The organism is Crossiella cryophila (assembly GCF_014204915.1).
GTDB classification, from domain to species: domain Bacteria; phylum Actinomycetota; class Actinomycetes; order Mycobacteriales; family Pseudonocardiaceae; genus Crossiella; species Crossiella cryophila.
The window spans coordinates 6,100,077-6,154,962 of record NZ_JACHMH010000001.1 but is presented as its reverse complement, the minus strand read 5'-3'; the positions used below and the strand labels follow the sequence as shown (position 1 = coordinate 6,154,962).

The window sequence follows — 54,886 nt, the reverse complement described above, 5'->3', positions numbered from 1 at the left end:
GTCGGCGAGAATGCCCGTGACCCAGGGCGACGCCGAATGTCTCCCCATCGCAGATGGTTCCCTGGCTGCCGTGGTGACGGTGCTGACCCACACCGACATGCCCGGCTATCCGGCGGTACTCCGCGAGGTATCCCGAGTCCTGCGCCCAGGCGGCGTGTTCGTCCACCTCGGGGTGCACCCGTGTTTCTGCGGCGGTTTCGCCGACCGGTCCGATCCGGCGGCCATAGTGATCAACCCCGGCTACCGGGACACCCAGTGGACGACCGCGTCCTGGACCGCCAACGGTCTGCGCGACAAGGTCGGTGCCACCCATCTCCCGCTGCCCGACCTGCTGAACGAGTTCCTGGCCGCCGGTCTGGTCCTCGAACGCTTCGGGGAGGGCGGCTCCCCGACACCGGTGCTGCTGGGGATGCGCACCCGAAAGGAGTGAACTACGGAACAGCCCCCCTCTGGCCGCCTCCGCTTGACCTTCACATTGGTGTGACGGTCCAAGACTCGCGGGGCGGCTGGGACTCAGCCGCTGTGCAGCCGCGCTGAGGAGGACCCGTCATGGTCTCGATCGATGTCCCTGCCTTCTACCGGGAGTGGGCGGCCCGCAGCGGTGGTGTCTTCGACGCGGCCGCCGGGGTGGGACCTGACACCCTGGCGGACATCCGGCTCGCCTACCGGGAGTTCTTCCGGGACAGCTTTCCGGCGCCGGACGGGGTGAGCTTCGAGGCGGTGGACGCCGACGGGGTTGCCGCCGAGTGGGCGACCCCTGCGGCGGCCGTCACCGGCAGGTACCTGGTCTACCTGCACGGCGGCGCCTACCTGGTGGGAGACCCGCTGGGCTACCGCGGCCTGGTCGGCACTCTCGCCCAGCGCCTGCGCGCCGGTGTGCTGGTGCCGGACTACCGGCTCGCGCCCGAGGCGGTGTTCCCCGCCGCTGTCGAGGACGCGGTCGCGGCCTACCGCTGGCTGCTGGCACACGGCGCCCGGCCGGAGAACGTGGTGGTCGCCGGCGACTCCGCCGGTGGCGCGATGGCGATCAGCGCCCTGGTCGCGGCCCGTGACCAGGGGCTGCCGCTGCCGGCCGCCTCGATCGCCATCTCCCCCTGGGCGAACCTCGAACACACCGGGGCCACGATGCGCACGCTCGACGGCATCGACCCGTCGGTCAACCGTGCGGGGCTGAGCCGCGCGGCGGACCTGGTCCTGGGCAGCACCCCGCGGCACAGCCCGCTGGCCTCGCCGGTCTTCGCCGACACCCGCGGACTGCCGCCGGTCCTGATCCAGATCGGCGGTCACGAGGTCATGCTCAGCGACGCCATCCGGCTGGCCACCAAGCTGGCCGAGGACGCCGTGCCCGTACGCCTGGACGTCGCGCCTGAGATGGGCCACGTGTGGCATCTGCTCGCCGGCCACCTCCCGGCCGCGGCGAAGGCGGTCGCCGACGCGGCCGCCTTCGCCGAGGAACACCTGCCCGCCGCCTGACCGGCGCGGCGGGCAGGCCGTGGCGCGTCAGCTCCTCGGCTCCGGCACCGGGACACGCAACGGGGTCGGGTGGCCGGTGGTCATGCCCCCGTCCACGGTGAAGGTGCTGCCGGTGACGTAGGAAGCCGCGTCCGAACACAGCCAGGCCGCCGGTTCGGCGATCTCCCTGGGCTCGGCCAGGCGACGCATCGGGATCATGGCCAGGGCCAGCTCATCGGTCCCCGCGCCCTGCTGCTGGACGTGTTCGGCGAGTGGGGTCCGGACTCCGCCGGGGCAGATCGCGTTGACCCGGATCCCCCGGGTGGCGTACTCGAGGGCGGCGGTGTGGGTCAGGCCCACCACGGCGTGCTTGGAGGCCACATAGGGCGCGATGCCGGCGTCCACCGCCATCAGGGCCACGACCGAGGCGGTGTTCACGATGGCGCCACCGCCGCCTTGGGCGAGCATCTGCCGCACCTCGTGCTTCATGCACAGGGCCACGCCCTTGAGGTTGACCCCGAGCACCAGGTCCCAGTTCTCCTCGGTGTGTTCCTCCAGCCCGGCAACGGGTCCGTCGATGCCGGCGTTGTTGAACGCGCAGTCCACCCGCCCGAACCGTGCCACGGCCGCCCGCACCAGGGCTGCCACCTCGGCTTCCCTGGTCACGTCGGTGGCTACGAACAACGCCTGTCCGCCACCGTCCTGAACCAGTTGGGCGACTTCGGCCCCGGCGTCGGCGTTGACATCGGCCAGGACCACGTTCGCCCCGTGCCCGGCGAACACCACGGCCGCGGCCGCGCCGATCCCGGAACTCGCGCCGGTGATGATCGCTGTCTTGCCCGCGAGTAACGCCATGAGTGCTTCCTCCCGCTAGTGATCAACCTCGATCGGGTGTGAACAGGTGGTCCAGGTGGTCGCGCAGGACGGCTTCGGCGGCTTCGGCGTCGCGCTGGCCGGCGATCACGCTGGAGACCAGGCCGCCAGTGAGGGCCATCAGGGCGGTGGCGAGCAGGGCCGGGTCCCGGTCGGGGGCGATCTCGCCTGCCTGCTGGGCCTGGCTGATCTGGTCGGCCAGGTAGCGCTCCATCTTGTCCGGGGTGGTGCCGAAGTTGCGGTTGGCGAAGGCCGGGTCGGTGATCATCAGCGTCTGGAAGGCGACGAAGGTGAGCTGGACGCGGTGGCTGTCCTCGTCGGTGGGCAGCAGACCGGTCAGTGCCGCGTACAGGATGCCGCGCGGAGTCGGAGGCAGGCCCGCGGCGCGGATGCGTTCGAGCATGCGGTCGTTGAGCTTGTCGACCAGCCGGGCCATGCCGTCGAGCAGCAGTTCTTCCTTGGTGTGGAAGTAGTACTGCACCAGGCGCAGGGACACCCCAGCCTCGGCGGCGACCTCGCGCATGCTCGCGGCGTGCAGGCCGCGGGTGCCCGCGATGCGCAGCAGGGCCTCCGCGATCTCGGTGCGGCGCTGCTCATGATCAACCCGTTTTGGCACGGCGCACACCCTACGACAACCTCGACTTCTGATACGCTCGTATCATAACCGAGAGTGATGGGGGCGACATGGGCAAGGAGCGGGTAGGACGGTTCAAGAGTGAGCGGGCCCGGCAGGAGTTCATCCGGGTCCACGACGAGCTGATGGACGAGTACTGGCCATCGGCCCGGGACTTCGTGCAGGTCGAGACCTCCTTCGGCCGCACGCGGGTGCAGCACAACGGGTCCGGCGACGGGGTGCCGCTGGTGTTGCTGACCGGGGCCGGCGGGACCCCGCTGGGGTTCCGGCCGGTCATCCGGCAGCTCAGTGCCGTGCATCCGGTGCTGTCGCTGGAGACCATCGGCGAGCCTGGACATGATCTGCAGGACAAGCCGGTGCTCAGCGGCGCGGACCTCGCGACCTGGCTGGTGGAGGTGCTCGACGCGCTGGGGGTCGAACGCGCGCACCTGGTCGGCTGCTCCTACGGCGCGTTGATCTCGGTGCACACCGCACTGCACGCGCCGGAGCGGGTGGCCTCGGCGACGCTGATCGATCCGCCCGCGCTGGAACGGCTGGGCTGGCGGGCCATCCGCTGGCTGCTGCTGGGCGCGGTGTTCACCCCGATGCCCCGGCCGATCCGGGCCTGGGCGGCACGTTGGCTGCCCAACGGGACGCTGCTGGAGGACTGGGTGCCGCGGCTGTTCCCGAAGATGGTCCGGTACCGGCGGGTGCTGCCGGACGCGGTGGTCCTCACCGACGAACAACTGGCCGCGCTGGCGGTGCCGACGTTGTTCCTCTTCGGTGAGCGCAGCGTTCTGCACGATGCGGCAGCCGCACGGGCGCGAGTGGCCGCCTTCCCGAACATCACCGGCGCCGTGGTCGTGCCAGGGGCCGGTCACGTGGTGCACATTGATGATCCAGAACGGACGGTCGGGCTGGTGCTGGACTTCGTCGGATCGCGCGTCGGCCGGCCCGGCGACTCAACGGTGGGGACTCATGACGACTGACTACGTGGGCCGGTTTCCGAGCGAGGACGCGCGGCAGGAGTACATCCGGATCTACGACCGGCTGCTGGCCGAGCACTGGCCGCCGCTGACGGTGACCACCGACGTGCCGACCTCCTTCGGCACCACCCGGGTGCACCGCAGTGGCCAGGAGTGCGGCGTGCCGCTGGTGCTGCTGCCGGGTTCGAGTGGGGCGCCGTTGATGTTCCGCGGTCTGGTGCACCAGCTCAGCGCGGCGCATCCGGTGTTCGCGGTGGAGGCCATCGGCGAGCCGGGGCATCACCACCACGACAAGCCGGTGCGCGATGGCCGGGACCTGGCGGCCTGGCTGGTCGAGGTGCTCGACGGGCTGGGCGTGGCGCGCGCCAGCCTGGTCGGGTCCTCCTACGGGGCCTGGACGGCGATCCACACCGCGGTGCACGCCCCGGCGCGGGTGGCCTCGATCTCGCTGCTGGACCCGCCGGGGTTCGAGCAGGTCGGGGTGCGGTTCATCTCCTGGGCGATGGCCTGCTCGGCGTTCTTCGGCGCGCCGAGGGAGATGCGGGAGTGGGCGGCGCGGTCACTGACCAACGCGGCGCTGACCGAGGACTGGCTGATGCCGCTGGCCCCGGCCATGTTCGCCTTCCGCCGGGTACTGCCGAACCCGCCGGTGTTCAGCGACGAGGAACTGCTGGCGCTGAGCGTGCCCAGCCTGTTCCTGCTCGGGGAACGCAGCCAGATGCACGACTCCGCGCTGGCCAGGCAACGCCTCGAACGGATGTCGAGCGTGACCAGGGTCGAGGTGCTGCCGGGCACCGGGCACTCGATGTCGCTGGATGATCCGGAAGCGGTGCTGGCACGGGTGCTGGAGTTCGTGGGCAGCCTGGTCCGCGCCTGAGCAGTCCGGACTCGGTTCGGCGCCATGCGCGGCGTCGAACCGAGTCCAGCCAGGGGTCAGGCCCGGATGCGGGTGCCCTTGGGGTCGAGCAGCGGATCGCGTTCGACCACGCCGGGCACCCAGCGGCCGAAGACCTCCACCTCGACCTCGGTGCCGATCTTGACCCGGTCCACCGGCAGGTAGCAGAAGGCGATGGAACGGCCCACGGTGTAGCCGTACCCGCCGGTGGTCACCCGGCCCAGCACCTCGCCGTTGACCCGGACCGCCTCACTGCCCAGCGGGTGGGCCAGCGGATCGTCCAGGGTCAGGCAGCGCAGGCGGTGGGTGAACCCGGCTTCCTTGCGCCGCAACAGGGCTTCCCGGCCGTGGAAGCCGCCGGGCTTGTCCGGCTTCACGCAGAAGCCCAGGCCCGCCTCATACGGCGTGCGCTCCGGGGTCAGGTCTGAGCCCCAGAGCCGGTAGCCCTTCTCCAGCCGCAGGCTGTCGATGGCCCGGTAGCCACCGGCGATGACGCCGTGTTCCTGCCCGGCCGCCCAGAGGGTGCGCCACAGCGCGGCGCCGTACTCGCTGGAGCAGTACAGCTCCCAGCCCAGCTCACCGGCGAAGGTCACCCGCAGCGCGCGGACCGGGACGTCGCCGACGGTGGTCTCCTGGGCGGTGAGGTAGGGGAACGCCTCGTTGTCCAGGGCGGCGGGGGTGAGTCCGGCCAGGATCTCCCGCGAGCGCGGGCCCCACAGGGCGAAACAGGACCAGGCGCCGGTGACATCGGCGATGCGGACCGAACCGTCGGCCGGGGCGTGCCGGCGCAGCCAGGCCGCGTCGTGCGAGCCGAAGGCGGTGCCGGTGACCACCTGGAACTCGTGCTCGCCCCAGCGGGTGACGGTGAAATCGCATTCGATGCCGCCACGGGCGTTGAGCGCCTGGGTGTAGGTGATCGCGCCGACCGGACCGGCGACCTCGTTGGCGCACACCCAGTCCAGCAACCTCGCCGCACCGGGGCCGGTGACCTCGATCTTGGCGAAGGAGGACTCGTCGAACAGGCCCGCGCGCTCCCTGGTGCCCAGGTGTTCGGCGCCGATGGCCGGGGACCAGTTGCGGCCCGCCCAGCCGTGCGGGCGCCAGGACTCCTGACCGGCGGCGGCGTTGCGCTCGTAGTGGTTGACCCGCTCCCAGCCGGACTTCTCGCCGAAGCTGGCCTCGTGCTCGCGGTGCCAGGAGTAGGCCGAGGACACCCGCAGCGGTCGCCCGGCGCCGCGTTCCCGGTGCGGGAACGGGATGTCGTAGTAGGTCTCGTAGTTCTCCACCGTGCGCTTGCGGGTGTAGCCAGGGGAGCGGTACTGGCGGCCGAAGCGGCGGATGTCCATGTGCGAGAGGTCGAACTCCGGTTCCCCGGCCACGATCCACTCGGCCATCACCTTGCCGATGCCGCCCGCCCCGGCGATGCCGTGCGCGCAGAACCCTGCGGCCACGAAGAACCCGCCGACCTCGGTCTCCCCGAGGCAGAACTCGTTGTCCGGGGTGAATGCCTCCGGGCCGTTGATCATCTTGCGGATGCCGGCGGTGGCCATGGTCGGCACCCGCAGCTGGGCGGCCTCGGCGATCTCGGCGAAGCGGTCCCAGTCCTCGGGCAGCAGCTTGCCGTTGAAGTCCGGCGGCACCGCGTCGAAGTTCGCCCCGGTCTGCGCCCAGGGCGCGGAGTCGCGTTCGTAGCCGCCCATGAGCAGGCCGTCGACCTCCTCGCGGAAGTAGACCAGGTTGTCCGGATCGCGCAGGGTCGGCAGGTGGCTGCCGTCGCGCGGGCGGACCGGCTCGGTGATCAGGTACTGGTGCGACATGGGCACGATCGGCACCCGCACCCCGGCCAGCCTGCCGATCTCGGCGGCGAACATGCCGCCGCAGTTGACCACGATCTCGGCCTCGATCTCGCCGCGGTCGGTGCGCACGCCACGGACCCGGCCCTCGCGCACGTCGATGCCCAGCACCCTGGTGTGCGGGAAGATCCGCACCCCGCCGGCGCGGGCGCCCGCGGCCAGGGAGTAGGTGAGCTGGGCCGGGTCGACGTAGCCGTCGGTGGCCAGGTAGGTGCCGCCGAGCACGCCGGAGGTGTCCAGCAGTGGGAACAGCTCCTTGGCCTCGGCCGGGCTGATTTCCTGCAGCGGCAGGTCAACGGTGCGGGACCAGCCTATCTGCCGCCGCGCCTCCTCCATCCGCTCCGGGGTGCAGGCCAGCCGGATGCCGCCGCAGGGCACGAAGCCGACCGGGTTCTCCCCGGCCTCCAGCTCGGCGTAGAGCTGGGCGGAGTAGATGTTCATCCTGGTCAGGGTCACATCGGCGCGCAGCTGACCGACGAGTCCCGCCGAGTGGAAGGTCGAGCCGCTGGTCAGCTCGTCCCGGTCGAGCAGCACGACGTCTCGTTCGCCGAGTTTGGCGAGGTGGTAGGCGATGCTGGTACCGCCGACGCCGCCGCCGATCACGACGATGCGGGCGCGGGCTGGGAGCGTTCGGTCCACGGACACGAGTCCTTGGTAGCGCAGGTGGGCCGGTCGGGGGAACCGTGCGGCCGCGTGTCTTGACGGACAAGTGTGTGCGCCAACACACTCGGCGACTATGTCGGCGACCGTGCAGGACGCGATCAGTCAGGTCCCGGCGTGGACGGGGCGGCGGGTGGAACTGCTGCCGATGACCGGCGGTCTGAGCCACCTGGTCGCGCACCTGCGGGTGGACGGGGTGGACCAGGTGCTGCGGGTGCTGGACCCCGCGGTGGCCGAGGCCGGGCTGGGCGTGCCCCTGGCCGAGGAGATCGCCAACACCGTGGTGGCGGCCGAATCCGGTGCGGGGCCACGGGTTCTACACATCATCGAGGCGCTGCCCGCGCTGGTGCTGGAGTACCTGCCGGGTCGCACGCTCGGCTTCGCCGACACCCGCGAACCCGGCCGGATCCCGCAGCTGGCCGCGGCCTGCCGCCGGTTGCACGCCGCGCCGCGGCCCTTCGTCAACGACTTCGACATCTTCGCCAAACAGCGTCGGCTGCTGGAGATCTGCCACCGGCACGGGCTGACCGTCTTCCCCGACTACCTCGACCACCTGCCGATCGCGCAGGAGCTGGAACAGGTCCTGACCGCGGATCCGCCGCCCGCGCGGCCGTGTCACAACGACCTGCTGGCGGAGAACTTCCTGGAGGAGCCCGGCGGCATCCGGATCGTGGACTACCAGCTCAGCGGCATGGGCGATCCCGGGTTCGAGCTGGGCAACATCGCCGCGGAGGGCCAGTTCGACCCCGATCGCCTCGCCCTGCTCGCCAACGCCTACTCCGGCGGCGCCGACCCGCGGCTGACCGCCAGGACGCGGTTGTTCCAGGCGATGTCGGACTTCACCTGGACGCTGTGGTTCTGCATCCACCACGGCCTGCTCAGCAAGCCCGGCAGCACCTTCGACTACTGGGGTGAGGCCGCGGGCAAATGGGGACGGGCCAAGGCCGCCCTGACCGATCCAGGGCTGGGCCGGCTGCTGCAACTGGCCCACTGAGGGCTTGACAGGCTTTGTAGCCTCGCTCACACATATAGGCAATGGTCTGACCGTTGACCAATCAGCCGCTGACCGGACCCCAGGTGGAGGCGCGCGTGAGCACAGAACAGCCCAAGGGCGGGGGAGTGGACTACACCCACGTCGAGGCGGCCTACCTGGAGCAACGCCAGCTCAAGAAAGGCGCGGCCGGCTGGGTCCTGCTCGCCGGGCTCGGCGTCTCCTACGTCATCTCCGGGGACTTCTCCGGCTGGAACTCCGGCCTGGCCCAGGGCGGGTTCGGCGGTCTGCTGATCGCCACCATCCTGGTTGCGGTGATGTACACCTGCATGGTCTTCGGCCTGGCCGAGATGGCCTCGGCGATGCCGGTGGCCGGGGCGGGCTACGGCTTCGCCCGGCGCGCGCTGGGACCACTGGGCGGATTCGCCACCGGCACCGCGATCCTGATCGAGTACACCATCGCGCCCGCGGCCATCTCGGTGTTCATCGGCGGCTACGTCCAGGCGCTCGGCTTGTTCGGGCTGACCAACGGCTGGCCGGTCTACCTGGTCTGTTACGCCATCTTCGTCGGCGTGCACCTCTACGGCGTCGGTGAGGCGCTGCGGCTGATGTTCGTCATCACCGCCATCGCCGTGGTCGGCCTGGTGATCTTCGTGGTGGCCATGATCCCGATGATCGACCTGTCCCGGCTCACCGACATCCCACCCACCGACGCGGTCGGGGCCAGCCCGTTCCTGCCCTTCGGCTACGCCGGGATCCTGGCCGCCTTCGTCTACGGCATCTGGTTCTTCCTGGCCATCGAGGGCGTGCCGCTGGCCGCGGAGGAGGCGCGCGACCCGCGCAAGGACATGCCCAAGGGCATCGTGGCCGCGATGCTGGTGCTGCTGGTCTTCGCCGCGCTGATCCTGATCGCCGCCCCGGGCGGGGCCGGCAGCAACGCGCTGAAGTCCTCGGACAACCCGCTGCCCGCGGCGTTGCGCGCGGTCTACGGCAGCAACGCGGTGATCGCCGACATCGTCAACTACATCGGCCTGGCCGGACTGGTGGCCAGCTTCTTCTCCATCATCTACGGCTACTCCCGGCAGCTGTTCGCGCTGTCGCGGGCCGGGTACCTGCCGCGGAAGCTGTCGGTGACCGGCAAGCGCAAGACGCCGATCCTGGCGCTGCTGGTGCCCGGCGCGATCGGGTTCATCCTGGCCGCGATCACCCAGAACGGCGCCAAGCTGATCAACATCGCGGTCTTCGGCGCTGCCGTGTCCTATGTGCTGATGATGGTCTCGCACATCGTGCTGCGGATCCGCGAGCCGAACCTGCCGCGTCCCTACCGCACCCCGGGCGGGGTGGTCACCACGAGCATCGCGCTGGTGCTGGCCGCCGCGGCGGTGGTGGCCACCTTCCTGGTGGACATCCTGGCCGCCGGGGTCATGGCCGGGATCTTCCTGCTCGCGCTGGCCTACTTCTGGTTCTACAGCCGCCACCACCTGGTGGCGCAGGCCCCGGAAGAGGAGTTCGAGGCGGTGCGTCGCGCCACGGCCGAACTGGAGGACCCGTGAGATCGTGGCGGTCATGAGTTCCGAACCGGAGCCACCCGCCACCCTGGCCGACCAGGCCGTCTTCCGCCCGGTCCGCAGCGGCAACGCCTTCGAGGAGGCGGTGGAGCGGATCCTGCAGGCGATCAAGCTCGGCGTGGTCGGCCCTGGCGAGCGGCTGCCCGCCGAGCGGGATCTGGCGGTGCGGCTGGGCGTGAGCCGGATGACGCTGCGGGAGGCGATCCGGGCGTTGCAGCAGTCCGGGTACGTGGAGTCCCGGCGCGGGCGCTTCGGCGGCACCTTCGTGGTCAACCGGGCCGAGGACGCCCCGCGCGGCAAGGCCCGGCTGCGCAAGCTGGTGGTCGGCATGGGCTCGGTCGGCCTGGAGGACACGCTGACCTTCCGGGAGGTGCTGGAGACCGGCGCGGCGGGTGCGGCGGCGACCCGGCCGTTGCCGGAGCCGGAGCGGGCGCTGCTGCGCGCGGTGCACGAGCAGGTCCGCACCGCCACCCCGGAGACCTACCGGCACCTGGACTCCCGGTTCCACCTGGCCATCGCGCAGATCACCGGGTCGCCCTCGCTGGCCTCGGCGGTGGCCGACAACCGGATGCGGATCAACGAGCTGCTGGACGCGATCCCGTTGCTGGGGCACAACATCGAGCACTCGCACGAACAGCACGAGCGGATCGTGGCGGCGGTGCTGGCCGGGGACGGCCCGGCGGCGCGGGCGGCGATGGCCGAGCACCTGGCGGGCACCGCGGCGCTGCTGCGGGCCTTCCTGAGCTGAGCCTGTCCACACTGGCTGACCTGCGCGCTTGACAGTGGCGCTGGTCACCCACCATCCTGCAAAGGTCCAATCGCAGACCATTACGGAGGCGGTCGTGTCGCAGTCGGGAACCACAGCCCCGCTCTCGCTGGCGCGGCTGCACGAGCTGGTCGACATCGGCCAGATCGACACCGTGCTGCTGGCCATGACCGACATGCAGGGCCGGTTGCAGGGCAAGCGGATCGCCGCCCGGCACTTCCTCGAGGACGTCGTGCCGCACTCCGCCGAGGCCTGCAACTACCTGCTCGCGGTGGATGTGGACATGAACACCGTCGGCGGCTACCAGATGTCCTCCTGGGAAACCGGCTACGGCGACTTCACCCTGCGCCCGGACCTGGACACGCTGCGCCTGGCCACCTGGCACCCGGCCACCGCGCTGGTGCTGGCCGACGTGGTCTGGGCCGACGGCACCCCGGTACCCGCCTCACCGCGGCAGATCCTGCGCCGCCAGCTCGACCGGCTGGCCGAACGCGGCCTGGTCGCCCAGGTCGGCACCGAGCTGGAGTTCATCGTCTTCGACGACAGCTTCGAGCAGGCCTGGAACGCCGGCTACCGGAACATGACCCCGAGCAACCAGTACAACGTGGACTACTCGCTGCTGGGCACCTCCCGGATCGAGCCGCTGCTGCGCCGCATCCGCAACGAGATGACCACCGCCGGGCTGCGGGTGGAATCGGCCAAGGGCGAGTGCAACCCCGGTCAGCACGAGATCGCCTTCCGCTACGCCGAGGCGCTGGCCACCTGCGACAACCACAGCATCTACAAGACCGCCGCGAAGGAGATCGCCGCCCAGGAGGGCAAGAGCCTGACCTTCATGGCCAAGTACAACCAGCGCGAGGGCAACTCCTGCCACATCCACATCAGCCTGCGCGGCGCCGACGGCGACCTGGTCTTCGCAGGCGATCGCCGCCACGGCATGTCCGCGCTGGCCGAGCACTTCCTGGCCGGGCAGCTGGCCCACCTGCGCGGGCTGACCCTGCTGCTGGCACCGAACATCAACTCCTACAAGCGGTTCGTGCCCGGCAGCTTCGCCCCCACCGCGGTGGCCTGGGGCCCGGACAACCGCACCTGCGCACTGCGCCTGGTCGGGCACGGCGGGGCCAGCCTGCGGGTGGAGAACCGGGTGCCCGGCGGCGACGTCAACCCGTACCTGGCCACCGCGGCGCTGATCGCGGCCGGGCTGGACGGCATCGACAACGAACTCCCGCTGGGCGAGGCGCTCACCGGCAACGCCTACGACAGCGACGCCGAGCACGTGCCCTCGACCCTGCCCGAGGCGGTGGAAGCCTTCGAGGCCAGCGAGCTGGCCCGCACCGCCTTCGGCGAGGACGTGGTGGGGCACTACCTCAACGCCGCGCGCATCGAGATCGCCGCGTACCAGGCCGCTGTCACCGACTGGGAGCTGTTCCGTGGCTTCGAACGCCTCTGACGCCCCCGTCATCGGGATCAGCTGCTACCTGGAGACCACCGCCTGGGGCGTGTGGCAACGCCCGGCCGCCCTGCTGCCCGCCAGCTACCTCGACGCGGTCGCCACCGCGGGCGGCATCCCGGTGCTGCTGCCACCGGGCGGCAACGCCGCCAGGGTGCTGCCCCGGCTGGACGGATTGATCCTGGCCGGCGGCGCCGATATCGACCCCCGGCGCTACCAGGCCGAACCCACCGAACACAGCACCGGTATCCGCCCGGACCGGGACAGCTCCGAACTCGCACTGCTCTACCACGCACTGGACCGGCGCACCCCGCTGCTGGCGATCTGCCGGGGCGCGCAACTGCTCAACGTCGGCCTCGGCGGCACCCTGCACCAGCACCTGCCCGAGGTGCTCGGCCACCGCGACCACCAGCCCGCGCCCGGCCGCTTCGGCCGCACCACCGTGCACCTGGAACCGGGCTGCCCGCCGGCCACCCTGCTCGGGGAGAAGATCGAGGTCTCCTGCTATCACCACCAGGCCATCGACCGGCTCGCCCCTGGCCTGGAAGCGGTCGGGCACGCCGCGGACGGCACCATCGAGGCCGTCCGGCAACCCAGCCACCCGTTCGCGCTCGGGGTGCAGTGGCATCCCGAGGAGGACACCACCGACCCAGCACACCCCAGCGCGCCGCTGTTCGCCGCGCTGGTGAGCGCAGCCCGAGGAGCGACCGCGTGAGCGCCACCCACGACCTGATCAACCCGGCCACCGGCGCGGTCTTCGACACCATCGCGCTGGCCGACGCGGCCGCCACCGACGCCGCGATCGAACGCGCGGCCAAGGCGTTCCCGGCCTGGCGGGCGGTCAGCCCCGGCGACCGGGCCCGGCTGTTGCACCGCTTCGCCGAGGCCGTGGACGCCGATCTGGAGAACCTGGCCGCGCTGGAGGTCCGCAACGCCGGGCACACCATCGGCAACGCCCGCTGGGAGGCGGGCAACGCCAGGGACGTGATCCGTTACTACGCGGGCGCCCCCGAACGGCACTTCGGCCGCCAGATCCCGGTGGCGGGCGGCCTCAACGTCACCTTCCACGAACCCCTCGGCGTGATCGGGGTGATCGTGCCGTGGAACTTCCCGATGCCGATCGCCGCCTGGGGCTTCGCCCCCGCCCTCGCGGCCGGGAACACCGTGGTGCTCAAACCGGCCGAGCTGACCCCGCTCACTGCGGTGCGGCTGGCCGAACTGGCCCACCAGGCCGGGATCCCCGAGGACGTCTTCCAGGTGCTGCCCGGCGCGGGCCGGGTGGTCGGCCAGCGCTTCGTCACCCACCCCAGCGTGCGCAAGGTGGTCTTCACCGGGTCCACCGCGGTCGGCAAACAGATCATGGCCGGCTGCGCCGACCAGGTGAAACGCCTGACCCTGGAACTGGGCGGGAAGAGCGCCAACATCGTCTTCGCCGACGCCGACCTGGACAAGGCCGCGGCCAGCGCCCCGTACGGGGTCTTCGACAACGCGGGCCAGGACTGCTGCGCCCGCTCCCGGATCCTCGTCCAGCGCGAGGTCTACGAGCGGTTCCTGGAGCTGCTCGAACCCGCGGTCAAGGGCGTGGTGGTCGGCGATCCGGCCGCCGAGTCCACCGAGATGGGCCCGCTGATCACCGCCGCGCACCGGGACCGGGTCGCCTCCTACGTGGATGAGACCACCGTCGCCTACCGCGGCCAAGCCCCCGCAGGCGACGGGTTCTGGTACCCGGCCACCGTGCTGCTGCCCAAGGACGAGCAGGACCGGGCCTGGCGCGAGGAGATCTTCGGACCGGTGGTCTCGGTGCTGCCCTTCACCGACGAGGCCGACGCGCTGCGGCTGGCCAACGACACCGAGTACGGGCTCTCCGGCTCGATCTGGACCCGCGATGCCGGCCGCGCGCTGCGGGTGGCCCGCGGGGTGGAGGCCGGGAACCTCTCGGTCAACTCGCACTCCTCGGTGCGCTACTGGACGCCGTTTGGCGGGTTCAAGCAGTCCGGGCTCGGCCGTGAGCTGGGACCGGACGCCCTGGACGGGTTCACCGAGGTCAAGAACGTGTTCGTCAGCACTGAGGAGAACTGATGGGACGGCTCACCGACCGCGTCGCGGTCATCACCGGCGCGGCCAGCGGCATCGGTCTGGCCACCACCCGCCGCTTCGCGGAGGAGGGCGCCACGGTGGTGGTCGTCGACATCGACGAGGCCACCGGCAAGCAGGTCGCCGATGAGGTCAACGGCCTGTTCGTGCGCGCCGATGTCACCAGTCCCACCGACGTCGAGGCCCTGTATGCCACGGTGTTCGAGAAGTACGGGCGCATCGACATCGCCTTCAACAACGCCGGCATCTCCCCGCCGGAGGACGACTCGATCCTGACCACGGGCCTGGAGGCATGGCGCAAGGTGCAGGAGGTCAACCTGACCTCGGTGTACCTGTGCTGCAAGTACGTGCTGCCCTACATGCAGCGCGCGGGCAAGGGCTCGATCATCAACACCGCCTCCTTCGTGGCGGTGATGGGCGCGGCCACCAGCCAGATCTCCTACACCGCCTCCAAGGGCGGCGTGCTGGCGATGTCCCGGGAGCTGGGTGTGCAGTTCGCCCGCGAGGGCATCCGGGTCAACGCCCTGTGCCCCGGCCCGGTGAACACCCCACTGCTGCAGGAACTCTTCGCCAAGGACCCCGAGCGCGCCGCCCGCCGCCTGGTGCACATCCCGATGGGCCGCTTCGCCGAGCCCGCCGAGATCGCCGCCGCGGTGACCTTCCTGGCCAGCGATGACTCCAGCTTCATCACCGCCTCCCAGTTCCTCGTCGACGGCGGCCTCACCGGCGCCTACGTCACCCCGCTGTAAGCACTGACGCGTGCCTCCCGCCCCGGTCCCGATGGTGTGGGAGGCACGCGCTCCAGCGCCCCGCCCGATCAGGGCAGGTGCGGCAACCCGTCCGGAGAGTCGGCCCCGCACCGGGTGCACGCGCTGGCCCTGGGCTACGGACCGGGTGAGTTCGGCATCCGCTGGAGCTGGCCGGACTGACCTCAGCGCCGCCGCCGGGCCCCCGCCACCCGGCCAGACCGGGCCGGAGACGCGCTGATCCAGTGGCCGGGCCGGTCCAGCCCGGCTGGCAGCCGGGTCGCGGTGTCGCCCTGGGCGGCGTTGACCTGGAACTGGGTCAGGAACAACGCCGCGGACAGATCCGCGCCCCGCAGGTCGGCGCCGCGCAGGTCAGCCCCGATCAGGTCGGCCAGGGCCAGGTCGACCTCGCGCAGGTTGGCCCCGATCAGGTAGGCGCCCCGCAGGTTCGCCCCGCGCAGTCGTTTTCGGCGCAGGTCGGCGCCGATGAGATCGGCCCCGCGCCGTTCCGGCCCTGGCGCCTCGGCCCGGACCAGCTCACTGACCCGGGTCAGCAGCGGATCCGCCCGCTGCCACCGGGAGGCCACATCCAGCGCGAGCAGTTCGGCCGGGGGCAGCCCGGCCAGCCGCTCCAGTTCGGCCCGCAACTCGTCGAGTTCGGTGCGCAGGGACGCCGCGGCGGGGTGGCGCCGGGCCTCGGTGAGATGCCAGAGCAGTTCGTGCAGTTCCCGCACTACGGGGAAGACCGCGAACATCTCCTTGGCGCGGGCGGGGGAGGAGCGCCAGTCCTGGCCGCCGTAGGTGTGCTGGGCGACCTGCTGACCGGCGCCGAAGCAGTCATAGACGGTGCAGCCGGGGAAACCGCGGTCGCGCAGCTTGGTGTGGATGCCGCAGCGGAAGTCGGCGAGCAGGTTCGGGCACGGCGTGCCCGCGGGTTTGGTGATGGCGAAGTCGGCCGAGGCTGCATAGGCGGGCACAACACAGCACAGTCCGAAACAGTTGGCGCAGTCGGCTCGCAACATCACCCCGCGACTCTAGGCCGCCGGTTGCTTCGGCCGCCGCCGAAGGGTCCCGGTCCTAGCGTCCCCGCCATGCGCACCATCCACCCGAAAATCCTCTACTTCGGCACCCCGGTCGTCCTGCTGAGCACGGAGAACCCCGACGGCAGCACCAACCTGGCCCCGATGTCCTCGGCCTGGGCCCTGGGCCACACCATCGTGCTCGGCCTGGGCGAACAAGGTCAGACCGCCCGCAACCTGCGTGAGCGCCCCGAGCTGGTGATCAACCTGCCCGGCCCCGGCCTGTGGGAAGCGGTGGAACGACTCGCGCCGCTCACCGGCCGTGACCCGGTTCCGGCCGGCAAACCCAGCCATCGCTTCGAGCCCGCGAAGTTCGCCGCCGCCGGACTGACCGAACTGCCCGCGCTCAAGGTCCGGCCGCCCCGGGTGGCCGAATGCCCGCTGCAGCTCGAAGCCGTCGCCACCGAGTCGCGGCCCGGTGGCGACGGGGACTTCGTCATCGTGGAAGCCCAGGTGCTCGCCGTGCACGCCGATCCAGGGCTGGTCGTGCCCGGTACCGAGCACGTCGACCCGGCCCGGTGGCAGCCGCTGATCTACAACTTCCGCCACTACTTCGGCCTCGGCGAGCACCTGGGCCACTCCTACCGCTCCGAGACCGCCACCCGGTGAGCCGCCAGCCCCACCAGCAACGCCGCCCCGGCCAGCCCGGCGCTGACCCACAGCGGCGCCCGGTACCCGTACCCGGCCGCGATGGCCAGCCCACCGGCCCACGGACCCAGCGCCGCGCCGACGTTGAACGCCGCCGTCGCCCCCGCCCCACCCAGCCGCGGCGCACCGACGGCCGCGTACAGCGCCTGGGAGATCAACGTGGCGCCCACCGCGAAGGACAACATCCCCTGCACCAGCACCAGGACCAGCGCGACCACCGGCGCACCCGCGGTCAGCGCGAACAGCGTCCACCCGCACACCAGTGCCACCCCGCCCCCGGCCAGCACCAGCCGCGGCCGGGAATCCGCGATCCGCCCACCCAGGCTCACCCCCAGGAAGGAGCCGATCCCGAACAGCGCCAGCACCGCGGGCACCCAGTCCGCCCCGATCCCGGCCACCTCGGTGACCATCGGCGCCAGATAGGTGAACGTGCAGAACGTCGCGCCGTTGACCAGCGCACCCAGCAGCAACACCAGTGCCAGCCGCGGCCGCCGCAACGCCCGCAGCTCACCACGCACCCCCGGCGCGTCCTCGGCCCGGCCCGCCGGAACCCAGCGCAGGATCGCCACCAGCGCGGGCGCGGAGACCAGGGCCACCGCCCAGAACGCCGACCGCCACCCCCACGCCTGACCCAGCAACGCCCCCGCCGGCACCCCCGCCACACAGGCCAGGGTCACCCCGCCCAGCAGCACCGCGGTCGCCCGGCCCTTGGCGTCGGCCGCCACCAGAGCGGCCGCGGTGGCAAGGGCCACCGCCAGGAACCCGGCGTTGGCCAGCGCCGCCACCACCCTGGTGGCCAGCAGCACCGGATAACTCGTGGTCAGCGCACCCAGCACGTGCACCACCAGGAACACCGACAGGAAGGCCAGCAGCGCGTGCCGGGGCGGCCAGCGCAGGCTCAGGATCGCCATCAGCGGCGCGCCCACGATCATCCCGGCGGCGAAGGCCGAGGTCAGCGCACCCGCGGCCGGGATACTGACGTGCAGATCAGCGGCCAGGTCCGGCAGCAGGCCGGACAACATGAACTCCGAAGTGCCCTGCGCGAACACGGCGAGGGCGAGCAAATACAACACAACAGGCACAGCAGGACTCCGCAACCACAGTGGATCGACAAGGGTGATCGACCGCGGTCCGGCCGGTGGCCGTGAAGAGGCACGCCACCGGGGGACCGGTGGCTACCGTCTGGAAGCCTCGGGGCTGCGCACGAGCGGCAGGCTACAACCCTGAGCGAAACCCGGTCGACGGAGTTTCCGCCCCGGCTAGGGTTTGATCATGTTGACCGGAGCGATCACCCTGCCCGACGGAGCGGTCGTGCGCGGCCGGGGCCTGCGCCACCCCATCCCCGAGGGCCCACAACCCGATTTCGGCCTCTACCTGGGCAGCCCCCGCCTGCGCGCCCGCCACGACGACTCCCTGACCTGGACCCGGCACTGGCTGGAGTGGCCCGACTTCCGGCTGCCCCGCGACCACGCCGAGGCCATCCGCCGGATCACCGCCCTGCACGCCGCAGCCCGCTCCGGACAGCGGGTGGAGGTCGCCTGCAACGGCGGCGTCGGCCGCACCGGCACCGTCATCGCCTGCCTGGCCATCCTGGCCGGCGTGCCACCCACCGAGGCGGTGGCCTGGGCACGGGCCCACCACAACAAGCACGCGGTGGAAACCCCCTGGCAGAAGCGCTGGGTCAGTCGCTTCCCCGGGTAGCCCCCGGCCGCAGCACCAGCTCGGTCGCACAGGCCTCCCGCGGTGCGGCCAGCACCGCGCGCACGGTCTCGGCCACGGTGGCGGGGGAGAGGTAACGCTCCGGCTGATACCGCAACCCCTCCACCGCGCACACGTCCCGCTGCATGTCGGTGGCCACCCGCCCCAGGAACACCGTGGTCACCCGCAACCGCGGCTCCTCCGCACGCAGCGAGTCGGCGAAGGCCCGCAACGCGTACTTGCTCGCCGAGTACGCCCCGCGGGCCGCGTTGGCCTGCAACCCCGCGGTGGAGTTGATCAGCACCACATGCCCGCCCGCCTTGCGCAAGGCCGGGAGCAGCAGCCGGGTCAGCTCGACCACGGCGAACACGTTGACCTCGAAGGTCCGCCGCCACAGCCCGCCGTCGCACTCATCGATCCGCCCGGTGGCCAGCACCCCGGCGTTGTGGATCAGCGCGTCCAGCCGTTCGATCCCTGGCGGCACGTGCAGCGCGCGTGGATCGGCCAGGTTCACCGGCCACGCCTGCGCGTCCGGCAACTCCCGCGCCAGCCGGGTCAGCGCGGGCGATCCCCGGCCACCCAGCACCAGCCGGTGACTGTCCCCCAGAGCGGCGGCGATCCGCGCGCCGATGCCCCGGGAAGCGCCCGTGACCACCGCCGTCGGCTGGTCCTGAGCGCGGGTCGGCGGCACCGGCGCCCCTTCTCCCTCGATGAGCACGGGCAAGTCTGAGTTCGTGCCCCTGCCAGGCGGAAGACTCCCGATGGGTGGTGCGGCCAACCACCCGTTCGACGCTTGTCCGTTACGTCCCCGGCGCGCCATTCTTATCCTCGCACCGGACTGACAACGTTGTCAGAACCGTCGAGGAGGACGCGTGAGATCTCGCAACCGTCGCGCTGTCATCGGCGCACTCGCCGCCATCACCCTGCTGGGCACCGCCATCCCCGGCGCCGCGACCACCGACGACACCCTCATCGCCGACCCCACCCAGTACGTCGACCCCATGATCGGCACCGGCAAGGGCGGCCCGGTCGTCGGCGAGATCAACACCTTCCCCGGCCCCACCGCCCCCTTCGGGATGATCCAGTGGAGCCCGGACAACGGCAACTACGCCGGCTACAACTACCACCTCGGCCCGATCCGCGGCTTCAGCCTCACCCACGCCTCCGTCGGCTGCAGCGCCTTCGGCGACATCCCGATCCTCCCGGTCACCGGCGAGATCGGCCCGGCCCCGTGGAACCGCACCGAGAAGTTCTCCCACCGCACCGAACGCGCCGAGGTCGCCCACTACGGCGTCACCCTCGAGGACTCCAAGATCCGCGCCGAACTCACCGCCAGCACCCGCGCCGGACTGGGCACCTTCACCTACCCCGAGGGCGCCACCGCCCAGGTCCTGATCAAAACCGGCGCCAGCCTGGCAGGCAACAGCGCAGCCACCGTGCGGATCAGCGCCCCCGACGAGATCACCGGCTCCGCCACCACCGGCCGCTTCTGCGGCGAGAGCGGCAACAAGTACACCGTGCACTTCGCCCTGAAGTTCGACCGCCCCTTCACCGCCCACGGCACCTGGGACGGCAGCACCGTCACCCCCGGCGGCACCAGCGCGGACCACCCGAAATCCGGCGCCTACCTCACCTTCGACACCAGCCAGAACCGCCAGCTACGCGCCAAGGTCGCCCTCTCCTACGTCAGCGCCGACGGCGCCCGCGCCAACCTGGCCGAGATCCCCGGCTGGCACCCCGACCCCGTCCGCGCCGCCACCCGCGCCCAGTGGCGCGAACACCTCGGCCGCATCCGCATCGGCGGCGGCACCCCAGCCCACCGCACCACCTTCTACACCGCCCTCTACCACTCCCTGATCCACCCCAACACCTTCAACGACCTCGACGGCCGCTACCCCGGCTTCGACAGCCAGATCCACCAGGTCGAACCCGGCCGCACCCACTACGCCAACTTCTCCGACTGGGACACCTACCGCAGCCTGGCCCCACTGCACGGCTGGCTCTACCCCGACCGCGCCAGTGACATGGCCCAAAGCCTCGTGCTCGCCGCCGTCCAGGGCGGCTGGCTGCCCCGCTGGCCCATGGCCAACGGCTACACCAGCGTGATGAACGGCGACAACAGCGTCCCGCTCCTGGTCAACCTGCACGCCTACGGCGCGACCGGCTTCGACACCCGCACCGCCCTGAAATACATGCTCAAAGGCGCCACCAAGGCCGAACCCGTCCAGTGGGGCTACATCGAACGCCAGGGCATCGAGGACTACCAGAAACTCGGCTACGTCCCCAACGACCGCGCCCTGGTCGGCCACGTCCGCAAAGGCGCCTCCCAGACCCTCGAATACGCCGTCGACGACTTCACCATCTCCCGCTTCGCCCGCACCCTCGGCGACCCCGCCACCGCCGCCACCTACGCCAAACGCGGCGAGTACTGGCGCAACCTGTTCGACCCCAACACCGGCTACCTGCGCCCCAAGGACAGCAAGGGCCAGTTCCCGCCCGGACCCGGCTTCGTGCCACCCCCACCCGGCCAGTTCGGCCAGGACGGCTTCGAGGAGGGCAACGCCGCCCAGTACCGCTGGTTCGTCCCGCACAACATCGCCGGACTCATCACCGCCCTCGGCGGCAAGGCCAAGGCCCAGCCGCTGATGGACGAGTTCTTCACCAAGGTCAACGTCGGCCCCAACGAGCCCTACCAGTGGTCCGGCAACGAGGTCGACTTCTCCACCCCCTGGCTCTACAACTACGTCGGTCAGCCCTGGAAGAGCCAGGCCGTCATCCGCCGCATCCAGAGCGAACTCTTCGCCCCCACCCCCGACGGCCTGCCCGGCAACGACGACCTCGGCGCCCAGTCCTCCTGGTACGTCTGGTCCGCCCTCGGCCTCTACCCGGTCACCCCCGGCACCGCCGACCTGTCCGTGCACACCCCACTGTTCCCCGCCATCCAGATCCGCCCACCCAACGCGGGCGAACTCCACATCACCGCCCCCGGCGCGGGCGCCGCCCGCCCCTACACCACCCAGCTCCGCCTCAACGGCGAGAACTGGGCCCGCACCTGGCTACCCCAACACCTCGTGCGCACCGGCGGCCACCTCGACTTCCGCCTGCGCGCCACCCCCGACACGAACTGGGCAATCACCCCCGACGCCGCGCCACCGTCCTACCAATGACAGTCCTGACCACGATGATGCTCCGGAGCCGATGAGTTTCCGCTCCCGGAAGGGTCTCTACTGCCATGACGACCACGCACACCCTTGAGTTCGCCGGCGCCCAGCTCGTCTACGACGTGCACGGACCACTGCCGGCCGCCGACGGCCGAGCACCGCTGTTCCTGATCGGCCAGCCCATGAGCGCCGACGGCTTCGCCACCCTGACCACCTACCTGACCGACCGCACCGTGATCACCTACGACCCGCGCGGCCTCGGCCGCAGCACCCGTCAGGACGGCCGGGTCGACCACACGCCCACCGGCCAGGCCGAGGACCTGCACGCCATCATCGAAACCCTCGGTGCCGGCCCGGTGGAGATGTTCGCCAGCAGCGGCGGCGCGATCACCGCCCTCGCCCTGGTCACCGCCCACCCCGGGGACGTGACCACCCTGGTCGCCCACGAACCGCCGCTGACCCGGGTGGTGCCCGACGCCGCGGCCGCCGAACGCGCCGCCAACGGCTGGACACAGGCATACCAGGCCAAGGGCTGGGGCGCGGGCATGGCCGCCTTCATCGCCATGACCTCCTGGCAGGGGGAGTTCACCGAGGAGTACTTCGCCCAGCCCCCGGCCGACCCAGCCCAGTTCGGCATGCCCACCGAGGACGACGGCAAGCGCGACGACCCACTGCTCTCCGACCGCTCGCGCGCCGTCGCCGACTACCAGCCCGACCTCACCGCACTGCTCGCCGCACCCACCAGAGTGGTGATCGCGGTGGGGGAGGAGACCGGCGAGGCATTCACCGGACGCACCGCCGTGGCCACCGCCGCCCTGCTCGGCCAGGAAGCCACCGTCTTCCCCAGCCACCACGGCGGCTTCGCAGGCGGCGAATACGGCTACCCCGGACAGCCCGAGGCCTTCGCCGCCAAACTCCGCGAGGTACTCGGCTGAATCCGTTGCCCCGCAACGATTCCGGAAACAACAACAGCGGAAAAGGTCGCGGCGGCCCCGGGGAATTCCCCGCGGGCTACCGCGCCCGCCGCTGCTCCGGCACCGACCGCGCCGCGCAACGCGCACACGCCACCGGCTCGTCCAACAACCAACCCGCCGCCGACAACCACGACACCACCGGCCCCGGCAAATCCGGCCCCGCCGCACACACCAACGGGCCATCACCACACCCATGGCATTCCACATTCAGCACCGGAGCACGCGGCGCGCAACCCACACAGAAACGCCGCACCCGAACCACACCCGCCGCATCCACCAGCAGCCACACCACGGACAGGTCAGCGCGCAGCTGTTCCCTTTCCATCCGGTGCGAAACAACCCGGCCACATTCCGGACACGACCGAACCGCGGTCGAACCCTGCGTCAAGCCGTGCCCTGGGCTGGTCACGGCGCCACCTCCAGGTGAACGGGGGAGCGTCACAACTGTGGTTACCCAACCACGATAAGTGACGGCGCACCCATTCCCAAGCATCTTTTCCGCAACTCGGTGAACAACGACCGTAATCCGACCCAATTCCGGATGAAACCCACCCAGCATCAGTCACCGACAGCCGGCTCACCACCCACCCCCGCCGCCTCCGCAAGCGCCCGGTAAGTGCGGTTGCCCATCACCGCCGCCCGCTGTTCCCGCCCCGTCGCCTCGATGTAGTTCTGGCTCGTATTCAGGTTCGCATGCCCCAGCAACGCCATAATCTCCGCCGCGTTCGCCCCGTCCTCGGCCAACCGGGTGGCAAAGGTATGCCGCAACGCATGCAGGTTCGCCCCCGTCGGCACCCGATCGTGAATACCCGCCGCCCGATAACAACAGCTCACCAGATACTGCAACGCACCCCGCCCGATCGGCTCACCCCGCAGATCCAGCAACAACGCCGACTCCCGCCCGAACCGCGCCTGCGGAAACCGAGCCCGGCACGAAGCCAGATACCGCCCCAGCACCGCCTCCATCGGCGCACTGATCGGAATCGACCGCTCCCGGCTGCCCTTGCCCCGCACATGCAACCGCTGCTCACCCGGCCGCCCCACCACACTGCTGACCAGCAACGCCCGCATCTCCGCCGACCGCAACCCGGTCACCAGCCCCAACCCCACCACCAGCAGATCCCGCTCCGGCCACGGATCCCGCGACTTCCGCTCACCCGAGGCCACCGCCGAGAGCAACTGCTCCGGCGTGTCCTCACCCCGCAACGGCTTCGGCATCGACGCCGCCGGCCGCGGCCGCGCCACCGCCCCCATCGGATTCCCCGCCACCAGACCATCGGCCACACAGAAGTTCATGAACTGATTCCACGTCGACCAGGCCCGCGACACCGACGTCTTGGCATGGGTCTCCGCGAAAGACCCGAACGCCTCCCGCAACGCCCCCGCACCCACCGCCGCCAACTCCAGCGCCGGGGGAGCGCACCCGGCGGCCCCGGCCAGCAACACCGAGATCCCCGCCAGATCACGCCGATACGCGGCAGTGGTGTGCGGGGAATCCTTGCGGGAGCGACGCGCGAGGAAGAACGACTCCTGGGCCTGCGACAACAACACACCCAGAGGAATACCGCACACCACCGACAAAGATCGACACGGCCGGTGACCAACCCCCTACCCACCCCCGGCCACGCTCACCCAGCGTCAACACCGAGAGCCACTCCGCCACACCCCCGAACCACAGGGCAATCGCCCGCCCCATCGGTTACGTTGACCGCGCAAGCGTCCGACACCCGCACGGCTGGATGGTGGAGATGCAGGGCATCGAGGAGTTCTGGCACTGGTGGCAGCAGGAAGGCGCCACCCTGCTCGCCAACGCCATCCACTCCGGCGACTTCGCCGACCTGCCCGAACAGATGGCCCACCTGGTCAACGCCATCAACAAGGACCTGCAATGGGAACTCGGCCCCGGCCGCGACGCCCAGCACTCACTCTGCGTCACCGCCAACGGCGACCCGGCCCTGCGCCCGCTCACCGAACGCTGGCTGCGCGCCGCCCCCGCCCCTGACGCCACCTGGGAGTACCGCGCCGCCCGCCAGGCCGACCCCAACGTGCTCAACCAGCAACTCGACTTCGCCGACTGGGAACTCGACCTCGAACAAACCCGGCTCTCCCTGACCGTCGACGAACAGTCCCTGCTGGTCGACGTCACCGTGCACCACCCGCAGTTCCCCAACATGCCCGAGGACGCCGCCCTCCAGATCGCCTTCCTCACCCTCACCTGGCTACTCGGCGAAGACGACCTCGAACGCTGGATCGGCGAGGTCAACACCGCCGCCGAACAACCAGCCGACGCCCTACCGGCCGATGCGCTCCCCGAGACCGTGCACGCCATGGCCGCCCGCCACCCCGAACCCAGCTGGGTGGTCATGGAAGGCGAAGGCCAGGACGGCGCCCGCCTCACCGCCATCGCCATGCGCCCCATGCGCTGGATCGACCACCCACTCCTGGACCTGCACGCCGGCATCACCCTGCGCTACCCGACCCAGGACCCCCGCGACCTGCCCACCAGCGCCGGCCTCACCGACCTGCAGGACCTCGAGGACGACCTCATGCGCCACCTCGACGCCGCCGCCCTGCTCGTCGCGCACGAGACCGGCCGCGGCACCCGCACCCTGCACCTCTACTGCGACTCCACCGACACCGCCACCCTGGCCACCATCACCACCTGGGTGCACGGCCAGCCCACCGCCACCCTGGACACCCAGTCCGACCCAGCCTGGGACCAGGTCGGCCACCTCCGCTGATCCAGCGGGGGACTCACAGCTCCGAGGCGCCCCACTCCAGCACCGACAGCTCATCGCCCACCGAGAGCTTCCCGGACCGCAGCACCGCGAACTTCACCCCGAAGGCCACCCCGCCCTGCGCCGCCCGCCGGTACTTCGCCAGCGACCGCAACGGCTCCGGTCCCTGCTTCACCCCGGACTCCTGATCCACCGTGGTCACCGCACACCGGATGGCCAGCTTGGTGTACCCCAGCTCCACATCCCCGATCCGCAACCGCCGCAGCTCGTCCTCCACGTGCGGTCCGTCCCACCCCTCGACCACGATGTTGGCCCGGAACCGCGACATCGGCAGCGCCACCGCCCCCGCGGCCACCATCCGCTCGTTCAACCCGGCCAGCGAATCCACCGACAACAGGTGCACCGCACTGCTGTCGGCGAAACCCGAGGTCCCCGGCGTCAACCCGTCGGTGGCCCGGTCATGCTCCGGCGGCACCCGCACCAACCGGCACGGATCACCCACCACCGCCGACAACCACGCCGCCGCGGCCTCGCCCTGATCGATCGCCCGATACGGATCGCCGAACATCTCCACCGGTCGCCGCGGACCCACCGCGTCGACCTCGACGTCCACCGACTCGAACCCCTCGGCCGACAATCGCAGCACCTCGCCGCCACCCAGCACCTGCGGGCACACCAGCGCCAGCCGCGGATCCCGCCGCTGCGACCGGAACACCCCCTCCGGGCTGACCACCATGAAACTGCGGTCCAACGCCAGCCCAGCCGGGTTCACCAGCGCATCCGGCACCGAGATGCCAGCGCACCCCTTGATCGGGAAGTAGTTCAGCTCCAACACCCTCGCCACCACCCGGACGCTACCGGCCGACCCCGTCACCGCGATCCGAATATCGCCGCATTCACCTCCGGCAGACACCTCCGGCAGAACTAGCCCAGCAACCCTGCCAACGGCCCCGCCCGCCGCACCGAACCGGGGGAGACCCCGGCGATCCGCTTGAACGCCCGGCTGAACGCCGCCTCCGACAGATACCCCAGCTCCCGCGCCACCACGGCCACCGGCACCTCCCCGGACCGCAACCGCCCCACCGCCACGTGCATCCGCCACCGCGTCACGTACTGCATCACCGGCTCACCCACCAGCTCGGTGAACCGCGCCGCGAACGCCGACCGCGACATCGCCACCGCCGCGGCCAGACTCGCCACCGTCCACGCCCGTGCGGGCTCCCGGTGCACCAGCGCCACCGCCCGCCCCACCTGCGGATCCCGCAACGCCCCCAGCCACCCCGCCCGCGCCGCCGGATCCGTGCCCAGCCAGCTCCGGATCGCCTGGATCACCAGCACATCGGCCAGCCGGGTGATCACCGTCTCGCCACCGGGCCGCAGCTCCCGCGCCTCGGCCGCCAGCAGTCGCAGCGTGGCGTCCAGGGCCGGGTCGGCCACCGCCATCAGCCGGGGGAGCCGCGCCATCAGCCCATATCCGGTCGGGTGGTCGAAACGCACCGCCCCGCACACCAGGCTCGTCGACTTGCCACCACCACCGTGCCGCAGGATCGCGTACCGCTCGCTGACGTACTCGTGCGGGATGTCCTGGATCACCGGGGGAGCGGGCAGCCCCGGCTCACTCCACAGCTCATGTCCTTGCCCGTGCGGCACCAGGACCAGCTCGCCGGGGGAGACCTGGCGCGGGGCCTGGCCGGGTACGGAGAGCCAGTAGCGGCCCGCGGTGACGACGTGGAACCACAGGCAGTCACCCATCGGCGGCAGGTCCAGCCGCCACGGCTCGGTCAGCTCGGACCGGAAGTACCAGGCCCCGTCCATCCGCAGGTGGTGCAGGGCCGCGCCCAGCGGATCGGCCGGCGGCGCCGGGGGAGAGGTGAGGTCCACCCGTCCGAGTATCCGCACCCGACTGGCCCGGCGTCCACGTCGGCTGGACGAAGGAACAGGAAAACGCGCGCTTCAGGCATGGATCATCCGCCGAACGGCACTCAGACTGGACGCACTGCACAACACTGGGAGGACACCATGATCGCGCTGACCGTCGTCGCCGAGAGCACCACCGCCATCCTGACCGGCCTGTTCTTCACCTTCTCCGCCGTGGTGATGCCCGCACTGGCCAAACGCCCGGCGCAGGAGGCCGCCGAGGTCATGCGGCAGGTCAACCGCACCATCGTGAACCCGCTGTTCCTGCTGGCCTTCCTGGGCGCGCCGATCAGCAGCGCGGTGCTGGCGGTGCTCGAGGGCTTCCCGCTGCTGCCCACCATCGCCGCCGTGCTGGTGGTAGGGGGGATGCTCGCGGTGACGGCCATCGTGAACGTGCCGATGAACAACGCCCTGGACGCCGCCGACCCGGCCACGCCGGCGGGGCAGGAGCTGTGGCGCGGCTTCCTGCGCCGCTGGACCGGGTGGAACCACCTGCGCACGATCGCCTGCCTCGGCGCCACCGTCCTGTACGCCCTGGCGTGACCAAATCCGCCAGACTGCTGACTCCCCCATGATTCTTCTGGTTTCGTGCATAATAGCGGTTATGCACGAAACGCCCATCTGACCAGCACGGATACCGGCTCCATGCCCCGCGGGGGATGCGTTGTGCCGCTGGTCGCCCGAGTTCGCCAGAACGCTTCCTCCGACGAAACTCCGCCGACGCGCCAGCCCGACCTGCCGCTGGACGGCTCTCAGTGGGCGGCCCGGAGGAGCCCGACGGGGAATGTGTCGCCGCAGAAGCTGGGATCACCTCGAATTCGCCGGGCCCCAGGGTCAACTAGCGTCACAGTGACGTAATGACCCGGTATGCCCGGGTTACCCGGAAACCGAGGATCTGAGGCTTCAGCGGCCGCTCAAGGCACCCATCGGCTCGGCTGGTCGCCGGAACGCTCGCCCATCGCCGCGCCGCCCGGCATTCCGCCGCGTGTCGACGCGACGGACGACGGCCGGGCCGTGGGTCGGCGCGTTAGCGACGCGGCCGTGCGACGGCACGCGAAGGCAACGCGCACGTTGGCGAACAAGTCGAAAACCAGCCTGATCTGCCCCTTTCGGCGCCTGCTGGTTTCTGACCGATAATCTACATTATGTTAAGTAGTGGTTCTGGGGCCCACTCCTTCGAGTGGAGCGGCTGCCCAGGCCGGTGAAGCCCGGCCGACCACGTGCACGGCGGTCCTACCATCGGCCAAGATCCGTTGGGAGGAAACCCGTGGCTGACAAGGTGACCGGCGCGCGGACCGAGGTCGAGCTGACCGTCGAGGTCGCGCCGGAGAAGCTGTGGGAGATCATCACCGACGTCGCCAGGATCGGCGAGTTCAGTCCGGAGTGCACCGGCGGGGCCTGGCTTGACTCCGACTCCCCCGGCCCTCGGGTCGGTGCCCGGTTCGCCGGTCACAACGAGTACGGGGACGGCTTCTCCTCCGACGTGCTGTGCGTGGTGACCGAGTCCGAGCCGGGCCGGGTCTTCGGCTGGGTGGTCCTCGACGACGCGGAGGATCCGGCGCTACCCGGCACGACCTGGCGTTATGAGCTGTCCGGCGCCGCGTTCGGGCGGACGGTGGTGCGGCAGACCTTCCTGCACGGTCCCGGGGACACCGGGTTGCGGGAGATGGTCGCCGGGTTGTCACCGGTGGTGGCCGCGGCCGGGGTGCGGGAGCGGCTGGGGCAGATCCGGGAGCACATGACCGAGACGATCACCGCGATGGCCGAGCGGGGTTGAGTCGGGCGGCAGTCAGACGACAGCGAAGCTTCAGGCCAGCAAGATACCGTTTACTTCATGATCGGAAACGGCCTGGCCAGGTGCGGGGTGCTGCTGCTGACGGCGGCGCTGGCCGGGTGCGCCGGTCCCCCTCGCGGGGCCACTCCCCCGGGCAAGCCCGCGGTGCCGGTGTTCGACCAGGACCGGCTGGAGTTCGGGGTGCGGTCGGTGCTGGTGGACCGGTACGAGGTGACCGGGCTGGACATCGTGCGGTGTCCCAGTGGGCAGCCGATCGAGGACGCGCGGATCTTCTCCTGCCTGGCGGTGCTGTCCGGGGAGTCCAAGCAGGTGCGGGTGACGGTGCGCGGGGCCAACGGGACCTTCGAGGTGGATCGGCCCGGATAAAGCGTTCGTACCGGATGGGTGAGCTTTGTTAGGGTTCCGGCACGCTCTCCGAGCCGAGGAAAGGGAGGTGGTAACCGTGATCGCACGTTCGTTGCCGATCTGGTGCTCCCCCTTCGCTGCGAGGGCGTCGAAGTTCTGACTGGGGAGCGCTGAGCTTTCCGAAGGGACTTCTTCTCATGACCGATCTGGTCATTCGTTCGATCGAGCCCGGCGAGGAGCGGCTGTTCGCCTCGCTCCCGGATCCCGCCCTGGTGGGCAGGGCGCGGTTCGGACAGGACTACCTCACCATGGCCGCTACCGGCGCTTATCGTCCGGAGTGGACCTGGGTGGCGCTGCGCGAGGACGTGGTCGTGGCGCGCGCTGCCTGGTGGGGTGGTCCGAAGGACAGTAAGCCGATCACGCTCGACTGGTTCGACTTCATCGATGGCGCGGCCGCGACGGAGTTGCTGAACACCTCTCCCCTGCGGGCCGAGTACGAGCTGCGGTTGCCGCCGGGCTGGCGGGCCGATCCGGCGGCGCGGGCCGCTGGTGAGAGCCGGATCGCCGCGGCGGAGGCAGCCGGGTACCGGGTGCTGGTGGAACGGTTCCGGTACCTGTGGACGCCGGAGTGCGGGGTGCCCGATCGGCCGGGGCGGTTGGTGTTCCGGCCTGCTCCGGATGAGGAATCGGTGCTGCAGGCGTTCCGGTTGATCCACCAGGGCAGCCTGGACGCGCATGTGCGGTTGCGGGTCGAGGAGGACGGCCTGGAGGCGGCGGCGCAGGAGGAGCTGGACTACCTCAAGTGGCTGCCGAGTCCGCGCAGCGCCTGGTTGCTGGCGTACACGCCTGCGGGTGAGCTGGTGGGGATCACGGTGCCCGGTCATACCCCGTCGGACCCGGTTGTCGGGTATATCGGGGTGGTTCCGGAACAACGCGGGCATGGTTATGCGTTTGACCTGTTGGTCGAGGCGACGCAGGTGCATGCCGAGGCCGGGGTGGACCGCATCGCGGCCGCCACCGATCAGACGAACACGCCGATGGCGGCGACGTTCGCCCGTGCCGGGTATCCGGTGCAGATGGAGCGCGTCGACCTGGTGTGAGTGTGTGGGGTGGTCCTTCGGGGCCGCCCCACACTGCTGTCTGGGGCAGGATGCGCGGTATGCGGTTCGCGATCTATGTGCCCTGTTATGGCCCGTATGGGGATCCGGCGTTGCTGGTGGAGCTGGCGGTGGCCGCCGAGCAGGCCGGGTGGGACGGGTTTTTCATGTGGGATCACCTGGTGGCGGCGCCGCCGGTGGCTGATCCGTGGGTGACGCTGGGTGCGGTGGCGGCGCGGACCAGCCGGATCCGGTTCGGGCCGATGATCGTGCCACTCCCCCGTCGTCGGCCGTGGAAGCTGGCGGCCGAGGCGGGCACGTTGCAGCGGTTGTCGGGTGGGCGGTTGTTGCTGGGGCTGGGTATGGGGGTGCCGCGGGACTACGCGCAGTTCGGGGAGGCTGAGCCTGCCGCGGCGCGGGCCGGGCGGTTCCGCGAGGGTGTGGAGTTGCTGGGGCGGTTCTTCGCCGGTGAGCGGGTGCACCATGAGGGGGCGAATTTCCAGGTCAGTGATGTGGAGTTCGCGCCGGTGCGGGTGCCGTTGTGGACGAGTGGGTTGTGGCCGCGCAAGGCGCCGTTCCTGGCCGCGGCGCGGGTGGACGGGTTGTTCCCGATCGTGCGGGATGAGGATGGGTTCGTGTTGCCGACGCCGGAGCAGGCGGGGCGGATCAAGGCGGATTTCGTCGCTTCGGGTGGTCGGGTGGAGGTGGATCTGGCGTTGTGGGGCAGTGGGGTGCAGCCGTCGGCCGGTCAGGTGTCGGAGTACGCCGATGCCGGGGTGAGCTGGTTGTTGTGGGATGGGTGGCGGCGTTCGGTGGCGGAGTTGCGGGCGGTGGTGGCCGCCGGTCCCCCGCGGTGAGGGTGACCGGCGGCGGGGTCGGTCAGGGGCAGAAGGCGGCGTTGATGGCCTCGCCGACGCCGTTGGACTGGGCGTCGGTGAGGTAGGCCTGGTTGACGATGATGGAGGCTTTGCGGCCGGTGGTGGTGACGGCGCTGTAGGTGAACCAGCCGAAGACGCTGCCCGCGTGTCCCCACCAGCGCACGCCGCAGGGCAGGTCGCGGGCGTTGATGCCCAGGCCGTAGCCCCAGCCGTCGCCGGAGGGCACGGTGCGGGTGAGGTCGGCGTGCTGGGCCGGGGGCAGGAGGTCGCCGTTGACCAGGGTGTCGAAGAAGCGGGTGAGGTCGGCGCTGGTGGAGATCATGGCGCCGGCGGCGTGGAAGGCGGTGGTGTTGAGGCGGGTGAAGTCGGCGCGGCGGCCGTCTTCGAGGATCTGGTAGCCGCGGGCGTGTGGGCCGGGCAGGCCGAGGTCGTCCTCGGTGGGGACGCTGGTGTCGCGCAGGCCGAGGGGTTTGATGATGCGGCGGGTGACTTCCTCGCCCCAGCGGTGGCCGGTGAGTTTCTCGATGAGCAGGCCGGCCACGACGTAGCCGGTGTTGCTGTAGCGCCATTGGGTGCCGGGGGCGAAGTCGGGCTGGTGGTTGAGGGCGATGTCGAGCAGGTCCTGGGCGGTGAAGTGGCCGTAGCGGACCTTCTCGTAGCCGCGGCCTTCGAGTTCGCCGACGTGTTCGGGCAGGCCGCTGGTGTGCTGGAGGAGCTGGCGGACGGTGATGCGGTTGCCGTCGTTGCCGTTGCGGTTGATCAGGCCGGGCAGGTGTTGGCCGACGGTGTCCTCGAGGGTGAGGCGGCCTTCGGCGGCGAGTTGCAGTACGACGGTGGCGACGAAGGTCTTGGTGATGCTGCCGATGCGGGCGGTGCTGTCGCGCGGGATGGGTGCGCCGGTGCCGAGGTCGCCCTTGCCGCTGGTGAAGACGTGGGTGCCGTTGAGCCGGAGCTGGGCGCCGGGGAGGTCGTGTTTCCTGGTCAGGTTGTCCACCGCTTGTTGCACGCGTGGGTGTCGCGGTGGGGTGGCTGCTGCCGGGGTGGTGGCCAGCAGCAGGGCGGTGGTGGTGGCCGCGGCGAGGCGGATGATCATCAGGTGGTCCCCCGGGTCTGCTTGATCGTGTGATCCACTGTTGGGTATTGAGCCCGATTCCGGGGGTCTGGTCCCCCGCAGTTGACGGGAGTCACACGTGCAGTTGCTTCGCCTTGACCGGGGTTCGGCCGGGTTGGCCGTGCTGACCGTGGACGCGCCGCCGTTGAACCTCTACACCGCTCAGTTGCAGGAGGAGCTGGTCGAGGCGATCTCCCGGGTGGAGGCGGATCCGCCGAGGGCGTTGCTGATCCGGGCGGAGGGCAAGGTGGTCAGTGGCGGGGTGGATGTGTCGTTGTTCGCCGCGCAGGCCGATGCGGTGGCGGCGAAGGCGTTGTTCGACGAGATGCTGGCGGTGCCGGAGCGGATCGCGGCGTTGCCGTTCCCGACGGTGTTCGCCGCGCACGCGTTGTGCCTGACCTGGGCGGTGGAGGTGGCGCTGGCCTGTGATCTGTTGCTGGCCAGTGAGAAGGCCGGTTTCGGGCTGGTGGAGAACGTGATCGGGTTGACCCCGACGATGGGTGGCACGCAGCGGTTGGCGGCGCGGGCCGGGGTGGCGCGGGCGAAGGAGTTCGTGTTCACCGGGGATCGGTATCCGGCGGAGACGTTGCGGGAGTGGGGTGTGGTGAACCGGGTGCTGCCGGTTGAGGGGTTCGCCGAGGCGGCGGTGGCGTTGGCGGCGCGGTTGGCGAGTGGTCCGACGCTGGCGCACGCGGCGACCAAGCGGGTGCTGGCGCATTTCGAGCGTGGTGGGGTGGCGGAGGCGAACCGGGAGGTGACCGGGATCGCGGCGGCGTTGTGGGACACCGAGGATCTGCGGGGCGGGGTGCGATCGTTCTTGAGCGAAGGGCCGGGGAAGGCCACGTTCGTGGGTCGGTGATGGTGAGGCTCCCCCGCGCGGGTGATGGGCGAGGGCGGTCCGTGGTGGCCTGGTGCAACCCGTGCTGGTTCCGGCGCGTCCAGTGATCATGGGGCTGGGTGCGGGTTTTGCCAGGTTGTGGGTGGTGGGCACGGTCTCGGCGGTCGGCGATGGGGTGACGATGGTGGCCGGGCCGTTGCTGGCCGCGGCGTTGACCAGGGATCCGGTGCAGGTGGCCGGGTTGGCGGTGGCGCAGCAGTCGGCGGGGCTGGTGTTCGGGTTGCCGGGTGGGGCGCTGGTGGACCGGGTGGGTCGGCGGCGGGTGCTGGTGGTGGCGGCGCTGACGCGGTCGGTGGCCCTGGCGGTGCTGGGGTTGGTGTTGCTGGCCGGGCAGGCGTCGTTGTGGTTGCTGTACCTGGTGTTCTTCGTGGTCGGGTGTGCGGGGGTGGTGTTCGAGAACGCGGCGAGCACGATGGTGCCCGCGTTGGTGGGGCCCGCGGGGTTGGCGCGGGCGCATGGGCGGTTGCTGGGGTCGGCGGTGGTGGGGCGGGATCTGCTGGCCAAGCCGGTGGGTGCGATGTTGTTCGTGGTGGCGGTGTGGGTGCCGTTCCTGGTGGACGCCGGGGCGTTGTTGCTGGTGGCGGCGTTGTGTCTGCGGTTGCCTGCGGGGGTGGCGGAGCGGGGTGGGCCGCGGGGGTCGTTGTGGGCGGAGATGGCCGGTGGGGTGCGGTGGTTGCTGCGGCACCGGGTGTTGCGGGCGTTGACGGCGGTGATCGCGGTGTCGAATGTGGCGCTGGGGGCGATGGCGGCGGTGCTGGTGCTGATCGCGCGGGAGCGGCTGGGGCTCGGGGAGGTCGGGTACGGCCTGTTGCTGGTGGCCGCGGCGGTGGGCGGGGTGCTGGGTGGGTTGCTGGCGGATCGCCTGATCGGGTGGCTTGGGGTGCCGGTGTTCCTGCGGGCGGGGTTCGCGCTGGAGGCGGTGGCGCACCTGGTGCTGGCGGTGAGCCGGGAGGTGGTCGTGGTGGCCGCGGCGCTGATGGTTTTCTGGGGTTATCTGGTGGTGTCCTCGACGGTGGGGGCCTCGTTGCGGCAGTCGTTGGTGCCCGCTGAGCTGCTGGGACGGGTGCACAGCAGTTATCGGTGGCTGTCCGGGGCTGCGATGCTGGCGGGGTCCGCGCTGGGTGGGGTGCTGGCGCGGTATTTTGGGTTGGCCGCGCCGTTCTGGTTGGGTGCGGTGGGGGTCGGGTTGCTGGTGCTGGTGTTCCCGGTGCGGGTGTTCCGTGGGGTCACCCTCGCCACCACCAGGTGAATCCATTTTTGATTATATAAACCCCATGGTATGTTGCTCATGTGCCAGCCCCATTCGAAGTACTCGCCGAACCCACCCGCCGCCGCATCCTGGACCTGCTCCTGGAACGCCCCCGCCTGGTCGGAGAGCTGACCGAGCAGCTCGGCCTCACCCAGCCCGGCACGTCCAAGCACCTGCGCGTGCTGCGCGAGGCCGGCCTGGTCAACGTCCGCCCGGAAGCCCAGCGCCGCTGGTACGAGCTGCGCCCGGAGCCCCTGGCCGAGATCGACGCCTGGATCGCGCCCTACCGCAAGCTCTGGACCGAACGCCTCAACGTCCTGGAACAGCACCTCGACACCATGCCCGAGGGCCACACCCCCAAGCCCCGCAAGGAAACCCCATGACCACCCCATCCCCCGCCGACGACACCACCCGCCTGCCCGACGGCCGCCTCGCCCTGCGCCTGGAACGCCACCTGACCCACTCCCGGGAGAAGGTCTGGCGCGCCCTGACCACCCCGGAACACCTCAGCGTCTGGTACCCCTTCCCCGCGGTCGAGCTGGACCTGCGCCCCGGCGGCGTGATCCGCTTCGACAACGGCGAGGGCGGCACCCTGGACGGCGAGGTGATCGCGGTCGACCCACCCCGCCTGTTCGCCTTCCGCGAGGTCGACGACCACCTGAGCCTGGAGTTGCACGAGGAGCCCACCGGCTGCCGCCTGATCCTGACCCACACCTTCGCCGAGACCGCGGGCTACGAGAACTACACCACCGGCTGGATCAAGTGCCTGGACGCCCTGGACGCCACCCTCACCACCCAACCCACCCCCACCTGACCCAACCAGCCGCCTACCGGCTCCAGCTCCCCCGCCCATTCGCCCACCTGGCCTCGGCGACGCCGGAGCCCAGGTGCGCAGGTGCGCAGGTGCGCAGGTGTAAGCCTCCGGTCCCCTCCCCCAGCCCGTCCGGTCCACGCGACCACGTTCCGGCCCGCAACCTCCGGCAGCCCCAGCCGGAGGCCGGGCACTCCCACCCGTGGTTCGGCTGGCAGAACCACGGGGGCGGCCAACGGCGTTACGTGGGCTCCGGCTTCCCACGGCATCCGCCAGCCCGTGTCCTCAAAGCCAGATGAGTAGCGTGGCCAAGCACCGCCTGTAGATCACCGACTCGAACACCGGTGGCCTGCTGATCGCGGCGTCGCGGGATGGTGACCGCGATCCGCCGCCGCGGCTAGGGCGTGTCTGACAAAGCGTGGATCCATGTGATCGCGGCGTGGATGAGTGCCTGTCCGAGAAGTTCGAGCAGCAGCCGGCGAGGTCGCTCGTCCGGCCGTCGTGCTGGTGAACCCGGCCGCCCTACCGTGGCCTGGTGAGCGGGAGGCAGCCCCGCACCAGCGGCCGGAGACGACGAGCAACCTCGACCGGCACCACCCCGCACCTGATCGCGGAACCCGTCCCCAACCAGCGGTCTTGCCCGACCCGCGGCCAAGTCCTGGTTCCCGGCAAACGCGCCCACGCCGTCAACTGCTCCCCCACTGCCGCTCCCAGCACTGGAGGTGGCGGCGGGGCCTGGCCACCCGGGTACCCGCGGTGCGCAACACCGCGGCAGAGGGCAGCACCGCGTGCCCGGTGTGCGACACCGCCTGGACCCCAGGCCCGGAACGCCGCGCCGACGCCCGTTCCCGCTCCCCGGCGTGCCGAACCCGGGCCTGGCGAAGCCGCTCCAGCACACCGGATCCATTCGGCACGCCGTCACCGTGACTGGCACCCGAACGCTTCCGCCACACCAAGAGAAACATGCCTTGATCTGCGAAAACATGTCATCCGATCGGCGATGACGGACCGAAAGCGTTCGCGCCCACACTGGCTGCCGCGCCCGCCACGCACCGCGGGATCAAGGAGACCGGAGATGTCCCGGACCGGCATGATCCGCAACGTCACCGAGACGCGCTACCCGGAGCTGGAGCCGATGCGCCCGGCAGAAGCACCGGTGGGTGGCCGCGCGGTGGCCGGCCTCCCAGCGCCGCGACGGGGTTTCCTATGCGGTGCACCGGATCCTGGCCACGGTCCAGGTGGACCGAGACCGCTTCGCCATGATCAAGCGCGCCGGTGCACGAACACACCGGCGCGCGCCGCTGGACCACTGACGCGGCCATCCACGACCTACCCACCGACTTCCTGCGCCGCCCGTCGGTGGCCTCGGCCAGCATGGCCTGGCCGAGGCCACCGCCAAACGGGCGATCAACCGGGCCCAGGTGGATCACTCGATGCAGGCGGTGGACATCGTGCGCCAGCGCTCCCCGATCCAGCGCGAACTGGCCCACACCACCGGGTCCGGGCGGCGCTGGAGTGGACGGAGAGCGCGGTCGACACCGGCAACACCAGCCTGGACGAGGGCCTGGCCAAGCTGCTGCGCGGACAGTGACACCGCGATGCGCCGCGCGCTCCCGGAACACGTCTGCGGCGAGCAGGTCCGCGTCGCGCTGCCGGAGGCCTGGCCTGCGGCGCTGACCCGGCGCCAGCTGGTCTCGGCCACGAAGCTCTCGGCGCACCAGGTCCGGCGCGGGCTGGTGCACCTGCGGGTGGTGCTGGCCCGCCACCCCGCTGATCTTCACCCGGGGCGACGGCTACCGGCTGAACCCGGACCTGCCGGAGCTGATCGACTACGAGCGGGCGCAGTTCGCCGCGCAGCTGCCCCGGCTCACCCGGCTGGCCTCGGCCACGATCGAGCCGCACTACCTGCGCGGTCCGCAGGACGACTGGATCCGTCTTGTCCGCGAACAACTCGGCGGGGTCCGCGCGACGCTGGAAGTGCTGACCAAGCTGGGCCTGGACGAGCCCGCCACCGCCGGCTGCGGCCGTACGCCACGCGGCCCGAGGCGCCGGTGAGGCGGCCACAGTGTCCACGAACACCCCGGGCCCTCCGCGCCCTCCGCCGCGGTGTTCGGCACGGCCGCCGGTGCGCGGCTGGGCTCGCCGCTACCCGTCGGACTCGCGGCTGGGCGGGGTGGGCGCGGACGGGATGTCGGTGCTCCCTCCTAGCCTGAGGCGGCCACGCCCACCTTGGTGGAGAACCCAGCACCATCTCGAACACCCCGATCCCCGCGCACGCGGGGCTGTCCAGCACCACCCGGCCCCACTGCCCCACGCGGAGGCCCACCGGACGGTGCTGCCCGCGCGCACCTCGGCGCCACCGGATGTCAGCTCGAGCCGACTGCCCCGGAACTGAGGCGAGGCCCCTCCCGGCCCGCTACTGTGCGTGCATGCGTCGAACCGCTCTGGTGCTATTGGCCTGCCTAGCGCTGACCGGATGTGCCACGCAACAGCAGGCTGCGCCGTCGGGCAGCGACCCCAAGGCGGGGTCGGCCAAACCGAACACGCCCACCGAGGTCCGGCAGATGCACACCAGAAATCTCGACAGGCTGAGGAGGTCCTGCGGCCAGAACATCGCATCGACGCCGACCAATCCGGCGTGCCGCGGGCTCCTGCCCTTGATGGGCGCGGCCGTGTCGCAGGTGCAAGTGGGCCTGGCGAGGTGGTTCCCGGACCGGGAGCCAGGCAAGGTCAAGGAAGCGGGCGAGACGGTGGTGCGGCGGGTAGAGCTGCTGCAGCAGAACTGTGACAGCGTGAACGGCAGCAACAAACTGCCGGGCCAGAGCGTGGCGCAGGCTTGCGGCTCGATGTGGAGCGCGCTAGAGCTGGAGTGGAAGAACTTCGAGTCCGCTGTGGACAAGCTCTAGACGATCGGGATTGTGCGCACCAAGTCAGCGCCGGAGAGTGCGCGGGCACGGCGGCCCACGGACGACACATCGAACACAGTCCCTGGCACCCCACAACACAGCGAGTGCTCGCGGTGGGTGTCGTATCGGGTGACGAGGCCGGGCCATTGCTTCGTTTGGCAGAACCGGCGGCAGCATCGGGGAGTCCCCGGCCTGGCCGGGCATGATCAGCGTGACCAGAGGCAGCCCGCTGCCATCGACGAGGTGACGGATCTTCGTCGGCAACCCACCCCGCGAGCGGCCGATCCCGTGATCAGGCGGCCCGGCCGCTGACTTCGGGTCAGGTCCGTTTGCGGCTCGCGATCTCGTCAGAGAGCTGTCGCACGTGGGCGGGGTCCGCGTCCCGGGCAAGGCAGACGTAGTGGTCCAGGACGGCCGGCCGGTAGCGCACGGGCAACGTCTGTCCTGGGGCGAGCCGGATGAGTTCGGTGATCGTGAGGCCTTCGTCCGCGATACCGCGGAACGAGATGCCGTCGGCGGTCTCCACATCGAACATCAGGACCACGCGTGGATTGCTGTTGACCTCCCGCCAGTCGACGAGAACGCCGAGCGCGAGCGCCCCCGTACGCAGTTCCGCATTGCGTTTCCGGGCAGCACTGCTCATGTGCGGGTTCGGGGCGACGCCAGGGAAGGCGGGCCCGACGCCGAGCGATTCACGGCTCAGGTCGGGCCTGAGCTGCTCCATCAGATCGTCGAGCTTCTTCTTCCAACCGAACATCCTGACCCCTCCCCCGCACGCCGGTGCCGGAATCTCGGCCTGGCGCTTCGCCCTCACCGCGATCGTACGTCGCGGCCATTCCCGACCACCGTCACTTCGCCCCGTCCCGATGGGGTCGCCGTCTGCGGTCGCTGGGGTCAGGCACGGGAAGTTGTGATCGGTTGGCGTGCCGGTCAGCCAGGCTTCCTCCTGGCCGGGATCCGGAGGAGAGCATCGGCCGCGTCGTGAGGGGGGACTCAGCGGTGACGTGGGTGAAGTGGCAGAACTACTGGTGGCGGGCCCTGATGTTGCAGGACAAGGGTTACGAGGGCTGGCAGCCGTTGGGGCCCGATCCGATGTCCCAGGTGCCCAACTCCGCGTTGGCGCGGATGTCGCTGGAGGAGTGTGTGGCCTATCTGCTGGAGGACGTCGCCGACTCCTTCCGGGAGATGGACGCGGAGGTGCGGGTGGAGTGCTTCACCGTGCCCGACCCCGGGCCGGATGACGTTCCGGTGTATTCGGCGCAGATGCGGACCTACGACGCCTGACACGGGGATGGACCGTTCTCTTGGAGGGGGCAGCGGTGCAGAAGTGGACGAAGTGGCGGGACTACTGGTGGCAGCTGCTGATGCTGGAGGACAACGGATACGGGGGCTGGCAGCCGATGCGGGCCGCACGCCCGTTGCTCAAGGTGCCCAACGCCGCCATGGCGGTCATGTCGCTGGAGGAGTGGGCGGCGGCGATGGTCGAGGACGCGGCGGACAGCTTCAGCGAGTTCGACGGGGAGGTGCGGGTGGACTGCTTCACCGTGCCCGACCCGGGACCCGATGACGTCCCGGTGGTCTCGAAGCAGACGCGGATCTACGACGAATGACGGGGACGGCCCGTTCTCTTGGAGGGGGATTGCGGTGGAGGACTGGGAGAAGTGGAAGAAGTGGCAGAACTACTGGTGGCGGATCATGATCTTGGAGGACCGGGGGCACGGGGGCTGGCGGCTGTTTGGTGATGAACCAACGTCCCAGGTGCCCAACTCCTCGCTGGCCATCCAGTCCTTGGAGAAGTGCGTGGCGATCCTGTTGGAGGATGCCGCGGCGGAGTTCGCCGATCTGGACGGCGAGGTGCGGGTGGACTGCTTCACGGTGCCCGACCCGGCGCCGGATGCGGTTCCGGTGTACTCGGCGCAGATGCGGATCTACGACCACTGGTGATCGGGGTATGCGCGGACAACGGTCCGGTGGGTTGGTTGATTTTGTACGGTGGCACCGTGGCCACCCCGAAGAACGTGCACGACTGCGACCTGGTTGAGACCGCCGCTGACTTCGTCGCCTACCTGGCGTTGCTCGCCGAGGACATCGAACCGCAGGAACAGGCCCGGCACGCGGCGATCGCGGCCGGTACCTACGTCGCCTACCTCGACGATGATCCCAACGACGGGTGGAAGAACCCCACCGTCAGCAGCTTCCTGGACGCGTGGGCGAGTTGGCTGGCGACGCGGTCGCAGCTGGATCCGCGCTGGGAGCGCCACGACACGGTGGCGCCGAGCTGGCGGGCGCTGGCCCAGCAGCTGTCCGCGGCCAGGACCTACGAGTGACCCATGGGCCACGAGCGCTTCAGGACCTGCGGGTGATCCCGGCCAGCGGCTGCCCCGGTTACCGATAGCGGGTAACCAGGGCAGCCGCGTGGTGGGCGGTGCGGGGCTCAGCAGGTGCCGGGCTGGGTGGTGATCCTGGGGTTGAGTGGGTCCCGGTAGTCCAGGGTGGTGGTGGCGCGGCATTCCGGGTGGGTGATCTCCAGGAAGCCTTCGTGGCCTCGGCTGCGCAGGATCGGGCCTGCGGCCAGGGGTGCGGTGGTCCAGTGGGGTTGGGGCTGGCCGTCGACGGACTTGATCAGGGGGTCGTAGTTGTCGTTGGTGTTGAGCTTGAACTGGTAGCGGTGGCCGTCTGCGGTGGTCATCAGGCCGGCCTCCTGGGTGCTGATCTCGTTGGTGAGGTTGGGGTTCAGCTCGCGGGTGCGGGTGTGGAAGGCGGTGAAGTCCATGGTGGTGGACTCCACGGCGTGCAGGACGCCGACCACCCCGTGCGAGGCGCTGGCCTTGTCGACTGAGTTGAGTGCGACGTAGACGCCCAGGTTGCCGCAGGCAGGGGTGTTGAGGTTGAGGAACTCCCAGCGGGCCTCGACCACGCGCTGGGCGCACTCGCGCAGGAACTGCGGCACCACCAGGCGCAGGCCGCAGGCGAAGCCGCCGGACACGCAGGTGTTGACCCGGTCGCGGTCGGCGGGGCCGCCGCTGTTGTGGAAGCCGTCGAAGCGGATCAGGTCGTCGGTGCGGGTCTCCCGGCCGGGGGTGTTGCGGGTGGGCATCAGGGTGGTGGCCTGGGCGCGGCCGTAGAGCTTGCTGCCGCGGACCTCGTCCATGCCGTAGCCGCTGTTGCCCCAGATCCCGCCCGCGGTGAGCTGGAAGGAGGGTGAGCTGGCGTAGATCTCCAGGCCGGGCATGGCCGAGTCGGCGGAGAAGCTCAGCTTCGGGCGGGGGCCGTGCTGGAAGGAGTGCTGGTAGCTGACGGACTTGTCCATGGCGCGCTGGATCGCCGCGCGCGGCGGCAGGTAGCCCGAGACGCCGACGATGAGGGCCTCGCCGCTGTAGTGGCGCGGGATGTGGTCGCCGGTGTTGGCCAGCAGGCCGGTCCACAGCTGGAAGAAGCCGGTCTGCGGGTCGGAGTTGGCCGCGTAGTAGCTCTGGTTGTCGGCGTCGGCGCGGTCGGCGATGCGGCGGAACGGGCCGGCGCGGCGCAGCTGGTTGCTGCTGAGGGCGAACTTGGTGGTGGCGTAGTCGAGCACGATCTGGGCGGCGGTGCGGATGGCCGGGTCCTGGGCGTGGTCGAACAGGTTGAGCAGCGCGTTGAGCGAGTACCGCTGGTACGGGCGGGCGTTGTACTCCATGAAGTCGTGCTTGGCGAAGGTCTGCAACTGGCGCAGCAGGTGCTCGCGCATCCCGTTGGCGGCGTTGTCGTAGCGCGCGTCACCGGTGGCCTCGCGCAGGCGCTGGTTGCTCAGGTAGCGGGAGCTTTCGATGAGCAGCCGGTGGTTCTCGGTCTCGGGCACGTCGACCAGCCCGCAGACGGTGATCTTCTCGTCGTCGACCGAATGCGGTCCGTTCTCGGTGAGCAGGTGCCGCAGCAGGTGGGTGCGGGTCAGCGGGTAGAGCAGGTCCCAGTACTTGCTGCTGATCACCACCAGGCTCTTGAGCACGGCGTCGTAGTCGGCGTCGCGGTGGCAGGTGGGGATGTCGTCGGTGGAGGAGCCGGTCATGTACGGCTGGGTCTGCCGCAACGCCCGGTTGACCAATTCCTGGCTGGGGGCCTGGTTCTCGCACTGGCTGGCCACACCCTTGCGGCGGAGCCGGTCCAGGTGTGCCATCCAGGCGATGCCGGTGTCCTCCCCCGCCTTCTCCCCCGTCGGGCTGAGCACGCTCTGGCAGGCCTGGAACTCGGTGACCAGCTCGCGGCGCTTGTCCAGGTGCCGGGGCGCCTCGGCGGGCTGGGTGGCGGTGAACCCACGCAGGTCCACCCCGCCGGAGGAGCGGACGGTGGTGGCGGCACGCTGGGTCCAGCCCTGATTGCACTTCGCGCCGCCGACGGCGTTGTCGCAGCCCTGGAGTTCGACCTGGATCTCGCCGGGGACCTCGGCGTCGAAGCTGAAGTGGCCCTCGCGGCGGCGGTCCTGCCGGTACTTCACATCGGCCTGCCGGGGATCGCGGCCGGGCTGGTACCAGCGCACGATGAAGAAGTCGTAGAAGAACCCGTCGGTGGGGCCCCACTCCACATAGACCCGGTTCTGCACCGAGTAGGTGGCCACCACCAGGTTGCCGCCCTGCCCCGGTGATTCGGCGAGCTGGCCGTGCGCGAAGCCCTGCACCCGGCCCTTGGGGCCGTTGAACGCCGCGCCGGTGGGGCAGCCGAGTTTGCCGGTGGCGCCGCCCAGTTCCCGCCAGCGGCGGCCCAGGTTGCCCTCCACCGCGGGGCCAGGACAGCCGGTGGGGGTGCCTGCCAGGTCGGGCAGCGTGAGGCTGACCGGGATGGCCGCGCCCTGGGCGCATTTGAAGCCGGACTGGCCGGGGCGTTTGTCGCAGCCGGTGACGGTGAAGTCGTAGCGGCCGGGGCCTCGGGTCAGCGGCATGGTGAAGGTGCCCCAGGTGCGCGGGCCGCCGTAGACGTCCTCCACCCTGGACAGGCCGTTGTGCGACCAGCCGATCAGGAAGCCGTCGTAGCTCCAGGGGTCGTTGGTGGGGCCCCAGTCCAGAGTGACGTCGTTGCGCACCCGGTAGGCCGAGACGACCAGGTTCGGGCCCTGGTCAGGGGACCAGACGACCTCGCCGCGCTCGAAGCCCTGCTTGCGGCCGCGGCGGCCGGGCACGTCCTGTTCCGGGCCGGTCGGGCAGCCCAGCGGTCCGGCGCCCGCGTTGAGTGCCTGCCAGCGGTCGCCGATCAGGCCGCCCGCGGTGATCGCGCAGGCCGGGGCCGGCGCGTTGGCGACCGGTGGGGCGGGGGTGGGTGGTGGCGGTGTGATGGGTGCGGCCGCGGCGCTGGGCACGAGCATCCCGGCCGCCAGCGCCGGTGCGAGCAGCAGCCCCCACCAGCGCCGCACGCGCTGTCCTGACACGGTGATCTCCCCTTGGTCATCCCTTGGCGCGAAGGCGCGCATCCTCCGAGTTTTCCCATCGGGAGGGCGCCGCGGCGAGGAGATGCCGTATTCCGTTTCCCTGGGCGATTCGGGATACCGGGGCGGAGCTGGGGAAAGCGGGATCTACGGGGCCGGTCCCGTGGGTGCCGGGACCGGCCCCGTAGAGGCTTACTTGATCACATCGGGAGCTGGTCGCGGAAGAAGTTCCGCACATCCGACACGAACAGGTCGGGTTCCTCCATGGCCGCGAAGTGCCCGCCACGCGGCATTTCCGTCCACCGGGTCAGGGTGGGGAACTGCTTCTGGGCCAGGCGCCGGACCGGCTGGGTCAGATCGTGCGGGAAGACCGCCACGGCCAGCGGCTGGGTGAGCGGGGGCTGGCTGCCCCAGCTGCGCGCGGACTCGTAGTACAGCCGGGCCGAGGAGCCCGCGGTGCCGGTGAGCCAGTACAGCATCACGTTGGTCAGCAGGTGATCGCGATCCACCGCGTCCTCGGGCACCGACTTGGAGTCGGTCCACTCCTTGAACTTCTCCGCGATCCAGGCCAGCTGGCCCACCGGGGAGTCGGTGAGGCCGTAGGAGAGGGTCTGCGGCCGGGTGGACTGGATCTTCATGTACCCGGACAGCTCGTCCTGGTAGCGGTTGAGCGTGGCCAGCTTGGCCAGCTCCTCCTCGGTCAGGTCGGTGACCTCGGGATCGGGGCGGGTGATGAGCATGTTCAGGTGCACCGCGTGCACGTGCGCGGGGTCGGCGATGGCGATGGCCTGGCTGATCGCCGAGCCCCAGTCCCCGCCCTGCACGCCGTAGCGGTCATAGCCCAGGCGGCGCATCAGCTCGGCGAAGGCGGTGGCGATCCGGTTGACGTTCCAGCCGGTCTCGCGGGTGGGGCCGGAGAAGCCGTAGCCGGGGATGGAGGGCAGCACCAGGTGGAAGGCGGGGCTGCCCTCGGGCGCGCCGTGGCCGCTCGGGTCGGTCAGCGGGCCGATCACGTCGAGGAACTCCACGATCGAACCGGGCCAGCCGTGGGTCATGATCAACGGCACCGCGTCCGGCTCCAGGGAGCGGATGTGCAGGAAGTGCAGGTGCTGGCCGTCGATCTCGGTGGTGAACTGGGGGAAGGAGTTGAGCCGCTGCTCGTGCACCCGCCAGTCGTAACCGTGTCGCCAGTACTCGGTCAGCTCGCGCAGGTAGTCGAGCGGGACCCCGTAGTCCCAGCCCGTGCCGGGCAGCTCGTCCGGCCAGCGGGTCAGGTCCAGCCGCGCGTGCAGATCGTCGAGCTGGGACTGCGGGATGTCGATGCGGAAGGGGTCGATCTCGCTCATGACCCCACGCTATCCACCGAAGAGGACAACTTCGGTCCTCTTCAGCCAGCGGTTAAGCCTTGGCCGCGGCTTTGGCCGCCTTCTTGAACTCGCGGACCTCGGTCAGGGTCATGGTGTCCACCACATCGGCCACGCTGCGCCGTGAGCCGTCCTCGCCGTAGGCGCCCGCGGCCGCCCGCCAGCCTCGCGGGGTCACGCCGCGCTGTTTGCCCAGCAGGGCCAGGAAGATCCGGGCCTTCTGGTCGCCGAAGCCGGGCAGCGCCTTGAGCCGCTTGAGGACTTCCTTGCCGTCCGGCTCGCCCTCGGTCCACAGGCGGTCGACCTGGCCGTCGTAGTGCTCGACCAGGAAACGGGCCAGGTCCTGCAGGCGCTTGCCCATCGAGCCCGGGAAGCGGTGCACCGCGGGGACCTGGGACATCACCGCGGCGAATGCCTCGGGGTCGAGTTCGGCGATCTGCCGGACGTCCAGCTCGCCGAGCCGGTCGGCGAGCACCCTGGGGCCCTTGAACGCCTTCTCCATCGGGATCTGCTGGTCCAGCAGCATGCCGAAGAGCAGCGCCAGGTGGCTCTCGGTGAGCAGGGCGTCCGCGGCCGGGTCCTGGGCCAGGCACAGCGTGCGAGTCATGGCGACAAGGATGGCAGTAGCCTCCGGCGGGTGCGTCCCTTGGGTGTGCTCCAGTGCCTCGTCCTCCACTGCCCGGCCCCGCGCCGGCTGGCCGCCTTCTACCAGGAGCTGCTGGGCGGGGAGGTCAACCGGCCCGATCGGCGCTGGGCGGTCAACGCCGACTGGTCCACGCTGCACCTGCCTGATGGCCGGGTGCTCTGTTTCCAGCGTCAGCCAGGGCACCGGCGGCCGGTCTGGGGTGACTCGCAGCGGCCGCAGCTGGCACACCTGGACATCGACGTCGCCGACCTCTCCGCCGCGCACGAGCGGGTGCTGGAGCTGGGGGCGACCTTGCTGGACAGTGCGCTGGGCCGGGGCTGGCAGGTCTACGCCGATCCGGCCGGGCACCCGTTCTGCCTGCTGGGCCACTGATTTCCCGGCCACTGAGTCACGCACACTGCCACGGCTGTGGCACCACGGCTGGGGTGGTCAGCCGGCCAGGCCGCGCACGATGAGTTCCAGGCCCTGCCGGTAGCGGCGGTCGAAGTCGCTGAACAGCTCCTTGCCCGCGGCCACCGCCAGTGGGGTCGCGGCGGTGTCCATCCGGGCGGCGCGGGCGGCGAAGTCATAGCGCGGATCGCGTTCGGCCGGGGTGGGGTGCACGGCCTGTTCCTCGATCACGAAGCCCACGGTGAAGTGGTAGATCGTGGTCAGCCCGGAGATCGCCGCCGACAGGCTGAACCCGGCTTTGGTGAAGGTCGACAGCGCTCGTTCCATCGAGTCGTAGGCGCTGGTGTCGGTCAGGTGGGTGCCCGCGACCATGCGCGCGCCGTCGCGGTGGGCCAGCAGCGCGCGCCGCAGGCCGACCCCGGAGCGGCGGGCGATCTCCCGCCAGTCCAGGCCCTCCTCGGGGGGTTCGTGCGCGGCGCGCAGCACCTGGGTGGCCATCTCGTCGACGAGTTCCTGCTTGTTCTTGAAGTGCCAGTACAGCGCGGGGGCCTGGACCTCCAGGCTGGTGGCGATGCGGCGCAGGGTCAGCGCGTCCAGGCCGACCTCGTCGAGCACCTCGAGTGCGGTGCGCACCACAGTCTCGCGATCCAGAGCCATGCTTGACAGCTTAACGCCGTTCAAGCAACCTTAACGACGTTAAATTTAACGTCGTTAAGGAGTTGTCATGGACCCCGTCCTCATCGTGGGCGCCGGCGCGACCGGCCTGACCCTTGCCGTGGACCTGGCCCGCCGCGGGATGCCGTTCCGCCTGGTCGAGGCCAGGACCGAACCCTTCCCCGGCGCCCGCGGCAAGGGCGTCCAGCCGCGCACCCAGGAGGTCTTCGAGGACCTCGGCGTGCTGGACGCGCTGCTGGCCCACGGCGGCCAGTACCCGCTCATCCGCGCCTACCGCGGCCGCGAGGTGCTCGGCGACCAGCGCATCGACGAGCTGCGCGAACCCACCGAGCAGGTGCCCTACCCGAACATCCTGATGAGCCCGCAGTGGCGCACCGAGCAGTTGCTGCGCGACCGGCTGGCCGAACTGGGCGGCCGGGTGGAGTTCGGCACCCCGCTGACCGGCTTCACCCAGGACGCCGAGGGGGTCACCGCGACCGTGGGCGGCCGCTCGATGCGCGCGGCCTACCTCATCGGCGCGGACGGCGGGCGCAGCTTCGTGCGCAAGACCCTGGGTGTGGACTTCCTCGGCGAGACCCTGGAGACCCAGCGGATGCTGGTCGGCGATGTCCGGCTGACCGGGCTGGACCGCGAGTTCTGGCACGCCTGGCCGGGCGAGTCCGGGGCGCTGGCGCTGTGTCCGCTGCCCGGCACCGACACCTTCCAGCTCTACGCCCCACCTCCGGCCGACGGCGCCGAACTGCCCACCCTGGCCGAACTCCAGGACCTGGTCACCGCCACCACCGGCCGCGAGGAGCTGCGGCTGACCGAACTCGTCTGGCTCTCGCTGTACCGGGCCAATGTGCGCATGGTCGACCGATACCGGGTCGGGCGGGTGTTCCTGGCCGGGGACGCCGCGCACGTGCACTCCCCCGCGGGTGGCCAGGGCCTCAACACCGGCGTGCAGGACGCCTACAACCTCGGCTGGAAACTGGCCGCCGGCACCGAGGAACTCCTGGACAGCTACGAGCGGGAGCGGCTGCCGGTGGCCGCGGCGGTGCTGGGCCTGAGTTCCCGGCTGCTCCAGCGCGATGCCACCGAGGGTCTGCGGCGTGGCCGGGAAACCCACCAGCTCGACATCAGCTACCGCGGCGGCCCGCTCGCCCCGGCCGGAGTGGAGACGGCGAGCGGGCTGGCGGCCGGGGACCGCGCGCCGGATGCCCGGCTGGCCGGGGGCGGCCGGTTGTTCGAGCTGTTCCAGGGGCCGCACCAGACCCGGCTGATCTTCGGCGGATCCCGGCCTGGCACGGACAGCCCTGGCGAGCGGAGCTTCGTGATCACCGAGGAGTCGGTGCGCGCGGTCTACGGCGTGCCCGTGGGTTCGACCGTGCTGGTCCGCCCGGACGGCTACCTGGGCGCGATCGAGGTCCCGGCGCTGACCGCTGCGAGGTAGCGGCGGAACCACCTGGTCAGGCCGAGGTCGACCGCGCGGGCCGTCGGCGACTGGGGTGCGGGTTCGATGCCGGGTTCCTCGGCCAGTGGATGCGCCAGCCCGGGGATGGAGAGTAGTTCGGCCCGGTCCCCGGCCGCCTCGACCAGGGCGAGCGCGTCCGCCCGCAGTGCCGGGTGGTCCAGTTCGCCGCTGACCACCAGCAGCGGCGCCCGGCGCGCCAGGACCTCGGCGCGCGGCAGGAAGTCCAGGCTGTCGACGGCCTTGGCGGACTGCTCGTCGTAGGGGTAGTCGCCGGGGAAGAGGTCCACGACCGAGCGCATCCGGATCGCGGCGTTCACCACGGCCGCGGCGAAGACCGGGGTCTGGGTGTCGGCCAGCACCCGCAGCGCGACCGCCCCGCCCAGCGAGCCGCCGAGCACCCCGATCGGACCGTCATCCACCGGGAGTTGCTCCCGGAGCGCGGCCAGGGCGGCCGGGAACTCCTCGGTGGCCTGCGCGACGAAGGGGTGCAGGAAGGACATCAGCGGGTCCTGCTGTACCAGCGCCAGTCCGGCGTCCATGCTGCCGTCGACCATTCGCAGGCCGCACATCGGCATGCCCAGGTGCACCCGCCAGGCAGGCAGCTCCTCCATCGGCAACGCGGCGGCGAAGGCGGCGTCCGAGCGTGGCGCGTCCAGCATGTGCCAGGTGACGATCAGCGGAGCCGGGCCGTCGGTCGCCGGGGGCAGGGCGGTGTAGGGCACACCGGCGGCCCAGCCGGTGATCGGTGAGTTGCGCATGCGGCCACCGTAGATCCACCGCCGCGGGCCCGGGATCGGTTACGCCATCGGCGGAATCACCCGGTTCAGCCGGTCGGGGTCCAGCCACGCAGCGGCCGGGTGGGCAGTGGCTGGACCCGGCGGGCGGGCCCGGCCGCGGTGCCGGGCACCACCGCGGCGAAGCCGATGGCGCTGAGCACGTGCACGATGCCGGTCTGGATCCGGGTGGCGGTGGACGGGCTGTACGCGGGCCCCGAGCAGAACCCGCCACTGCACACCGTCGGCTGCTCGGCCGCGCACCCGGTGGCGGTCAGCAGCACCGTCGTCACGAGCACGGTCGCGGAAATCCAGCCTCGCCGCATCGGGACCCCTCCCCCTCGCCGGTGGTTACCGTGCCGACGTTAACCACGGTGCGAGGGGAGGGGTCCCGATGGACACAGCGGTGGGCACACCACGGGGGCTGACCGTGGCCAGGGTGATCATGTTCGCCCAGGCGGTGGCCACGCTGGGCGTCTGGGTGGTGCAGCTGCTGACCATCTCCACCCGCCTGGACCACGGCCAGCACGTCTCCGGGTTCGCCTGGGTGGTCATCGTGGCCAACCCGGCGATCGCGGTGCTGCTGTTCCTGGCCGCACTCCGCCTGCTGGCCGGCCCGGACTGGGCGCGGCCGCTGGCGGTGACCATGCAGGTCATCGGCATGGTCACCGCGGCGATCACCGCCTTCACCGGCTTCTACCAGGGCGTGCTCGCCATCGGGCTGGCCATCGTGGTGATCGTGCTGATCAGCCGCCACCCGGCCGACTAGAACAGGCTGATCTGCCGCGGTTTGCGCTTGCGCGGCACCGCCTCGCCATGCCGCTCCAGCAGGTCCTGGCCGAGTACCGCCAGGAACGGGGAGACCGGCAGGCTCCGGTCCGCGCCGTGGCGGTGCCGCTGGGCGGCGTGGCTGAGGTAGAGCCGGTCCTGGGCCCTGGTCATGCCGACGAAGAACAGCCGTCGCTCCTCGTTGACGTGCTCGGCGCCCAGGTCGGTCGCGCCCTGCCAGCGCAGCGGCAGCAGACCGTCCTCGCAGCCGATCAGGAAGACCACCGGGAACTCCAGGCCCTTGGCCGCGTGCAGGGTCAGCAGCGAGACCCGGTCGGCGCGCGGGTCCATCGAGTCGACCTCCGCGCCAAGGGACAGCTCGGTGCGGAAGGCGTCCAGGTCGTGTTCGTGCACCCGGCTCAGCGGGGCCAGCAGGTCCAGCGCGGTGTGGATGTCCACCGCGCGTTCGTCCAGTTCGGCAGCCGGGATCCGGCTCAACGCGGCCTCGGCGGCACCACGCACCCTGGCCGGGACGTCGGCGGCCTGCTCCGGGCTGACGAAACCCAGCTCGCGCAGGATCTCCGCGACGCCGGGACGGTGCAGCAGCCGGTCGTGCGAGCGTTTCTGGAACGGCACCCCGGCCCTGGTCAGCGCCTCCACCACGGCGCGGGCCTGGCTGTCGGTGCGGTAGAGCACGGCGAAATCGCTGAAGGACAGGCCGCCGTCGCCGTCCCCGTCGACCCGGCCGCTGTCCAGGGAGTGGAAGGAGGACCCGCCGAGCAGCTGGTCGATGGTGCGGGCGATGAAGGCGGCCTCGGTGGTCTCATCCGCCGCGGTGTGCAGGCCGATCAGCGCGTGCTCGGCGTGGCTGCCGCAGGCGTGCAGTTCCCGGCCCGGCACCAGGGTGGTGGGTTCGATGGCCTGGCGGGCGCCGGTGATGATGTGCTTGCCGGAGCGGTAGTTGCGGGTCAGCTGCACGGTCGCCGCGCCGGGGAAGTCCTGCCGGAAGCGCAGGAAGAAGCCGACGTCGGCGCCGCGGAAGCGGTAGATGGCCTGGTCGGGGTCGCCGATGGCGGTCAGGTTGGCCCGCTCCCCCGCCAGCAGCCGCAGCAGCCGGTACTGGAGTTCGTCCACGTCCTGGTACTCATCCACCGAGATCCACCGGTACCGGTCGCGGTAGGACTCGGCCAGTGCGTCGTCGGCTTCGAGCAGGGCGACCGGCTGGGTGATCAGGTCGTCGAAGTCGACCAGGTCCCTGGCACGCAGGGTCTTGGTGTAGCGGTCGCGCAGGTCCGCGTCCCACTCGGTCTTGCCGTCGAGGAGTTCGCGGGCGGTCTTCTCCGCGCCGGTGATCTCGGTGAGGATGGCGAGCTGTTGTTCGGTGCCCGCGATGGTGAAGTTCGCGGACAGGCCGAGGCGTTCGTGCAGCTCACGCAGGAAACGCACACCGAGGGCGTGGAAGGTGGAGATGGTCAGCCGCCCGGCGTGCTCGGGTGCGAGGGCGGCGAGGCGTTCGCGCATCTCCTCGGCGGCGCGGCGGGTGAAGGTGATCGCCAGGCACTGTTCCGGTGGCACGTCGTGCGCGGTGACCAGGTGGGCCAGGCGGTGGGTGAGGGTGCGGGTCTTGCCGGTGCCGGGTCCGGCGATGATCAGCAGCGGGCCGTCCAGGCGTTCGGCGGCGGCGCGCTGGTCGGGGTCCAGGCCGTCGAGCAGGGCGGGCACGGCGACGGGCTCGGCCGCGGGGGTTGCGGGGGCGAGGTCGGCGGGCTCGATCGGCGCGGCGGGCTCGGGCTGGGGTTCCGGGTCGGCGAACAGGTCCGGTTCCGGATCGGCGCGGCGGGCGGGTGCGGTGGGTTCGGCGGCGAAGAGGGAGTCCTCGAACAGGGCGAAGGTGTTGGCCTCGGCGCGGCGGCGCAGCTCACCCGGCTCGAACATCCGGATCACGCCGTACTCGCCGTCGAAACCGGAGTCGCGGAAGACCTTGCCCTGCCGCAACCGGCCGATCGCCTCACCCAGCAGCTCGTGCTGTTCGGCGATCAGGTGCAGCGGCACCTCGTCCAGGATGGCCAGTTCCGGGCCCAGCGCGGTGGTCAGCGCGTTCAGCTCGGTCTGCACCTTCTTCGACTTCGGTCCGACCCCGACGATCTCGCTCATGATCTCCGGCAGCGGCACCAGGTTGCGGAACCCGGCCGCGCCCTGCGGCCGGAAACCCAGTGGCCGGTCGGCCAGGTCGGTGATCCGGCTGAGCACGCCGACGGTGAGCGGCTTTTTGCACTCCGGGCAGCGGCCGTCGTGCGCGCGGGTCTGCGCCGGGTCGAAGCGGACATCGCATTTGCGGTGCCCGTCGAGGTGGTACTTGCCCTCCTCGGGGAAGAACTCCGCGGTGCCTGCGAAGCCCTCGCCGGTCTCCAGGGCCCGGCGCAGCGCGTAGTAGTCCAGGTCGGTGTCGAAGACGGTGGCCTCCCGGCCCAGCATCGGCGGGGAGTGCGCGTCGCTGTTGCTGACCAGGCGGTACTTGTCCAGGCCGGAGACCTGCCAGTTCATCTCCGGGTCGCTGGACAGGCCGGTCTCCACGGCGAAGATGTGCTGGGCCAGGTCGAGGTAGCAGTCCTCGATGGCGTCGAAGCCGGATTTGGAGCCCAGCACCGCGAACCACGGCGTCCACACGTGGGCGGGCACCAGGTAGGCGTCCGGGCTGGCCTCCAGGGTGATCTCCAGGAGGTCGCGGGAGTCCAGGCCGAGGATGGGGCGGCCGTCCGAGCCGAGGTTGCCGATCTTGCCAAGGCGCTGGTTGAACCGGGCGGCGGCTTCCAGGTCGGGCATGTAGATGAGGTGGTGGACCTTGCGGGTCTTGTCACCGCGCTTGTAGATGGTGGAGATCTCCACTGAGAGCATGAACCGCACATCGGTGCCCGCGCAGCTGGTGGGCAGGGTCCGGTTGATATCGCGGTCGAGGTCGGGTTTGAGCCGGTACAGCCCGGGTTCGGCCGGCTCCAGGGTCTCGGCCAGGTGCGCGTACCACGCGGGGTGGGTGAAGTCCCCGGTGCCGACCAGGGCGATGCCCTTGCGCCTGGCCCACCAGGTCAGGTGTTCCAGGTCGCAGTCGCGGCTGCAGGCGCGGGAGTACTTGGAGTGGATGTGCAGGTCAGCGTAGAAGCGCACACGGCGATCTTGCCAGCCCGCACCGACACCCTCGTCTTCAGACTTCCCGGCGGCGCAACGTGATCACTGGGATCGTCCGCGCCCCGGCCCTGACCTGGTACTCCGCCAGGGCGGGGGTGCGGCGGACCGCGGTGGACCAGATCCGGTACCGCTCGGGGCCGGTGGTGACCGCGGCGACGGCGGGGAAGGTCTCGCCGTCGAGTTCGACGGTGACCTCCGGGTGGGTGAGGACCTCGTGGAACCAGTTGGGGTGCTGTGGCGCCCCACCGACGGCAGCGAAGACGACCAGGCGGTCACCATCGGTGTGGTAGGTCAGCTTCGGCCGTTCCGGGCCCGCGGCGAGCGTCAGCGTGCGCTCGGCGGCGTTCGCGCTGCTCAGGTAGGTCATGGCGGCAGCGTAGGCGGCAGTTCTGACGTCGCGCTTACCGCGAACACAACGCGGGCACAGCCCGCTGACCGGCTAGAGGCCGCCCGCCACCCGGACCACCGCACCGGTGGTGAAGGAGGAGTCCGGGCCCAGCAGCCAGGCGATGGCCGCCGCGATCTCGGCCGGTTCGCCGGGCCGTCCGGCCGGGATGCGCCCGGCCAGGCGTTGCGGGCGGTCCGGATCGCCCATGGCGGCGTGGATCTCGGTCTGGATGATGCCGGGGGCGACCGCGTTGACCCGGATGCCCTCGGGCGCGAGTTCCTTGGCCAGGCCCACCGTCATCGAGTCCACCGCGCCCTTGGACGCGGCGTAGTGCACGTACTCGTTGGGGCTGCCCAGGGTGGCCGCGGCCGAGGAGATGTTCACGATCGCCCCGCCCGCACCGCCGGCGGAGGTGGCCATCTGGCGGGCGGCGCGCTGGGCGCAGAGCAGGTAGCCGACCACGTTGACCTCCACCACCCGGCGCAGGGTGTCCCCGGACAGGTCGGCCAGCCTGCCCAGCGGTCCGGTGATGCCGGCGTTGTTGACCAGCCCGGTGACCACGCCCAGTTCCTGCCCGGCCAGGTCGAAGAGCCGGTCCACGTCGGCCTGCATGGTGGTGTCGGCGCGCACCGCCACGCACCGGCCGCCCGCGCCGACGATCTCCCTGGCCAGTTCCTCGGCTGGTCCGCCTGCCTGGACGTAGCTGATGGCGACCCGGTGGCCGTCGGCGCTGAGGCGGCGGGCGGTGGCCGCCCCGATGCCGCGACTGCCGCCGGTGATCACGGTGACGGGTGGCATGGGCTGCTCCAATCGGTTGCGCTGGTGGGCGCCTGGTGTCAAGACCGAAACACAACGGTTCTGCTGGTGCACGTTTTGCGTAGTTTGGGACTGGCTTGTCTCAGGCACACTCATGTGATGACGCCTGGGGGCCAGCAACCACGCCGGCCGGGTCGCCCGGCCAGGTTGACACGGGAGGCGGTGGTCGCCGCCGCGGTGGCCATTGCCACGGAGGAGGGGCTCGCGGGGGTGAGCATGCGCCGGGTCGCCGAGCGGATGCGTTGCTCCCCGATGGCCCTGTACCGCCACATCAAGGACAAGGAGGAACTGGTGGAACTGGTGCGCACCCGGTTACCCGACGATCATTCCAAGCGGTAGAGCAGGCTGTCCCGCTGGCTCTGCTCGACCATCGCGATGGTGATCTCGGGTGAGCGCAGGTGCGCGTGGGTCAGTTCGGCCGGGCTGGGCTGGGCACTGGGGTCCAGCCAGCTCTCCGGCTGCCAGGTCTTGGAGCGCACGAACGCCTTGGGGCAGTGCGCGTAGACCTCCTCGGCACGCAGCACCAGCGCGCTGCGCGGGGCCTTGCCCACGGCGGTGAGGGAGTCCAGGAGTTCCGGGCGGGCGCTGACGCAGGCGGCGCCGTTGATCCGCAGGGTCTGCCCGCGGCCGGGGATGAGGAAGAGCAGTCCGGCCCGCCCGGTCTCCAGCACGTTGTGCCAGGTGTCCAGGCGCTTGTTGCCGGTGGCGTCCGGGATGACCAGGTGCTTGTCGTCGAGCACGGTGACGAATCCGGCCGGGCCGCCGCGCGGGGTGACATCGCAGTCA

Annotated in this window: 59 protein-coding genes (2 of these 59 only partly in view); 37 read left to right on the top strand and 22 right to left on the bottom strand. The window is 70.9% G+C overall.

Going from position 1 to position 54,886, the window contains the following annotated elements:
* Both HNR67_RS27025 and HNR67_RS27020 read left to right on the top strand, forming a co-directional pair.
* Positions 1-430, top strand: partial view of a class I SAM-dependent methyltransferase gene (locus HNR67_RS27025; RefSeq protein ID WP_185005018.1) — the 3' portion only. 230 nt of this gene lie to the left of the window's left edge; only the last 430 of its 660 coding nucleotides appear in the window; its start codon lies off the left edge, out of view; it ends in the stop codon at positions 428-430.
* Positions 431-549: 119 nt separating this feature from the next.
* Positions 550-1,473 carry an alpha/beta hydrolase gene (locus HNR67_RS27020; RefSeq protein WP_185005017.1) on the top strand — a complete coding sequence of 308 codons (924 nt, stop codon included), beginning with the start codon at positions 550-552 and terminating at the stop codon, positions 1,471-1,473.
* 27 nt (positions 1,474-1,500) lie between these two features.
* Here HNR67_RS27020 and HNR67_RS27015 read toward each other — a convergent pair whose 3' ends face one another.
* A complete protein-coding gene (locus tag HNR67_RS27015) occupies positions 1,501-2,307 on the bottom strand; it encodes a glucose 1-dehydrogenase (protein WP_185005016.1) in 807 nt (268 codons plus the stop codon).
* Between the two features lie 22 nt (positions 2,308-2,329).
* Positions 2,330-2,941, bottom strand: coding sequence for a TetR/AcrR family transcriptional regulator (locus HNR67_RS27010; protein ID WP_185005015.1), 612 nt, complete (start codon positions 2,939-2,941; stop codon positions 2,330-2,332).
* Positions 2,942-3,009: 68 nt separating this feature from the next.
* On the opposite strand from HNR67_RS27010, the gene HNR67_RS27005 reads away from it, so the two are divergent.
* Positions 3,010-3,927, top strand: coding sequence for an alpha/beta fold hydrolase (locus HNR67_RS27005; RefSeq protein ID WP_185005014.1), 918 nt, complete (start codon positions 3,010-3,012; stop codon positions 3,925-3,927).
* Positions 3,917-4,801, top strand: a complete 885-nt coding sequence (locus HNR67_RS27000) for an alpha/beta fold hydrolase (protein ID WP_185005013.1) — start codon at positions 3,917-3,919, stop codon at positions 4,799-4,801. The genes HNR67_RS27005 and HNR67_RS27000 overlap by 11 nt, the downstream gene beginning before the upstream one ends.
* Positions 4,802-4,857: 56 nt before the next feature.
* On the opposite strand, the gene HNR67_RS26995 is transcribed toward HNR67_RS27000, so the two are convergent.
* On the bottom strand, positions 4,858-7,311 hold the full coding sequence (locus HNR67_RS26995; protein ID WP_185005012.1) for a GcvT family protein: 2,454 nt from the start codon (positions 7,309-7,311) through the stop codon (positions 4,858-4,860).
* Positions 7,312-7,408: 97 nt separating this feature from the next.
* Here HNR67_RS26995 and HNR67_RS26990 point away from each other — a divergent pair, with 97 nt between their 5' ends.
* From HNR67_RS26990 to HNR67_RS26955, 8 genes are all read left to right on the top strand, one after another.
* On the top strand, positions 7,409-8,326 hold the full coding sequence (locus HNR67_RS26990) for a phosphotransferase (RefSeq protein ID WP_185005011.1): 918 nt from the start codon (positions 7,409-7,411) through the stop codon (positions 8,324-8,326).
* Between the two features lie 95 nt (positions 8,327-8,421).
* A complete protein-coding gene (eat, locus tag HNR67_RS26985) occupies positions 8,422-9,876 on the top strand; it encodes an ethanolamine permease (RefSeq protein ID WP_312988137.1) in 1,455 nt (484 codons plus the stop codon).
* A gap of 13 nt (positions 9,877-9,889) precedes the next feature.
* Complete coding sequence (locus HNR67_RS26980; RefSeq protein ID WP_185005010.1) at positions 9,890-10,639, top strand: FadR/GntR family transcriptional regulator; 750 nt, start codon at positions 9,890-9,892, stop codon at positions 10,637-10,639.
* A gap of 94 nt (positions 10,640-10,733) precedes the next feature.
* On the top strand, positions 10,734-12,107 hold the full coding sequence (locus HNR67_RS26975) for a glutamine synthetase family protein (protein ID WP_312988135.1): 1,374 nt from the start codon (positions 10,734-10,736) through the stop codon (positions 12,105-12,107).
* A complete protein-coding gene (locus HNR67_RS26970; RefSeq protein WP_185005009.1) occupies positions 12,088-12,822 on the top strand; it encodes a gamma-glutamyl-gamma-aminobutyrate hydrolase family protein in 735 nt (244 codons plus the stop codon). Before HNR67_RS26975 ends, HNR67_RS26970 begins: the two co-directional genes overlap by 20 nt.
* A complete protein-coding gene (locus HNR67_RS26965) occupies positions 12,819-14,186 on the top strand; it encodes an aldehyde dehydrogenase family protein (RefSeq protein WP_185005008.1) in 1,368 nt (455 codons plus the stop codon). Before HNR67_RS26970 ends, HNR67_RS26965 begins: the two co-directional genes overlap by 4 nt.
* Positions 14,186-14,950 (top strand): 3-oxoacyl-ACP reductase, encoded by a 765-nt coding sequence (locus HNR67_RS26960; protein WP_185005007.1) that lies wholly within the window; start codon positions 14,186-14,188, stop codon positions 14,948-14,950. Before HNR67_RS26965 ends, HNR67_RS26960 begins: the two co-directional genes overlap by 1 nt.
* 36 nt (positions 14,951-14,986) lie before the next feature.
* Positions 14,987-15,130 carry a hypothetical protein gene (locus HNR67_RS26955; RefSeq protein WP_185005006.1) on the top strand — a complete coding sequence of 48 codons (144 nt, stop codon included), beginning with the start codon at positions 14,987-14,989 and terminating at the stop codon, positions 15,128-15,130.
* A 2-nt stretch (positions 15,131-15,132) separates the two neighbouring features.
* Here the strand turns inward: HNR67_RS26955 and HNR67_RS26950 are convergent, their stop codons facing one another.
* Entirely contained in the window at positions 15,133-15,969 is an 837-nt protein-coding gene (locus HNR67_RS26950) for a pentapeptide repeat-containing protein (protein ID WP_185011145.1), read from the bottom strand.
* Between the two features lie 69 nt (positions 15,970-16,038).
* Here HNR67_RS26950 and HNR67_RS26945 point away from each other — a divergent pair, with 69 nt between their 5' ends.
* Positions 16,039-16,635, top strand: a complete 597-nt coding sequence (locus HNR67_RS26945; protein WP_185005005.1) for a flavin reductase family protein — start codon at positions 16,039-16,041, stop codon at positions 16,633-16,635.
* Here HNR67_RS26945 and HNR67_RS26940 read toward each other — a convergent pair.
* Positions 16,608-17,756, bottom strand: a complete 1,149-nt coding sequence (locus HNR67_RS26940) for a Cmx/CmrA family chloramphenicol efflux MFS transporter (protein ID WP_185005004.1) — start codon at positions 17,754-17,756, stop codon at positions 16,608-16,610. The genes HNR67_RS26945 and HNR67_RS26940 overlap by 28 nt on opposite strands.
* Positions 17,757-17,946: 190 nt before the next feature.
* Between HNR67_RS26940 and HNR67_RS26935 the strand changes: the two genes are divergently transcribed.
* On the top strand, positions 17,947-18,375 hold the full coding sequence (locus HNR67_RS26935; RefSeq protein ID WP_185005003.1) for a protein-tyrosine phosphatase family protein: 429 nt from the start codon (positions 17,947-17,949) through the stop codon (positions 18,373-18,375).
* Here the strand turns inward: HNR67_RS26935 and HNR67_RS26930 are convergent.
* On the bottom strand, positions 18,356-19,063 hold the full coding sequence (locus HNR67_RS26930; RefSeq protein WP_312988132.1) for an SDR family oxidoreductase: 708 nt from the start codon (positions 19,061-19,063) through the stop codon (positions 18,356-18,358). The two genes, HNR67_RS26935 and HNR67_RS26930, sit on opposite strands and share 20 nt — an antisense overlap.
* Before the next feature lie 181 nt (positions 19,064-19,244).
* Between HNR67_RS26930 and HNR67_RS26925 the strand changes: the two genes are divergently transcribed.
* Both HNR67_RS26925 and HNR67_RS26920 read left to right on the top strand, forming a co-directional pair.
* On the top strand, positions 19,245-21,539 hold the full coding sequence (locus HNR67_RS26925; RefSeq protein WP_312988131.1) for a GH92 family glycosyl hydrolase: 2,295 nt from the start codon (positions 19,245-19,247) through the stop codon (positions 21,537-21,539).
* 65 nt (positions 21,540-21,604) lie between these two features.
* Positions 21,605-22,468: an alpha/beta fold hydrolase gene (locus HNR67_RS26920; protein WP_185005001.1), complete on the top strand. Its 864-nt coding sequence runs from the start codon at positions 21,605-21,607 to the stop codon at positions 22,466-22,468.
* A 597-nt stretch (positions 22,469-23,065) separates the two neighbouring features.
* On the opposite strand, the gene HNR67_RS26915 is transcribed toward HNR67_RS26920, so the two are convergent.
* Positions 23,066-24,058: a tyrosine-type recombinase/integrase gene (locus HNR67_RS26915; RefSeq protein ID WP_185005000.1), complete on the bottom strand. Its 993-nt coding sequence runs from the start codon at positions 24,056-24,058 to the stop codon at positions 23,066-23,068.
* 188 nt (positions 24,059-24,246) lie between these two features.
* On the opposite strand from HNR67_RS26915, the gene HNR67_RS26910 reads away from it, so the two are divergent.
* A complete protein-coding gene (locus HNR67_RS26910) occupies positions 24,247-25,248 on the top strand; it encodes a DUF695 domain-containing protein (RefSeq protein WP_185004999.1) in 1,002 nt (333 codons plus the stop codon).
* Between the two features lie 13 nt (positions 25,249-25,261).
* Here the strand turns inward: HNR67_RS26910 and HNR67_RS26905 are convergent, their stop codons facing one another.
* On the bottom strand, positions 25,262-26,089 hold the full coding sequence (locus HNR67_RS26905) for an MOSC domain-containing protein (RefSeq protein ID WP_185004998.1): 828 nt from the start codon (positions 26,087-26,089) through the stop codon (positions 25,262-25,264).
* A gap of 80 nt (positions 26,090-26,169) precedes the next feature.
* Positions 26,170-27,126: an AraC family transcriptional regulator gene (locus tag HNR67_RS26900; protein ID WP_312988127.1), complete on the bottom strand. Its 957-nt coding sequence runs from the start codon at positions 27,124-27,126 to the stop codon at positions 26,170-26,172.
* 138 nt (positions 27,127-27,264) lie between these two features.
* Here HNR67_RS26900 and HNR67_RS26895 point away from each other — a divergent pair, with 138 nt between their 5' ends.
* The 5 genes from HNR67_RS26895 to HNR67_RS26875 all read left to right on the top strand — a co-directional run bounded on the left by HNR67_RS26895 (position 27,265) and on the right by HNR67_RS26875 (position 31,256).
* Positions 27,265-27,705 (top strand): anthrone oxygenase family protein, encoded by a 441-nt coding sequence (locus tag HNR67_RS26895; protein WP_185004997.1) that lies wholly within the window; start codon positions 27,265-27,267, stop codon positions 27,703-27,705.
* Positions 27,706-28,429: 724 nt separating this feature from the next.
* Complete coding sequence (locus HNR67_RS26890; RefSeq protein WP_185004996.1) at positions 28,430-28,939, top strand: SRPBCC family protein; 510 nt, start codon at positions 28,430-28,432, stop codon at positions 28,937-28,939.
* 57 nt (positions 28,940-28,996) lie between these two features.
* Entirely contained in the window at positions 28,997-29,323 is a 327-nt protein-coding gene (locus tag HNR67_RS26885; RefSeq protein WP_185004995.1) for a DUF4333 domain-containing protein, read from the top strand.
* 176 nt (positions 29,324-29,499) lie between these two features.
* Positions 29,500-30,402 (top strand): GNAT family N-acetyltransferase, encoded by a 903-nt coding sequence (locus HNR67_RS26880; protein WP_185004994.1) that lies wholly within the window; start codon positions 29,500-29,502, stop codon positions 30,400-30,402.
* Between the two features lie 59 nt (positions 30,403-30,461).
* Entirely contained in the window at positions 30,462-31,256 is a 795-nt protein-coding gene (locus tag HNR67_RS26875; RefSeq protein ID WP_185004993.1) for an LLM class flavin-dependent oxidoreductase, read from the top strand.
* A gap of 22 nt (positions 31,257-31,278) precedes the next feature.
* Here HNR67_RS26875 and HNR67_RS26870 read toward each other — a convergent pair whose 3' ends face one another.
* Positions 31,279-32,370: a serine hydrolase domain-containing protein gene (locus tag HNR67_RS26870; RefSeq protein WP_185004992.1), complete on the bottom strand. Its 1,092-nt coding sequence runs from the start codon at positions 32,368-32,370 to the stop codon at positions 31,279-31,281.
* Between the two features lie 97 nt (positions 32,371-32,467).
* Between HNR67_RS26870 and HNR67_RS26865 the strand changes: the two genes are divergently transcribed.
* From HNR67_RS26865 to HNR67_RS26850, 4 genes are all read left to right on the top strand, one after another.
* The gene (locus HNR67_RS26865; protein WP_312988125.1) at positions 32,468-33,247 is read left to right on the top strand and encodes an enoyl-CoA hydratase/isomerase family protein; all 780 of its coding nucleotides are present in this window, start codon (positions 32,468-32,470) and stop codon (positions 33,245-33,247) included.
* A gap of 61 nt (positions 33,248-33,308) precedes the next feature.
* A complete protein-coding gene (locus tag HNR67_RS26860) occupies positions 33,309-34,535 on the top strand; it encodes an MFS transporter (RefSeq protein WP_185004991.1) in 1,227 nt (408 codons plus the stop codon).
* A gap of 41 nt (positions 34,536-34,576) precedes the next feature.
* Complete coding sequence (locus HNR67_RS26855) at positions 34,577-34,918, top strand: ArsR/SmtB family transcription factor (RefSeq protein WP_185004990.1); 342 nt, start codon at positions 34,577-34,579, stop codon at positions 34,916-34,918.
* Positions 34,915-35,349 carry an SRPBCC domain-containing protein gene (locus tag HNR67_RS26850; protein WP_185004989.1) on the top strand — a complete coding sequence of 145 codons (435 nt, stop codon included), beginning with the start codon at positions 34,915-34,917 and terminating at the stop codon, positions 35,347-35,349. Before HNR67_RS26855 ends, HNR67_RS26850 begins: the two co-directional genes overlap by 4 nt.
* A 683-nt stretch (positions 35,350-36,032) precedes the next feature.
* Here HNR67_RS26850 and HNR67_RS26845 read toward each other — a convergent pair.
* Positions 36,033-36,260 (bottom strand): hypothetical protein, encoded by a 228-nt coding sequence (locus HNR67_RS26845; RefSeq protein ID WP_185004988.1) that lies wholly within the window; start codon positions 36,258-36,260, stop codon positions 36,033-36,035.
* A 246-nt stretch (positions 36,261-36,506) separates the two neighbouring features.
* On the opposite strand from HNR67_RS26845, the gene HNR67_RS26840 reads away from it, so the two are divergent.
* The 3 genes from HNR67_RS26840 (at position 36,507) to HNR67_RS26830 (ending at position 38,252) form a co-directional block, all read left to right on the top strand.
* Positions 36,507-36,659, top strand: a complete 153-nt coding sequence (locus tag HNR67_RS26840; protein ID WP_185004987.1) for a DUF6192 family protein — start codon at positions 36,507-36,509, stop codon at positions 36,657-36,659.
* Positions 36,656-36,937: a DUF6192 family protein gene (locus HNR67_RS46735; protein WP_407645185.1), complete on the top strand. Its 282-nt coding sequence runs from the start codon at positions 36,656-36,658 to the stop codon at positions 36,935-36,937. Before HNR67_RS26840 ends, HNR67_RS46735 begins: the two co-directional genes overlap by 4 nt.
* 838 nt (positions 36,938-37,775) lie before the next feature.
* Positions 37,776-38,252 (top strand): hypothetical protein, encoded by a 477-nt coding sequence (locus tag HNR67_RS26830; RefSeq protein WP_185004985.1) that lies wholly within the window; start codon positions 37,776-37,778, stop codon positions 38,250-38,252.
* 319 nt (positions 38,253-38,571) lie between these two features.
* Here HNR67_RS26830 and HNR67_RS26820 read toward each other — a convergent pair whose 3' ends face one another.
* Complete coding sequence (locus tag HNR67_RS26820) at positions 38,572-39,009, bottom strand: hypothetical protein (RefSeq protein ID WP_185004984.1); 438 nt, start codon at positions 39,007-39,009, stop codon at positions 38,572-38,574.
* Between the two features lie 242 nt (positions 39,010-39,251).
* On the opposite strand from HNR67_RS26820, the gene HNR67_RS26815 reads away from it, so the two are divergent.
* From HNR67_RS26815 to HNR67_RS26800, 4 genes are read left to right on the top strand one after another with little or no spacing between them, the layout of a single operon-like run.
* Positions 39,252-39,536, top strand: coding sequence for a hypothetical protein (locus tag HNR67_RS26815; protein ID WP_185004983.1), 285 nt, complete (start codon positions 39,252-39,254; stop codon positions 39,534-39,536).
* A 35-nt stretch (positions 39,537-39,571) separates the two neighbouring features.
* On the top strand, positions 39,572-39,862 hold the full coding sequence (locus HNR67_RS26810) for a hypothetical protein (protein WP_185004982.1): 291 nt from the start codon (positions 39,572-39,574) through the stop codon (positions 39,860-39,862).
* A gap of 34 nt (positions 39,863-39,896) precedes the next feature.
* Positions 39,897-40,196 (top strand): hypothetical protein, encoded by a 300-nt coding sequence (locus HNR67_RS26805; RefSeq protein WP_185004981.1) that lies wholly within the window; start codon positions 39,897-39,899, stop codon positions 40,194-40,196.
* A 56-nt stretch (positions 40,197-40,252) separates the two neighbouring features.
* Positions 40,253-40,579, top strand: a complete 327-nt coding sequence (locus HNR67_RS26800; RefSeq protein ID WP_185004980.1) for a DUF7660 family protein — start codon at positions 40,253-40,255, stop codon at positions 40,577-40,579.
* A 107-nt stretch (positions 40,580-40,686) separates the two neighbouring features.
* Here the strand turns inward: HNR67_RS26800 and HNR67_RS26795 are convergent, their stop codons facing one another.
* From HNR67_RS26795 to HNR67_RS26785, 3 genes are all read right to left on the bottom strand, one after another.
* Positions 40,687-43,647, bottom strand: coding sequence for an LGFP repeat-containing protein (locus tag HNR67_RS26795; protein ID WP_185004979.1), 2,961 nt, complete (start codon positions 43,645-43,647; stop codon positions 40,687-40,689).
* Positions 43,648-43,844: 197 nt separating this feature from the next.
* The gene (locus tag HNR67_RS26790; RefSeq protein WP_185004978.1) at positions 43,845-44,990 is read right to left on the bottom strand and encodes an epoxide hydrolase family protein; all 1,146 of its coding nucleotides are present in this window, start codon (positions 44,988-44,990) and stop codon (positions 43,845-43,847) included.
* Positions 44,991-45,042: 52 nt separating this feature from the next.
* Positions 45,043-45,615, bottom strand: a complete 573-nt coding sequence (locus HNR67_RS26785) for an HhH-GPD-type base excision DNA repair protein (protein WP_185004977.1) — start codon at positions 45,613-45,615, stop codon at positions 45,043-45,045.
* Between the two features lie 30 nt (positions 45,616-45,645).
* On the opposite strand from HNR67_RS26785, the gene HNR67_RS26780 reads away from it, so the two are divergent.
* The gene (locus tag HNR67_RS26780; protein WP_312988119.1) at positions 45,646-46,026 is read left to right on the top strand and encodes a VOC family protein; all 381 of its coding nucleotides are present in this window, start codon (positions 45,646-45,648) and stop codon (positions 46,024-46,026) included.
* A 57-nt stretch (positions 46,027-46,083) separates the two neighbouring features.
* Here HNR67_RS26780 and HNR67_RS26775 read toward each other — a convergent pair whose 3' ends face one another.
* Positions 46,084-46,701 carry a TetR/AcrR family transcriptional regulator C-terminal domain-containing protein gene (locus HNR67_RS26775; RefSeq protein ID WP_185004976.1) on the bottom strand — a complete coding sequence of 206 codons (618 nt, stop codon included), beginning with the start codon at positions 46,699-46,701 and terminating at the stop codon, positions 46,084-46,086.
* 67 nt (positions 46,702-46,768) lie between these two features.
* Here HNR67_RS26775 and HNR67_RS26770 point away from each other — a divergent pair, with 67 nt between their 5' ends.
* Positions 46,769-48,151 (top strand): FAD-dependent monooxygenase, encoded by a 1,383-nt coding sequence (locus tag HNR67_RS26770; protein WP_185004975.1) that lies wholly within the window; start codon positions 46,769-46,771, stop codon positions 48,149-48,151.
* Here the strand turns inward: HNR67_RS26770 and HNR67_RS26765 are convergent.
* Both HNR67_RS26765 and HNR67_RS26760 read right to left on the bottom strand, forming a co-directional pair.
* The gene (locus HNR67_RS26765) at positions 48,106-48,930 is read right to left on the bottom strand and encodes a prolyl oligopeptidase family serine peptidase (RefSeq protein ID WP_185004974.1); all 825 of its coding nucleotides are present in this window, start codon (positions 48,928-48,930) and stop codon (positions 48,106-48,108) included. The genes HNR67_RS26770 and HNR67_RS26765 overlap by 46 nt on opposite strands.
* A 65-nt stretch (positions 48,931-48,995) precedes the next feature.
* The gene (locus tag HNR67_RS26760; protein ID WP_185004973.1) at positions 48,996-49,271 is read right to left on the bottom strand and encodes a hypothetical protein; all 276 of its coding nucleotides are present in this window, start codon (positions 49,269-49,271) and stop codon (positions 48,996-48,998) included.
* 68 nt (positions 49,272-49,339) lie between these two features.
* Here HNR67_RS26760 and HNR67_RS26755 point away from each other — a divergent pair, with 68 nt between their 5' ends.
* Positions 49,340-49,714, top strand: a complete 375-nt coding sequence (locus tag HNR67_RS26755) for a hypothetical protein (protein ID WP_185004972.1) — start codon at positions 49,340-49,342, stop codon at positions 49,712-49,714.
* Here HNR67_RS26755 and HNR67_RS45845 read toward each other — a convergent pair.
* The 3 genes from HNR67_RS45845 to HNR67_RS26740 all read right to left on the bottom strand — a co-directional run bounded on the left by HNR67_RS45845 (position 49,711) and on the right by HNR67_RS26740 (position 54,082).
* Positions 49,711-52,875, bottom strand: a complete 3,165-nt coding sequence (locus tag HNR67_RS45845; protein WP_185004971.1) for a UvrD-helicase domain-containing protein — start codon at positions 52,873-52,875, stop codon at positions 49,711-49,713. The genes HNR67_RS26755 and HNR67_RS45845 overlap by 4 nt on opposite strands.
* A gap of 37 nt (positions 52,876-52,912) precedes the next feature.
* Positions 52,913-53,263, bottom strand: a complete 351-nt coding sequence (locus HNR67_RS26745; protein WP_185004970.1) for a nitroreductase/quinone reductase family protein — start codon at positions 53,261-53,263, stop codon at positions 52,913-52,915.
* Positions 53,264-53,335: 72 nt separating this feature from the next.
* Positions 53,336-54,082, bottom strand: a complete 747-nt coding sequence (locus HNR67_RS26740) for an SDR family oxidoreductase (protein ID WP_185004969.1) — start codon at positions 54,080-54,082, stop codon at positions 53,336-53,338.
* Between the two features lie 117 nt (positions 54,083-54,199).
* Between HNR67_RS26740 and HNR67_RS26735 the strand changes: the two genes are divergently transcribed.
* Positions 54,200-54,439: a TetR/AcrR family transcriptional regulator gene (locus HNR67_RS26735; RefSeq protein WP_185004968.1), complete on the top strand. Its 240-nt coding sequence runs from the start codon at positions 54,200-54,202 to the stop codon at positions 54,437-54,439.
* Here the strand turns inward: HNR67_RS26735 and HNR67_RS26730 are convergent.
* Positions 54,424-54,886: the 3' portion of an MSMEG_1061 family FMN-dependent PPOX-type flavoprotein gene (locus HNR67_RS26730; protein WP_185004967.1), read on the bottom strand. It continues 173 nt past the right edge of the window; only the last 463 of its 636 coding nucleotides appear in the window; its start codon lies off the right edge, out of view — the gene reads right to left on this strand; it ends in the stop codon at positions 54,424-54,426. The two genes, HNR67_RS26735 and HNR67_RS26730, sit on opposite strands and share 16 nt — an antisense overlap.

Excerpts from the sequence above, each read along its gene's own strand:
- HNR67_RS27020 (WP_185005017.1), top strand. The coding sequence starts at position 550 with ATGGTCTCGATCGATGTCCCTGCCTTCTACCGGGAGTGGGCGGCCCGC.
- HNR67_RS27015 (WP_185005016.1), bottom strand. The coding sequence starts at position 2,307 with ATGGCGTTACTCGCGGGCAAGACAGCGATCATCACCGGCGCGAGTTCC.
- HNR67_RS27005 (WP_185005014.1), top strand. The coding sequence starts at position 3,010 with ATGGGCAAGGAGCGGGTAGGACGGTTCAAGAGTGAGCGGGCCCGGCAG.
- HNR67_RS27000 (WP_185005013.1), top strand. The coding sequence starts at position 3,917 with ATGACGACTGACTACGTGGGCCGGTTTCCGAGCGAGGACGCGCGGCAG.
- HNR67_RS26990 (WP_185005011.1), top strand. The coding sequence starts at position 7,409 with ATGTCGGCGACCGTGCAGGACGCGATCAGTCAGGTCCCGGCGTGGACG.
- HNR67_RS26980 (WP_185005010.1), top strand. The coding sequence starts at position 9,890 with ATGAGTTCCGAACCGGAGCCACCCGCCACCCTGGCCGACCAGGCCGTC.
- HNR67_RS26960 (WP_185005007.1), top strand. The coding sequence starts at position 14,186 with ATGGGACGGCTCACCGACCGCGTCGCGGTCATCACCGGCGCGGCCAGC.
- HNR67_RS26950 (WP_185011145.1), bottom strand. The coding sequence starts at position 15,969 with ATGTTGCGAGCCGACTGCGCCAACTGTTTCGGACTGTGCTGTGTTGTG.
- HNR67_RS26945 (WP_185005005.1), top strand. The coding sequence starts at position 16,039 with ATGCGCACCATCCACCCGAAAATCCTCTACTTCGGCACCCCGGTCGTC.
- HNR67_RS26935 (WP_185005003.1), top strand. The coding sequence starts at position 17,947 with ATGTTGACCGGAGCGATCACCCTGCCCGACGGAGCGGTCGTGCGCGGC.
- HNR67_RS26920 (WP_185005001.1), top strand. The coding sequence starts at position 21,605 with ATGACGACCACGCACACCCTTGAGTTCGCCGGCGCCCAGCTCGTCTAC.
- HNR67_RS26910 (WP_185004999.1), top strand. The coding sequence starts at position 24,247 with ATGGTGGAGATGCAGGGCATCGAGGAGTTCTGGCACTGGTGGCAGCAG.
- HNR67_RS26895 (WP_185004997.1), top strand. The coding sequence starts at position 27,265 with ATGATCGCGCTGACCGTCGTCGCCGAGAGCACCACCGCCATCCTGACC.
- HNR67_RS26885 (WP_185004995.1), top strand. The coding sequence starts at position 28,997 with ATGATCGGAAACGGCCTGGCCAGGTGCGGGGTGCTGCTGCTGACGGCG.
- HNR67_RS26880 (WP_185004994.1), top strand. The coding sequence starts at position 29,500 with ATGACCGATCTGGTCATTCGTTCGATCGAGCCCGGCGAGGAGCGGCTG.
- HNR67_RS26875 (WP_185004993.1), top strand. The coding sequence starts at position 30,462 with ATGCGGTTCGCGATCTATGTGCCCTGTTATGGCCCGTATGGGGATCCG.
- HNR67_RS26870 (WP_185004992.1), bottom strand. The coding sequence starts at position 32,370 with ATGATCATCCGCCTCGCCGCGGCCACCACCACCGCCCTGCTGCTGGCC.
- HNR67_RS26850 (WP_185004989.1), top strand. The coding sequence starts at position 34,915 with ATGACCACCCCATCCCCCGCCGACGACACCACCCGCCTGCCCGACGGC.
- HNR67_RS26830 (WP_185004985.1), top strand. The coding sequence starts at position 37,776 with ATGCGTCGAACCGCTCTGGTGCTATTGGCCTGCCTAGCGCTGACCGGA.
- HNR67_RS26820 (WP_185004984.1), bottom strand. The coding sequence starts at position 39,009 with ATGTTCGGTTGGAAGAAGAAGCTCGACGATCTGATGGAGCAGCTCAGG.
- HNR67_RS26790 (WP_185004978.1), bottom strand. The coding sequence starts at position 44,990 with ATGAGCGAGATCGACCCCTTCCGCATCGACATCCCGCAGTCCCAGCTC.
- HNR67_RS26785 (WP_185004977.1), bottom strand. The coding sequence starts at position 45,615 with ATGACTCGCACGCTGTGCCTGGCCCAGGACCCGGCCGCGGACGCCCTG.
- HNR67_RS26775 (WP_185004976.1), bottom strand. The coding sequence starts at position 46,701 with ATGGCTCTGGATCGCGAGACTGTGGTGCGCACCGCACTCGAGGTGCTC.
- HNR67_RS26770 (WP_185004975.1), top strand. The coding sequence starts at position 46,769 with ATGGACCCCGTCCTCATCGTGGGCGCCGGCGCGACCGGCCTGACCCTT.
- HNR67_RS26765 (WP_185004974.1), bottom strand. The coding sequence starts at position 48,930 with ATGCGCAACTCACCGATCACCGGCTGGGCCGCCGGTGTGCCCTACACC.
- HNR67_RS26760 (WP_185004973.1), bottom strand. The coding sequence starts at position 49,271 with ATGCGGCGAGGCTGGATTTCCGCGACCGTGCTCGTGACGACGGTGCTG.
- HNR67_RS26755 (WP_185004972.1), top strand. The coding sequence starts at position 49,340 with ATGGACACAGCGGTGGGCACACCACGGGGGCTGACCGTGGCCAGGGTG.
- HNR67_RS26745 (WP_185004970.1), bottom strand. The coding sequence starts at position 53,263 with ATGACCTACCTGAGCAGCGCGAACGCCGCCGAGCGCACGCTGACGCTC.
- HNR67_RS26740 (WP_185004969.1), bottom strand. The coding sequence starts at position 54,082 with ATGCCACCCGTCACCGTGATCACCGGCGGCAGTCGCGGCATCGGGGCG.
- HNR67_RS26735 (WP_185004968.1), top strand. The coding sequence starts at position 54,200 with ATGACGCCTGGGGGCCAGCAACCACGCCGGCCGGGTCGCCCGGCCAGG.